The sequence below is a fragment of the Stenotrophomonas sp. Pemsol genome (assembly GCF_003586545.1).
GTDB lineage: Bacteria > Pseudomonadota > Gammaproteobacteria > Xanthomonadales > Xanthomonadaceae > Stenotrophomonas > Stenotrophomonas sepilia.
In genome coordinates, this window is the sequence record NZ_CP025780.1 from 1,050,060 (window position 1) to 1,107,730 (window position 57,671).

Genomic DNA, 57,671 nt, shown 5'->3' on the forward strand with positions numbered 1-57,671 from the left:
TCCGGGCTGCCGCCTGAAACGGCTTCATGGCGTCCGTTTTCAGGGGGCCAGATCACACACCCCCGCAGCCCCACCCCGTCCGACCTCCGACGGCCTGGCGCGAGTGCCAGCCACGGAAAAACAGAAAAGATCAAAAGCAGAGCGGGCGCTTCCGGCATCCAGGCCAAACGAAAACGCCGGGCAGAGCCCGGCGCTTCGCACCCCGTCTGGTGGAGAGCCCCCCTTTGTTAAGGGGGGCGCGCCCCTGGGAATCGCAGGAGCGATTCCCAACGTTGCTATGCAACGGCCCGAAGGGCGCATGCCATGGATGGCATGCGTAGCGGCGCGGGGGATAGGTGGAATGCGGGGGCAGTTCTGGCGAACCGCCTCGCGGTTCGTCAGAACTGCCCACCGAACGTGAATTGCAGGCGTTCGATCTTGTCATCGTCTTCCTTCTTCAGCGGGAAGGCGTAGCTGATCGAGATCGGGCCGACCGGGGCGCGCCACAGCAGGGCCACACCGGTGGATACGCGCAGCTCGTTGGCCTTGAAGTTGTCCACGCCGGTATACACGTTGCCGAAGTCGACGAAGGCCGACACGCGCGCCGACGGGCTGTCGAACAGGCGCGGGAAGTAGGCTTCCACCGAACCGACGGTCTTCAGCGAGCCACCCAGCGGCTGGCCTTCCGGATAACCAGTAGTGACTTCGCGCGGGCCGAGGGTGTTGTCCTCGAAGCCGCGTACCGAGTTGGTACCACCGGCGTAGAAGTTCTCGAAGAACGGCAGGCCGCTTGCGGTGACGGTGCGGGTGGTGCCATCCGGATTGGTCAGCGTACGGGTGTAGTCCTTGCCGTAGGCATCGCCGTAGCCGATTTCGGCGCGGGTGTTGATCACCAGCGACGGCATGATCGGCCAGTACTTGCTGATCTGGTAGTTCAGCTTGTAGTACTCGATGGTCGAACCCGGCAGCGTGGTTTCCAGGCCCACGCGCTGGTAGGTGCCGCGGGTCGGCATGAAGTAGTCGTTGCGCGAGTCGCGCGCCCAGCCCAGCTCGGTGCGCCAGGCATGGAAGGTGCGCTTACCGACGGCGTTGATGTAGTCGATGATCGACTGCGGGGTGGAGCCCTGGTAGGTGGTGATCTGGTTGCTGTCGATGCCGAACATCAGCGAGACGGTGTCGGTCTCGGTCAGCGGCACGCCGAACACCACCTGCGCGGCACCGTTGGTGCTGTTGTACTGCGCGGTGTTGAAGTCCGAGTAATCCAGTTCGCGCCAGGACAGGTTGTAGCCCAGCGACACGCCGTCATCGGTGAAGTACGGGTTGGTGTAGCTGAAACCGTAGCGCTGCAGGTAGCTGCTGCGCGAGGCTTCGACCGACACGCGGTTGCCGCCACCGAGGAAGTTGTTCTGCGACAGCTGCACCGAGGTGGTCATGCCGTAGGACTGCGAGTAACCCAGGCCGAACACGAAGCTGCCCGAGGTGGTTTCCTTGACGTTGTAGACGACGTCGACCTGGTCGTTGCTGCCGCTGACGGCCGGGGTCTCCACTTCCACCGATTCGAAGTAGCCCAGGCGCTGCAGGCGGATCTTGGAGCGGTCGATCGCGGCCTGCGAGTACCAGCTGTTCTCGAACTGGCGCATTTCGCGACGCATCACTTCATCGGACGTGCGGGTGTTGCCGCGGAACAGGATGCGGCGCACCGACACGCGCGGGCCGGGCACGACCTGCATGTTGATGGCCACGGTCTGCTCGGCGCGGTTGGTGGTCGGGATCGGGTTCACCTTGGCGAACGCGTAGCCGATGTTGGACAGCGAATTGGTGATGGTGTCCGAGCTGAATTCCAGCAGGGCACGCGAGAACGTGTCGCCGGACTTCTGGATCACCATGCGCTCGACGTCCTCCTGCGGGAGGATGGTGTCGCCGCTGACCTTGATCTCGGAGATCTTGTACTGCGCGCCCTCGGTCACGCCCGCGGTCAGGAACATGTCGCGCTTGTCGGGGCTGATCGAGACCTGGGTGGAATCGATGCTGAAATCGACGTAGCCGCGATCCAGGTACCAGGAGTTGAGCTTTTCCAGGTCGCCGGACAGCTTTTCCTTGGAGTACTGGTCGTCACGGCGGTACCACGACGCCCAGTTGTGCTCCTTGGACTCCCAGGTCTCCAGGATGTCCTTGCTCTCGAACTTTTCGGTGCCCACCAGGTTGACGTGGCGGATCTTGGCGGCCTTGCCTTCCTTGATGGCGATGGCGATGTCCACGCGGTTGCGGTCCAGCGGGCTCACCGTCGGGGTGATGTCGACGTTGTACTTGCCACGGTCGTTGTACTGGCGGCGCAGTTCCTGGGTCACGCGGTCCAGGCTCAGGCGATCGAAGGTGCCGCCCTCGGTCAGGCCGATGTCGGACAGGCCCTTGAGCAGCTGGTCGGACTTGATGTCCTTGTTGCCGGTCACGGTCAGCTTGTTGATCGCCGGGCGTTCCTTGACGGTCACCACCAGGATCGTGCCCTGGCGGTCCAGCTGCACGTCTTCGAAGAAGCCGGTCTTGTACAGGGCGCGGATCGTCTCGCCGACCTTGTTGTCGGTGATCGTCTCGCCGCGTTCCACCGGCAGGTAGGTGAACACCGTGCCCGAGCTGATGCGCTGCAGGCCATCGACGCGGATGTCGCTGACAGTGAAGGGCTCGGCTGCCTGGGCCAGGGCGGGAGCGCCGGTGACGGCGGCGAGGGCGAGGGCCAGCAGGCGGCGATTGGGGAGTCGCGTCATGTCACGTCCGGTAGGAAGGTCGATTTCATTGGTGCGGGATGCCGACGCTGTAGACGGCAACAACGTGGAAAAGTTCATCGCGGGACCAAGCCGAGGATGTCGTTGTAGAACGCCAACCCCATCAGCCCGGCCAGCAACGCCAGGCCGATGTATTGGCCGGCGGCGATGGCACGCTCGCTCAGCGGGCTGCCCTTGACCAACTCGATAAGGTAATACAGCAGGTGGCCGCCGTCCAAGATCGGGATCGGCAGCAGGTTGATGATGCACAGGCTGAGCGACAGCAGGGCAAGGAACTGCAGGAACCAGTCGAGGCCGCGCTTGGCCGAGACATTGGCCACGCGGGCGATGGTGACCGGCCCGGAAACGTTCTGCAGCGAGGCCTTGCCGGTCACGATGCGACCCATCATGCCCAGCGAGTCGGCGGCCAGGCGGCCGGTCTCGCGCACCGCCACGGTCACCGCATCCAGCGGGCCATAGCGCAGCAGGGTGTCATAGGCGGGGCTGTAGCTGGTGGGGAAGCCGACGCCGATCTGCCAGACCGGATTGCCCTTGCCGTCCTTGCCCTGGCGCGGGGTGACTTCCAGCGCCAGGCGCTCGCCGCCACGCAGGACCTCGATCATTCCGGGCCCGCCGGCACGGCCCAGGGCCTGGATCTCGCCGATCACCTGGTCGACGCTGTCGATGCGCTGGCCATCGATGGCCACGATCAGGTCGCCTGGCTGCAGCTGCCCTGCCACCACGGAGTCCGCACTCAGCGATTCCACTTGCGCCGGCTGCAGCCACGACTGCCAGTGCAGGCCAGCCAGGATCGGCACCCGCCGCTCATCGAAACCCGCCGGCAGCTGCGACAGCGGCAGGGTGCGCGTGCGTACCTGGTCGGCCGTATCCAGCACTTCCAGCTTCACGTCGCGGCGGTCCATCGCGGCTGCGGTCAGCGCCATGCTGGCCTCGCCGAGGGTGACCACCTGGCGGTCGTCCACGCGCAGCACGCGGTCGCCGCTGGCCAGGCCGGCACTGGCGGCGATGCCGCTGACACGGCCGATGGTGGGCGAGTAATCCTGCTTGCCAATCACGAACATCGCCCACAGCAGCAGGATGCACAGCAGCAGATTGGCGATCGGGCCGGCGGCAACGATCGCGATGCGCTGCCAGACGGTCTTGTGGTTGAAGGCCTGGCCGCGCTCGTGCGGGTGGACTTCGACCTCGCGTTCGTCGAGGAACTTCACGTAACCGCCCAGCGGGATGGCGGCGATGGCGAACTCGGTGCCGTGCCTGTCGCGGCGCGACCACAGCGGCCGGCCGAAGCCGACCGAGAAACGCAGGATCTTGACCCCGCACAGGCGCCCGACCCAGTAATGCCCGAACTCGTGGAAGGTGACCAGCAGCCCGAGGCTGACGATCATCCACCAGACCGATCCGATGAAGTCAGTCATGCAGGCTCACAGTGGTGGGCAAGGGCGGCGGCGTCATGCTGGGCGAGGCGGTCGTTCAGGCGGCGTCGATGGCGTTCAGGGTGAGCTGGCGTGCCCGGTGGTCGGCGGACAACAGGATCTCCAGTGTATCGGCTGGCTGGGTCGGCAGTGTTGAAAGAGCGTTAGCAACCAGCGCCGGGATCGTCAGGAAACCGATCCGGCCCTGAAGAAACGCTGAAACCGCCTCTTCATTGGCGGCGTTCAGCACCGCCGGTGCGGTGCCGCCGGCCTGCATCGCCTGCCAGGCCAGCGCCAGGCAGGGGAAGGCGTCAGTATCCGGGGCCTCGAAATCCAGGCGGCCCTGGGCCAGCAGGTCCAGCCCGGCCACGCCCGATTCGATGCGCTGCGGCCAGCCCAGGCCGACGGCGAGAGTGGTGCGCATGTCCGGCAGGCCCATCTGGGCCAGGGTCGAGCCATCGACGAACTCGACCAGCGAATGGACCAGGCTCTGCGGGTGCACCAGCACCTCGATGCGCTCGCCGGGCACGCCGAACAGGTGGTGGGCCTCGATGACTTCCAGGCCCTTGTTCATCAATGTCGCCGAATCGACCGAGATCTTTGGCCCCATCGACCACTTGGGGTGGGCAACGGCCTGGGCCGGGGTGACCTGGGCCAGTTCGGCGCGGCTGCGGCCACGGAACGGGCCGCCGGAGGCGGTCAGCAGGATCCGGCGCACGCCGGCGCCGTCGACACTGGCATCGCGCGAGCGCAGGCACTGGAAGATCGCGCTGTGCTCGCTGTCGATCGGGATGATTTCGGCACCGGCACGTTCGGCCGTCCGGGTCAGCAGTTCGCCGGCCAGCACCAGCGATTCCTTGTTGGCCAGCAGGATGCGCTTGCCGGCGGCCGCGGCAGCCAGGGTCGAGGACAGGCCGGCCGCGCCGACGATGGCCGCGACCACGGTATCGCAGGCATCGCTGGCGGCCAGCTGGTCCAGCGCGGCCTGGCCGGCATGGGCCTCGGTGGCAAGGCCGGCCTCGCGCAGACCGTCACGCAGCTCGGCGAACAGCGATGCGTCGGCGATCACCGCGTGCGCGGGTCTGTGCTGGCGGCACAGCGCCAGCAGCGCCTGCACCTGGCGGCCGGCAGCGAGCACCGTGGCCTGGTAGCGGTGCGGGTGGCGGGCGATCACGTCCAGCGTGGAGGCGCCGATCGAGCCGGTAGCGCCGAACACGGCGACCCGGCGCAGGTCTGCAGCAGCATTCATGGTCAGAACCCGAAGATTTCCTTGCCCAGCGCGAACACCGGCACGGCGGCGAGGACGCCGTCGACCCGGTCGAGCACGCCACCGTGGCCCGGGATCAGGTGGCCTGAGTCCTTGGCGCCGGCATGGCGCTTGATCAGGCTCTCGAACAGGTCGCCCAGGACCGAGGCGAACACCGCCACCACCGCGGTGATCAACAGGCCGGGCAGGTGTGCGGCATCGATGCCAGCCAGCCAGCCCAGGCCGAGGGCCACGGCGACACCGGCCAGCAGGCCGCCGAACAGGCCTTCCCAGGTCTTGTTGGGGCTGATCCGCGGCGCCAGCTTGTGCTTGCCGAAATGGCGGCCAGCGAAATAGGCGCCCGAGTCGGCCGCCCACACCAGCGCCAGCGCAGCCAGCAGCCACAGGTGGCCCTGCTGGCCCGGCGGATCGCCGCCGGCATGGATCAGCACCAGCGCGGCCCAGGCCGGGACGATGGCCAGGGTACCGGCCAGCATCTTCAGGATCCGCGAGGGTGCCGACGGCTGTGCACCGAAGTTGAAGAAGCGCAACCAGAGCAGCGCGGCCAGCCACCAGGCAACGCCGGCCAGCGTGGTTATCTGGAACAGGACCAGGGTGCTGCCATCGGCCCAGACCAGCAGCACCATCAGCAGCAGGTTCAGCACCAGCAGCACGGTGCGCGCCAGGGTGTCTTCGATACCGGCCAGCTTCAGCCATTCCCACAGGCCGATCAGCAGCACGGCGGCGGCGGCGGCGGCCAGCCATTGCGTGGGCAGCAGCAGGATCGCCGCAATGGCTAGCGGCGCCATGATCAGCGCGGCAAGGACTCGGGTCTTGGTCATGGGCTGGAAGTCTCGGTGGCCAGTGCGGCAATCTGGGCGCTGGTCAGGCCGAAACGACGCTCGCGACCGGCATAGGCGTCGAGCGCCTGCTGCAGCTGCCCGGCGTCGAAGTCCGGCCACAGGGCCTCGGTGAACCACAGTTCGGTATAGGCGAGTTGCCACAGCAGGAAGTTGCTGATGCGGGTGTCGCCGCCGGTGCGGATGAACAGGTCCGGCGGCGGCAGGTCGGCCAGGGCCACCTGGCTGCCCAGCAGCGCTTCGTCGATCTGCTCGGGCAGCAGGCGACCGGCCGCCACTTCGACGGCCAGGGCGCGCGCGGCGCGGGCGATGTCCTGGCGGCCACCGTAGCTGGCAGCGATCGACAGGGTCAGGGTGGTGTTGTCGGCGGTGCGCTGCTCGGCCAGCTGCATGCGGCTGACCAGCCCGGCGCCGAAGCGCTCGCGTTCGCCGATGAAGCGCACGCGCACGCCACGCCGGTGCAGCTCGTCCACTTCGCGGTCGAGTGCACCGAGGAACAGCTTCATCAGCGCGTCCACTTCCTCCTGCGGCCGGCCCCAGTTCTCGCTGGAGAAGGCGAACAGGGTCAGCGCCGGAATGCCCAGTTCAAGGCAGCGCTCGATGGTGCGGTTGACCGCGCGCGCGCCGGCACGGTGGCCGATCACGCGGGGGCGACGGCGCTGCTGTGCCCAACGCCCGTTGCCATCCATGATGATGGCAATGTGGCGGGGCAGGGAGGCAGGCAACGGAGGCGGGACTGAAGGCATCGACTTCAGACCGACAGCAGTTCTTTTTCCTTGTCGGCAACGACCTTGTCGACGTCCTTGATGTTGGCGTCGGTCAGCTTCTGGATGTCGTCTTCGCCGCGCTTCTTCTCGTCTTCGCTGATCGCTTTGTCCTTGACCAGCTTGGCGATTTCCTTGTTCGCGTCCTGACGGATGTTGCGGATCGCGATCTTGGCGCCTTCCCCTTCCTTCTGCACCTGCTTGACCAGCTCCTTGCGGCGCTCTTCGGTCGGCGGCGGCATGTTGATGCGGATCGCGGTGCCCAGCGTGTTCGGAGTGAACTCGGCGTTGTAGAGACCCTTTTCGATCTCCTTGATCATGCCTTTGTCGAACGGGGTGACCAGCAGCGAGTGGGCGTCGGCGTTGGAGATCGACGCGACCTGGTTCAGCGGGGTGCTGGCGTTGCCATAGGCGCTGACCGTCACGCGGTCCAGCAGGGCCGGGGTGGCACGGCCGGTCCGGATGGAGGTGAGGGTGTGCTTCAGAGCGTCAATGCTCTTGGCCATGCGCGTCTGCGCGTTGTTCTTGATGTCGTTGAGCATCGCCCGGTCCTGGATGTATCTGGAATCGGGCGATTATAGGCGAATACGGGACGCTGCCGGGCCTGAATCGGCCCGGTCGTCGCTTTGCGCTCAGGCTCAGGCCGGGTCGCGGCCCTGGACCAGGGTGCCGATGTTCGCGCCGTTGAGGATCTTCAGCAGTTCGCCCGGCTGGCCCATGTCGAACACGCGCATCGGCAGGTCGCTGTCGCGGGCCAGAGCGAAGGCCGCTGTGTCCATCACTTCCAGGCCGCGGCGGATCACTTCGTCGTAGCTCAGGCTGTCGAAGCGGACCGCATCGCTGTGCTTGTTCGGGTCCTTGTCGTACACGCCATCGACCTTGGTGGCCTTCAGCAGCAGGTCGGCGCCGATCTCGATCGCGCGCAGTGCGGCGCCGGAGTCGGTGGTGAAGAACGGGCTGCCGACGCCGGCAGCGAAGATCACCAGGCGGCCCTTTTCCAGGTGGCGGATGGCGCGGCGGCGGATGTAGTCCTCGCACACGTCGTTGATCTTGATCGCGCTCATCACCCGGGCCTTGGCACCCAGCTTCTCGAGGGCGTCCTGCATGGCCAGGGCGTTGATGACGGTGGCCAGCATGCCCATCTGGTCGCCGGTTACGCGGTCCATGCCGCCGGCGGCCAGGCCGGCGCCGCGGAAGATGTTGCCACCTCCGATCACCAGCGCCACTTCGGCACCGGCCTGCTGGGCTTCGATGACCTCACGGGCGAGGCGATTGATGATCTTGGGGTCGATGCCGTAGTCCTCGTCTCCCATCAGCGCCTCCCCGGACAGTTTCAGAAGGATGCGGCGATAGGCGAGCTTGGACATGTGGACCTCGGGTGCGTGGAAATCGCGGGCGATTCTACGCGCATGCGGCGTTGTGCCAAAGTGTTTTGTGCACTGCGGCGCAGAATCCGATGGTTCGCCCCGGTCGGCCGGGGCGTCCCGTTCAGCCCAGTTCGGCGCTGGCCGTGGCTGACAGCTCGTCATGGCCCAGCGCCCCCGGCGAGCGGGCGATCACCCGGTTGCGGCCCAGGTTCTTGGAGCGGTACAGCACGTCGTCGGCCGCGCGCAGCAGGTCCTGGACGTCGGCGAAGCGCTCGTAGCCGCCCTGGGTGGCCACGCCGGCGGAGAAGGTGACGAACAGCGGCCCGCCCTCCAGCTCGGCCATCGGCGTGGCGACGATGTTGGCCAGCACCCGGCGGATCACGTCCAGGGCCACGCTTTCGCTGGTGTTGGGCAGCAGCGCGACGAACTCCTCGCCGCCGAAGCGGGCCACGGTGTCGCTGTTGCGCAGCTGGCCCTGCAGCTTGCCGGCGAACGCGCGCAGCACCTCGTCACCGGTCAGGTGGCCGTGGGCGTCGTTGATCTTCTTGAAGTCGTCCAGGTCGATGAAGGCCACCGACAGTGGCCAGCCCTGGCGGCCGGCACGCAGGAATTCCTGCTCCAGCACCGCTTCCAGCTGGCGGCGGTTGAGCACGCCGGTCAACGCATCACGATGGGCCTGGTCGGCCAGGCGCTTGGCGCGCGCCTCGAATTCGTCGGCACGGCGGCGTGCCTGGTCGGCATCCTGCAGTTCGCGCAGGTTGCGCAGCGTGGCCAGTTCCTGCGCGTGATCGATCAGCTCGCGCACCCGCGCCGGCGAATTGAGGCCGGCATCGAACAGGCTGGCGATGTCGGGCAGGGCCTCGCTGATGCGGGCCAGCACCTGGTCGAAGCGCGCGCTGTCCAGCTCCAGGCGGTCGTGCACCTGCTGCAGGGCGCGCTCGCGCGCGGCATCGGCGTCGTTATCCAGCCAGATGTCGGCCACTGCGCCGGACAGTTGCACGCAGGCCTGGAACGGCGACTCGGCGGCGTCCTCGTCCTCGCTGTGGCTGATGCTCTCCACCAGGTAACGTGGCAGGCCCCATTGCTCGGCCACCCAGGCGCCGACGTCGGCGTGGCTGCAGCCCAGCGCCTCGCGCTCGCGGGAAACCAGGTCGATGTTGTCGCGTGCCTCGCGCAGCAGTGGCAGGTAGCGCTCCGACTCGGCCTGGGCCAGGCACAGCACGCCCAGGTCCTGCAGCAGTCCGGCCAGCATCAGCTCCTCCAGCCGGCGCAGGCCGCGCGCCTGGCCCAGCTGGCTGGCGGCCAGGGCACTGAGGATGCTGCGCTTCCACGCGTACTGGCGCAGGTCATGATCGGCGCCACCGCCGGTCAGGCCCTGGGTGACGGTGAAGCCGAGGGCGAGGCTGATCGTGGCGTTCAGGCCCAGCATGGTCAGCGCCTGGCCGAGGTTCTCGATGCGGCGGCGGCTGGCATACAGCGGCGAATTGGCGATGCGCAGCATGCGAGCGCTCAGCGCCATGTCGATGGCGATGATGTCGGCGGCGGTGGCGATGTCCGCTTCCGGGTCCTGAGCCAGTTCGATGATGCGCAGGGCAATACCGGGTGGCGAAGGCAGGTTGCGGCAGAGCGCCAGGGCAGCTGTCAGCTCGGGAGGCATGTCGGGTCGTTCAATTCCATTGGGGCAAGAATACCTAGGAATGCATCACAGTCCGCGATTTTCGTTCCTGCTAAGTGACTGAGGATTCCCTGCGGCTGAGTATCGGCTTGATTCGAGCGCAACGCAAAGGTGCCGGTTGTGCGCACCAACGGTGCGCACCCACCGATGGGCCATGGGTTAATCCCTGGGCCCATGCATAAAAAAAGAGCCGCGGTTTCCCGCGGCTCCTTCTGGTCGTTTCACAGCCGAAGGGCTGGAATCAGACCTGCATCGCCTTGGCAACTTCGGCGGCGTAGTCTTCCACCACCTTTTCGATGCCTTCGCCGACGATCAGCAGCTTGAAGCCTGCCACGTCCGCGCCAGCGGCCTTGACCACCTGCTCGACGGTGGTGTCGCCCAGCACGTAGGTCTGGCCGTACAGGGTCACGTCGCTGACGATCTTGTTGATCTTGCCGCTGATGATCTTTTCCAGGATGTCGGCCGGCTTGGCCTTGTCCTTCTCGGTCATCTTGGCCAGCTCGATTTCCTTTTCCTTTTCGACGAACTCGGCCGGAACGTCCGCAGCCTTGTTGTGCGGCGGCTTCAGCGCGGCCACGTGCATCGCCAGGCCACGGGCCAGCTCGACGTCGCCGCCGATCAGGTCGACCAGCACGCCAACCTTGCCGTTGGTGTGGACGTAGGCACCGATGTTGCCGGTGGTGTCGACCTTGACCATGCGGCGGATCTGGATGTTCTCACCCAGGGTCTGCACGGCGGTGGCGCGGGCTTCTTCAACGGTGCGGCCGTCGGCCAGCGTGGCGGCCTTCACGGCTTCGACGTCGGTGGCGCCCGATGCCAGGGCAGCGGCAGCGACGGCGTTGACGAAGGACTTGAAGTTGTCATCGTTGGCGACGAAGTCGGTTTCCGAGTTGACTTCGACCAGCACGGCCTTGCCGCCGTCCTGGGCCAGGCCCAGACGGCCTTCGGCGGCCACGCGGTCAGCCTTCTTGTCGGCCTTGGCAGCGCCGGACTTGCGCATGGCTTCAGCAGCGGCGTTGATGTCGCCGTTGGCTTCGGTAAGCGCCTTCTTGCATTCCATCATGCCGGCGCCGGTGCGCTCGCGCAGTTCCTTGACCAGGGAAGCAGTGATTTCCACGGGATTACCTCACGAAAGAAAGGGGTTGGGCCGGCATGGTGGCCGGCCCGTGTGACACGGTCCTGTCACGCGCCGGGGGCTGCGTGCAGGGAGGGTGGACGCCGGGCGTCCACCCGGGGCCTGGATCAGGCCTGGGCGTCGTCGCCCTTCTTGGCAGCCTTCTTGGCCGGAGCGCGGCGGGCCGGCTTCTCTTCGCCTTCAGCAGCGGCTTCAGCGAACTCTTCCTCGCGCACCGAAGCGGCGTGCGGGGCAGCGGCCTTGCCTTCCAGCACGGCGTCGGCAGCGGCGCGGGCGTACAGCTGCACAGCGCGGATGGCGTCGTCGTTGCCCGGGATGGCGTAGTCCACCAGTTCCGGGTTGTAGTTGGTGTCGACCACGGCGATGACCGGAATGCCCAGCTTCTTGGCTTCCTTGATCGCGATGTCTTCGTGGCCGATGTCGATCACGAAGATGGCGTCCGGCAGACGGTTCATGTCCTTGATGCCGCCCAGCGAGGCTTCCAGCTTGTCGCGCTCGCGACGCAGGCCCAGCACTTCGTGCTTGACCAGCTTCTCGAAGGTGCCGTCGGTTTCACCGGCTTCCAGTTCCTTCAGGCGGGCAACCGACTGCTTGACGGTACGGAAGTTGGTCAGGGTGCCGCCCAGCCAACGCTGGTTCATGAACGGCATGCCGCAACGCTCGGCTTCTTCCTTGATGGTTTCGCGGGCGCTGCGCTTGGTGCCCAGGAACAGGACGGTGCCGCGCTTCTGGGCAACCGACGAGATGAAGTTCATCGCATCGTTGAACAGCGGGACGGTCTTTTCCAGGTTGATGATGTGGATCTTGCCGCGGGCGCCGAAGATGTACGGAGCCATCTTCGGGTTCCAGTAGCGGGTCTGGTGGCCGAAGTGGACGCCGGCTTCCAGCATCTGACGCATGGTGACCTGGGGCATTGCAATACTCCTGATATGGAACCAGCGATTCCGCCCGCGGGATAGGTATGCGGGACGCGTGGAAGCGCGATCGGTTCCGGGGTTGGGCTTCCCTGTTGCCTCCGTGGCCGAACTCCTCGCGGAGCACCCCGGCACGGATGGGGGCAGCAGGTGTGGATTCACCGGTGACGTCCGGTGTGGACGGGCTCCCGCGCACGCAGGCGGCAGGAATCCGGTCGATTATAGCCCGCTGGGGGCGTCCGCTGCAATTGCAGGGTCAGATGCGGCCAGATCGACCTCGCGGCCGTCCTGCAGACGGGCCCGGAAGTGGCCGCCCACATAGCCATCGGGGCGGGCAGGCAGGGGCCAGCGGCGTTCATGGCCTGCGAGGATATAGCCGGCCAGCCCGGCCACCAGCAGCGACGATTGGCCGTCGGCCGCTATGAATCGCAGATCGTGCAGGCGGCCATGCAGCGTACTGGAATTGCTGAGTCGCAGCACGGCCTGAGGCCCAAGTGCCTCGACGCGGGCCTGCAGCCGGGCATGCAGCGCTGGCGCCGCTGGGCTGCGGAACAACGGCAGCGAGTAGCGGGGCAATCCCGGCAAGGCCGGCGCCAGTACGATCCGATAGGCCTGTTCACCCACCGATGCTGGCGGACCGGCTGGCAGCAGCCAGACGCGCTGGGTGCTGCCAGGGGCCAGGTCCAGCCGCGCAGGGCTGACCCGGATCCGGTCGCTGGGCTGCAGTCGTTCGGCGTCCAGTTGCTGCTCCCAGGCCAGCACCTGCCCCTGCCAGCGGCCGGGCCCCGGATTGCGCAGCCACAGTTCCGCGCGGCCGCCTTCGGCGGGTAGCTGCAGGGTGGTCGGCAACAGCTCCAGCGCCGCCGAGGGCTGCGCCAGCAGCAGTCCAAGCAGGATCAGCAGCGCGCGCATCAGTAGATGAGGGTCACGGAAGGCATTGCGCTGTCGTCTGTCGCCGGTGGTGCGAGGTCGTGGACCTGGGGCGGCACCTTGGGGGCGTCACTGCGCTGGTGTGGCGCCGCGCAACGGGGAGCGCCGGCATCGTCGCTGCAGGATTCGACCACGGTCAGCCGGATCTGCAGCGTGCTGCTGCGCGGTTCGGCGCGGGCCGGCGTGCTGGCGACCAGCATCGCCCCGATCAGAAATGCGCGAACCACCTGCCACCCACCGTGCTGAAAGACTCGCTGCGCGGTATCGGCCGGATGCGCCGCAACTGTAGCGCCGAGCCCGCGCTCGGCACGGCCTTCGTCCGGTAGGTGCCGACCGTTGGTCGGCACTCAGGTCAGTAGGTGATCGTCACCGTCACCAGGTCGTTGTAGGTGCCGGCCGGGGGCTGGCCGGTGACCGGCGGTACCCGGCCGTAGATGGTCAGCTGCTGTGCGCTTCCGGTGCCGGTGCTGCTGGCCGTGTCGACCGTCAGGGTGTTGCCCCAGCGCTGGCTTCGTGCCGGATCCCGGTACAGCTCGTAGGGCAGGTAGTAGGTGCTGTTGCCGATGGTGGTGGCCATGCGCCGGGTGGTGGTGGCGGCGGGATTGTTCCGGCCGTTGTTCAGGCCGACCTGGAAGGCGGTGTTCTTCAGGCAGGTCAGGGTGAGGGTGGCGGTCTGGTCGATGTTGGCCGGGATGCCGCCGGTGACGTTGCCGAAATTCATGTTGGTGGTGACGTAGCTGCCGCATTGCGGCAGCACGTTGGCGGTAGCGGTGAAACTGAAGGCCGCGCTCGCGCTGTTGGTACCGGTGGCGCCGCCGTTGCATGTGGCGGGGACGGTGGCGCTACCGGCCAGCACCTCGTTCCAGGCCCAGGTCAGCACCACGCTGGCACCGCTGAAAGTGCTGCTGTACGCGCCGGAGGCCAGGACCTGGTTGGCCGGAATCTGACCGAACAGCTGCACAGTCTGCGCACCACTACCGCCGGTCAGCAGCGGTACGTTGTAGCTCATGGTCAGCTCCTGCGCTGGCGGCGTGCCGCGCGGGACCAGACCAGTGACCTGGCCGAAGCTGGCGTTGTTGTACAGCTGGAAATTCATCGTGTCGCTGGTAGAGGTGGCCATCGTGCGGAACGTGGAACTGCTGCCGCCGCCACTGCCTGCGCCGATGCCCACGCAGACGCGCACGCCGGTGGTGGCCAGCAGGCTCAGCGCGGCGGTGGTGCAGGTCACCGTGATGTTGAGGTTGGCCGTGCTCGGGCCGGGTGCATTGCTGTTGATGTTGCCGAACGGCAGGGTCGGATCGGCGACCGCCGTGCAGACCGCGGTGGCGCCGGCCGGCGCCGCTGCCAGCAGGCCGGCCCACAGCAGCAGGAAGAGCAGCAGCACCCTCATGGCGCCACCTCCGGAATGCACTGCTGCGGTGCCGGCTTCGGGCGGGCACCGGACGCCACCACCTTGGGCAGGTCCGGTACCTTCACCCGGCACGGGCCATGGCTGGTGGTGACGTACAGCACGCTGCCGGCGGCGACATCTTCCAGGTAGAGCAGGCCGTCGTAGCCGACCGTGGCCTGGCGACCGTCAGGCAGCTGCACCTCGCTGCCCACCTCCAGAGGCTGGCCGTCCATCGCCAGCAGGGTCAGGCTCAGTGACGACCGCGAACGCAGCTGGAAGGTCACGCGGGTGCCGGCGCGCTGGCGCGGCGTGACCCAGTCCTCGATGCGGTCGGCACGCATGTCTTCGGGCAGATCCAGCGTGTCGATCGAGACCCGGTTGCGCTGCCAGGACAGCAACGGACTGACCAGCAGCAGGCCGCGATCGTCGGTGACACCGATCAGGCGGTTCTCCAGCCGCACCGGGACGCCGCCGACGCCATTGGTGCTGATCACCGCGAACGCATCGGATACCTCGCGCGTGGCGAAGGCGTGCCCGCCCATCCATACCAGGCTGCCGCTGGCACTGGCGTAGGCATAGTTGAGCCCGCCCTGGCGCGAGGCGCCGAATGAATAGCGGCCGACATCGTTGAGGATGCCAACTTCGGCCAGGCCGCCGTTACCGTCCTCGCCGTGGCGCAACTGTGCGCGCCAGCCGACGCCGCCGGCACTGCCATCGCCGGGCACCGGCTGGGTCACGTCCGCCACCCAGCTCCGGCTGTCGCCGTTGCGCTGGCTGGAGAGGCTGGCCTGGCGATTGTTGCCCAGGCTGGCAGTCATCGACAGGTAGATGCTGCGGTCATCGCTGCGGTCCAGGTTCTGGTTCACCGACAGGTAGGCCGACCAGCGTTGGCTCCAGGTGCGCGACCAGAACAGGCTGGCATAGCGGTTGTCGTCGCCGTCGGGGTAGCGCAGGCGCAGATAGCTGGCGCTGAGCGTGCCCAGCCGCAGCAGGTCCAGGCCGACCGTGGCCTGCTCGCTGATGCTTGGTGGCAGGTTGCCCTGCAGCGCGCCCAGGTCGCGGTAGTCGCCGTGGCTGCGCACGCTGCGCAGATTGACGTTGAAGCGACGGTTGTTCCAGCTGTAGCCCAGCGCCCATTGCCCACCCTGCAGGCCGTGGTAGTCACTGTGCGCATAGGCGGCATTGAACACGCCGGCGGCGCCGAGCAGCCACCAGCCGCCAATGCCGCCCTGCGCCAGGCCGCCGCCGCCTTCGGCATGCGCCTCGCCGGTGAACGCGTCGGTGACACCGCCGCGCCAGCTGGCGCTGGCCACCGTGCGATCGTCATAGGCGAAGGAGCGCTCGCCGAAATCCCGGCGCAAGTGGCCGACGCCGACCGACCAGTCCGACAGGCCCTTGGCCAGCAGCTGCTGGGTGCCGTAGAAGCTGAAGTCCAGCGTCTGCATGCGTCCGAATGCGTCGGTCACCACCACCTGCGCGTTGCCGGTGCCGCTGATGCCGGGCTGTGCTGCGAGCTGGAAGGGACCGACCGGCACCTGCCCGCTGTACTGGCGCAGGCCATCGACATACAGCTCGACCGTGGAGGGCACCACGGCCTGGCCGAGGAAGCTCGGCGTGGGCGTCAGCACGCGGTAGGGCTGCAGGCCATAGTTGCGGCCGATCTGCAGGCCACCCAGGCGCACGGGGCGGGTCCAGTCGACGAACCCACTGTAGAAATCGCCGACCTCCAGGGTCGTTGCGCTATCGGGGAAATCCAGGCTCCAGCGTGTGTCCAGGCGCACGCTGGAGCCGCGCCAATGGCGATCGCCGGGTTGCTGGTAGCGGCGGCTGATGGCGGTGTTCTCGAAAGTGCCATTGCCGATACCGAACACGCGCAGCTCCGAGCTCAGGCTGAGGGTGCCGAGCGTGTCCACCCGGCTGCCGTAGACGTCGTAGTTGAGCAGCACGCCGGGCGAGGCGCTGCCGGTGGGGGCGCGCGTCTGCGGGCGGCTGAGCACGGTGGTGGGCAGTGTCAGCTGGTCCAGTGGCACGTCCAGCGCCAAGGTCTGCATGTGGGCGTCGTAGCGCACCACCGCACCGCTGATCTGGTCCAGGTAGACCGGTGTATCGCCGCTGGCGTTGAAGCCGAGCTGGCGCAGCACTTCGGGGCTGGCCTGCAGCCGGCCACGGTTCTCGGTGAACGGCAGCAGGCCGCGCGGCGTGCTGTTGAGCGACACATCCAGGTACAGCGTCTGGCTGGCGGTCAGTGGGGTGGGGGCGGGCAGGATCGCATCGGCCGACACGCCGGATACATCAGCAGCCGTGGCCACGCCGGACACATCTGCAGCCTCGGTCGCCGCGGGAGCCAGGGCAGCCAACAGCGCGCCCATCAACGCCTCAGCGAGCCGGTGGGGGCGACAGTGGCGTCTGTTCCGACTCGCCATTGAGCTTGGCCGTGATCTGGTCGTTGTCGCGGTCGATCGCCGTGCGTTCGATCGGCCAGCGCATCACCTGGCCGGGCAGTACGTAGCCCAGCAGCCCGGGATGGACGATGCGCGGGCGCGTGGCGCTGCCCAGCGCGAGATCGGCGATCTGAGCGTAACTGTTGCCCGAATTGGCTACTTCGACGCCGTTGCGGCCGTCCGCCAGCTTTACCAGCCGGGCCTGCAGCTGCGGCGCCAGCGTGCCGGCCGAGGGCTGCACGAACACCGGGATCGAATAGCGCAGGACGAACTGCATGCCACCCGCGCGGGTGGCCAGGTCGGGCACCTCGTCAACGATCAGGCGGTAATGTTGCTGTGCCGCTGGCGGTTCCTTGTCCGCACGCATGACCCGCACCAGCTGCTGCTGTCCGGCGGCCAGTTCCTGCATCGGTGGAGTGGCCATCAACGCATCGGTGGGCAGCAGCTGTTCCTGGCCGTCCTGCTGCACCCAGCGGAACACGCGTACCTGCAGCTTCACCGGTGAGGTGCCGCTGTTGGTCAGCCACAATTCGCCGGCACGCTGGCGGGCTTCCAGCTGCAGGCTGGTCGGGGCCACCTGCAGGCTGGTAGCGCCGGCGGCCGCGATGGCGAGCAGGTACAGGGCGAGCAGCGCCACGCCGGTGGCGCGCCACGGGCGGGATCCGGCCATGCGGGCGTGCTCCATCAATAGGTGATCGTGGCGGTAACCGTATCCAGGTAGCTACCGGCGGCCGGGTTGTTGGTGCTCAGGTTCAGGATCTGGCCGTAGACGATGTAAGGCACGGCCAGGCCGGTGCCGATGCCGGCCTGGGTGTTGGTGCCGGTTGTGGCGCCCCAGACCAGGGTATGTGCGGCATCCTGGTAGAGCTGGTAGCCGACGTAGTTGTTGGCGGTCACCGCCGCATTGGTGTTCTTCATCCGCCGAGTGGTGACGTCATTGGCGGTGCTGGCATTGGCGCCCGCATTCAGCGAGATCGTGTACGGGGTCAGTGCCGAGCACTGGGCGGTTACCGTGCCCTGGCCCAGGGTGGGCGTGGTGGTGGTTGATGCCGCGGTGCCGAAGTCCACGTTGGTCGCGGCCGCCGCCGTGATGGTGCAGGCCTTGGTGACCACCAGGGTGACATTGAAGGTGGTGGTGTCGGCGGCCATTGCCGGGCTGGACAGCAGGAACCCGGCCACGGCCCATGCCAGCGGGGATCGAACTGGGGATCGCATGAACAACCTCCCTGACCCGAAGGTCCGTTGAACAAGGCGAAGACGGCACGTTCGGTGCCGCTTGGACGACGGTGGGTCCAGCTTAGGAGGCGTAAGTGTCTGTAATCCGTGATAATTAGGCAGACGAAAGAGCGGAGGCCATCACGCTTTCACTTTCCTTGCCGGAACCGTGCATGACCCGGATCGGCAGTTGGGTGGCGTTCGTTCAGATTGCGGCCGGATCGGCGATAATGGGTGCCATGAGCGTGAATCTGAAAACCCCGCAGGAAATCGAGATGATGCGCATCGCCGGCCGCCTGGCCAGCGAAGTGCTCGACATCGTCACCCCCCACGTCAAGCCCGGTGTCACCACCGAGGAACTGGACCGCATCTGCCACGACCACATCGTGAACGTGCAGGGCGCGATTCCGGCCAACGTCGGCTACCGCGGCTTCCCGAAGACCGTGTGCACCTCGGTCAACAATGTCATCTGCCACGGCATCCCCAGCGAAGGGAAGGTGCTCAAGGATGGCGACATCATCAATATCGACGTCACCGTCATCAAGGACGGCTGGCACGGCGACACCAGCCGCATGTACTTCGTCGGCACCCCGTCGGTGATGGCCCGCCGCCTGGTGGAAACCACGTACGAAGCCATGTGGCGCGGCATCCGCGCGGTGCGCCCGGGGGCCACCCTGGGCGACATCGGCCATGCCATCCAGAGCTATGCCGAAGGCGAGCGTTTCAGCGTGGTGCGCGAGTACTGCGGCCACGGCATCGGCAAGGTCTACCACGACGAGCCGCAGGTGGTGCATTACGGCCGCCCGGGCCAGGGCCTGGTGCTGCAGCCCGGCATGACCTTCACCATCGAACCGATGATCAACGAGGGCACCCGCTACAACAAGGTGCTGCCGGATGGCTGGACCGTGGTGACCAAGGACCGCAAGCTGTCGGCGCAGTGGGAGCACATGGTCGCGGTCACTGAGACCGGCGTCGACGTGCTGACGCTGTCGCCGGGCGAGTCGCAGGTCTCCTGACGATGCTGCCGGCGAGTTCGCTGCTGGACACGCCGGCCGCGTCGCTCAACGACCCGGACTGGGCTGCTGCCGCGCGCCAGGCGCTGCAGCAGGCCGACGCGCGCCTGTATCGCCGCTTCGACCAGGGCGACAACATCGAGCGCCTGCTGGCGCTGCGGGCGCGCGCGGCCGACCATCTGATCCGCCTGGCCTGGCAGCGTTGCCTGCCGGCCGACAGCGGCCTGTCGCTGTTCGCGGTCGGTGGCTATGGCCGGGGGGAACTGTTTCCGCGTTCGGACATCGACCTGCTGGTGTTCGGCGACCCGCCCGCACAACTGGCGCATGAAGCGGCATTGGCACGCCTGTTCGCGCTGCTGTGGGACTGCGGATTGGCGGTCAGCCATGCGGTGCGTTCTGCATTGCAGTGCCGCGAGGCGGCGGCTGACCAGACCGTGCTGACCGCGCTGATCGAGGCGCGTCCGATCCTGGCTGATGATGCAGCGCGCCGTGCGCTGCGCGAGGCCATCGACGACCGCGAGCTGTGGCCGGCGCGTGCCTTCTTCCTGGCCAAGCTGGAAGAGCTGCGCAACCGCCACCAGCGCTTCGGCGATACTGCCGACAACCTGGAGCCGGATATCAAGGATGGTCCCGGCGGCCTGCGCGATCTCAACACGCTGGGCTGGATGGCGCTGCGCGCCTTCGGCGTACGCGACCTGGAAGCGCTGGTCGGCCTGGGCCACCTGGGTGCCGACGAAGCGGCTGCGCTGAAGCGCGAGCGTGCGGTGCTGGCGCGGCTGCGCTTCGGCCTGCACCTGGTCGCGCGCCGCCCGGAAGAGCGCCTGCGTTTCGATTACCAGAAGACCCTGGCCGCGCGCCTGGGCTTCGAAGACGATGCCGAGAATCTCGGTGTCGAGAAAATGATGCAGGGCTTCTACCGCGCCGCGCTGGTGGTGCGCCGGATCAGCGACCGCCTGCTGCAGCGCTTCGAGGAACAGTTCGATGGCGAGGCCCAGCCGGAACCGCTGACCGTGGGCTTCTCCCTGCGCCGCGGCTACCTGGCCGCCAACGAGGCCGACTGGCCGCGCGGTGACATCGGCCAGGTGTTCGCCCTGTTTTCCAGCTGGGCCAACAATCCACAGGTGCGAGGCCTGCATTCGCTGACCGCGCGCGCGCTGGCCGAAGCGCTGCCGTTGTTGCCGGCCTACGACCAGGCCGATGCCGATGCACGCGAGCAGTTCCTGTCCCTGCTGCGCGGCCAGCGCCCGGTCGACACGCTTTCGCGCATGGCGCGGCTGGGCGTGCTTGGCCAGTGGATCCCCGCGTTTGCCCAGGTCAGCGGGCGCATGCAGTTCGACCTGTTCCATGTCTATACGGTCGACCAGCACACGCTGATGGTCCTGCGCAACATCGGCCAGTTCGCCAGCAGCCGTGCCGACGAGCGCTTCTCGATCGCGCACGAAGTGTGGCCACGCCTGCGCAAGCCGGAACTGCTGCTGCTGGCTGGCCTGTTCCATGACATCGCCAAGGGCCGCGGCGGCGACCACTCGGAACTGGGTGCGGTGGACGCGCGTGCGTTCTGCCAGGCGCATGCGCTCAGTGGCACCGATACCGAGCTGGTGGCATGGCTGGTCGAACAGCATCTGCGCATGTCGGTGACCGCGCAGAAGCAGGACATCGCCGATCCGGTGGTGATCCATCGCTTCGCCACCCTGGTCGGCAGCCGCGACCGCCTGGACTACCTGTACCTGCTGACCTGTGCCGACATCGCCGGCACCAGCCCGAAGCTGTGGAATGCCTGGAAGGACCGCCTGCTGGCCGACCTGTACTTCGCCACCCGGCGCGCGCTGCGCGAGGGGCTGGAGCATCCGGTACCGGCCGCCGAACGCGTGGCCGAGGCACGTGACAGCGTGCGCGCACTGGTGCGCGAGCAGGGTTACGACGATGCCACCATCGATCGCCAGTTCGCGGTGATGCCGGATGAGGGCTTCATTCGTCTGCGCCCCGAGCAGCTGGCCTGGCAAGCAGCCGCGCTGGTACCGGTGAAGCAGGGCCAGGCGCTGGTGAAGGTGCGCCGGATCAGTGTGGATGACCCGGCGCTGGAAGTATTCGTGCACTCGCCCGACCGCGACGGCCTGTTCGCCGCGATCGTGATGACCCTGGACCGCAAGGGCTATGGCATTCACCGCGCACGCGTGCTGGACGGTCCGGCCGATACCATCTTCGATACCTTCGAAGTGAACCCGGCCGACACGTTTGCCGATGGCAGCAGTGCCAACCTGGAGGCGGCGCTGCGCGAGGCACTCAGTGGTGACCTGGCGCGCCTGCGGCCGTCGCGCCGTGTGGTACCGCGGCAACTGCGGCACTTCCGCTTCGCTCCGCGCATCGAGTTCCGCGATGAACCGGGCGCAACCCGTTTTGCCCTGGTCGCTCCCGACCGTCCCGGCCTGCTGGCCGATGTGGCGTTCGTGCTGCGCAACCAGGGCCTGCGCGTGCATGATGCGCGCATTGCCACGTTCGGCGAGCGCGCCGAAGACACCTTCGTGATCAGTGACGAACACGACCTCCCCCTGACTGAACCTGCCCGGCAGCAGCTGCATGACGCAATGCTGGCCTGCCTGGACCCTGATCGAAACGCCGGAGACCCCGCCTGATGGCCACCAAGCCCGCCAAGAAGACCGCCGCGACCCCCAAGAGCGCAGCGGCCCGGAAACCTGCTGCAGCCGCACCGGCCGCAAAGAAGGCCACTGCGCCGAAGAAGGCCGCTGCGGTGAAGGCCCCGGCGAAGAAAATGGCTGCGGTCAAGCGTGCTGTGAAGAAGCCGGCCCCGGCCAAGAGCGCGGAAGCCGTCCGCGCCGAAACCATCGCCCGCAAGTCGCTGCGCAAGCCGTCGGCACCCGGCGTGGAAGAACTCAAGTTCGGCATCGAAAGCGCCTTCGAGCGCCGCGCCACGTTGACCCTGCATGAGCTGGAAGGCTCGACCAGGCCGCTGGTCAACCGCGTGATCGACGGTCTCGAGAGCGGTGAATTCCGCGTCGCCGAGCCGGACGGCCAGGGCGGCTGGAAGGTCAACGAGTGGCTGAAGAAGGCCGTGCTGCTGTATTTCCGCGTCAACGACATGGCGGTGGTCGATGCACGACCGGCACCGTTCTGGGACAAGGTCGAGTCGCGCTTCGCCGGCTATGACGAAGCGAAGTTCCGCCGTGGCGGCGTGCGCGTTGTGCCCGGTGCGATCGCCCGCCGCGGCACGTACTTCGGCAAGGACGTAGTGCTGATGCCGAGCTTCACCAACATCGGCGCCTACGTCGGCGAAGGCACCATGGTCGATACCTGGGCCACCGTCGGTTCCTGCGCGCAGATCGGCCAGCACTGCCACCTGTCCGGCGGCGCCGGCATCGGCGGCGTGCTGGAGCCGCTGCAGGCCAGCCCGACCATCATCGAGGACCACTGCTTCATCGGTGCGCGTTCGGAAGTGGTGGAGGGCGTGGTGGTGGGCCACCACAGTGTGATCGGCATGGGCGTGTTCCTCAGCCAGAGCACCCGCATCTACAACCGCGCCACCGGCGAGATCAGCTACGGCTACATCCCGCCGTACAGCGTGGTGGTGTCCGGCTCGCTGCCGAGCAAGGACGGCACCCACTCGCTGTACTGCGCGGTGATCGTCAAGCAGGTTGATGCCAAGACCCGCAGCAAGACCAGCGTCAACGACCTGCTGCGCGGCCTGGCCGACTGAAGGTGAGTGCGCCGGAGGAGCTGGCGCAGTCCGCGATCTACCGGCATCCGTCCGACAACGCGTTCGGACGGATGCTGCCGCGCCTGCTGCACGCTCCGCGCTGGACCCGGTTGCGCCGGGCACTGTCGCGGCGCTGGCCGATGCCGGTGCTGGTCAGCGACGTGCGCGACGTGGTCTACGCGAGCTGGTGGGTCGATGTGCGCCATGCCCCGCCAGCGCCACCAGGCCATCACTACGTGGTCCATGCCGGACGCACGCCTTACACCGTTCTCAGCTATCGCCATGGCCACTTCGGGCCGGCGCTGGCGGGACCGCTGCGCTGCCTGATGCCGTCGCCAGGGCAGAGCAACTGGCGCTGGTACCTGCGCCGTGACGATGATCCGGGCGGGACCCCGGTCGTGCTGTTCGATCGCAACGTGATGGACCAGCTGGCCTTCGTCGCCGGCGCGCGCGCTTTCAGCGATGCCATGCAGCCCCACCTGTCCACGCGCTTCGAGCATGTGGTGCGCGTCGATGGCGATGGGCACACCCTGATCGAAGGCGGGCAGGGGAGTGCGCCTGCGCTGCACCTGCAGTGGCGGGCCGCTGCGGGCTGGGAGGAAGGGGCGTGGCGGGGGGGCTTCGGGGGCCATCAGGCCCTGCTGCGCTTCCTGACCTGCCAGGATGAGGCCATTGCGCGCACCTGCGACCGGCGCTGGGCCAGCACCCGCATCGCACTGCAGGTGGATGTCGACAGCCTGCAGCCGCTGCAGCTGGAAGGCGAACTGCAGTGCCCGCGCCTGCAGGCGATGGACGTGGCGCTGCACGAGGGGCTGGCCTTCCGGCTGCCAAGGGTACCGTTCCGGGTCGTGTCCGAGCGCCTGTTGTGAGATTCTGGGCCTCTGTTTTCCAGCATCACAGATGGCCATGAGTACCACTGTCTACGGTTTGAAGAACTGCGATACCTGCAAGAAGGCGAGCAAGTGGCTGGACCGCTTCGGCGTGCCGTACACCTTCGTCGACTACCGCGACAACAAGCCGAGCCCGGAAACACTGCTGGCGTGGGCTGAGCAGCTGGGTGGCCTGGCCGCGATGGTCAACAGGTCCTCAACCACCTGGCGGCAGCTGCCGGACAACCGCAAGGCCGCAGATTCCGAGGCGGAATGGAAGCTGCTGCTGCGCGAGTACCCGCAGCTGATCAAGCGCCCGCTGGTGGTCACCGCCGACGGCACGGTCAGCCAGGGTTTCAGTGACAATGGCTTCAAGGCCCGCTTCGGCGTGGGTGACGCATGAGCGCGGTCCTCGACCTGACCTGCGAACTGATCGCACGGCCCTCGGTGACGCCGGACGATGCCGGCTGCCAGGCACTGCTGGCGGCACGCCTGAAGCAGGCCGGGTTCCAGTGCGATCACCTGCGGCTGGGCGAGGTCGACAACCTGTGGGCGACCCATGGCCAGGGCGCGCCGGTGCTGGTGCTGCTGGGCCACACCGACGTGGTGCCGGCGGGCCCGCGCGAGGCGTGGGCCAGCGACCCGTTCACGCCGCAGATCCGCGATGGCGTGCTGTACGGCCGTGGCACCGCCGACATGAAGGGCAGCGTGGCGGCGTTCGTGGTGGCGGCCGAGCAGTTCGTGGCCGCGCATCCCGATCATCCCGGCACGCTGGCGGTGCTGCTGACCAGCGACGAGGAGGGCGATGCCATCGATGGCGTGCGCCACGTCGCACGGCTGTTCGCCGAGCGCGGCCAACGCATCGACTGGTGCATCACCGGCGAGCCGTCGTCGACCGCGACGCTCGGTGACCTGCTGCGCGTGGGCCGTCGTGGCAGCCTGTCGGCCAAGCTGCGGGTGCAGGGCGTACAGGGCCATGTGGCGTACCCGGAGAAGGCACGCAACCCGATCCACCAGGCGGCGCCCGCCCTGGCCGAGCTGAGCGCACGGCGCTGGGATGACGGCTACGAGAGTTTCCCGCCGACCAGCCTGCAGGTCTCCAACATCCATGCCGGTACGGGCGCCAACAATGTGATTCCCGGCGAGCTCGAGGTGGATTTCAACATCCGCTACAACCCGCACTGGGATGCGCCGAAACTGGAAGCGGAGATCACCGCGCTGCTGGATCGGCATGCCCTGCAGTACACGCTGAAGTGGCATCGCAGCGGCGAACCGTTCTACACCCCGGAAGGCACGCTGCGCGCCACTGCGCGTGCGGTGCTGGCCGAGCACATCGGCCGTGCACCGGAGGAAAGCACTGGCGGCGGCACCTCCGATGCCCGCTTCATCGCGCCATTGGGCGCGCAGTGCATCGAAGTGGGGCCGGTCAACGCCAGCATCCACCAGGTTGACGAGAACGTGCGCGTGGACGAACTGGAAGCACTGCCGGGGCTGTACCAGCGGCTGGTGGAGCGGCTGCTGGTGTGAGGCATGGCACCGGGCACGGCCCGGCGCTACCCCTGTGGGTGCCGACTGCTGGGTGCCGACCGTTGGTCGGCACACCTTCACCTGGTTGCCAACGCAACGGTTGCGCCGTGCCGGAAACCGGGGTAGGGTCGATGCCATGTCGATCCGCCTGGCCACCGCCGTCAATAACAACAACCGCAATAATCTGCGCGCGAATAATCGTGCGCGGCCGATGCGGGACTGCGCCCTGGGTAGATAGACAGCAACACACGCCCGGACACCAGAAAACCCGCATCGGTCGATGCGGGTTTTTTTTGTGCCCGGGCGCAGCCCCACCCGGGCCTGGATGGCCGGTCGAACACCCTCCCACCCGTGAAATTCCCCCAACAGGAGCTCCCCCATGTGTTCGATCTTCGGAATCTTCGGCCTGCAGGCCGGTGACGATCTTCCGGCCCTGCGCCGCCATGCGCTGGAACTGTCGCAGCGCCAGCGCCACCGCGGCCCGGACTGGAGCGGCGTGTATCTTGACGAAGGCGCGCTGCTGGTCCACGAGCGGTTGGCCATCGTCGACCCGGCCGGCGGCTCGCAACCACTGCTGTCGGCCGACGGCCAGCTGGCGCTGGCGGTCAACGGCGAGATCTACAACCACCAGCAACTGAAGGCCGCACTGACCACCGCCTATGACTTCCAGACCGGTTCGGACTGTGAAGTGATCAATGCGCTGTACCGCCAGGGCGCTTCGCCGGCGCAGTGGCTGGAGCAGCTCAATGGCATCTTCGCATTCGCGCTGTGGGACCGTGGTGCCGGTCGTGTGCTGGTGGCGCGCGACCCGGTCGGCGTGGTGCCGCTGTACTGGGGCCACGATGCCCAGGGACGCCTGCGCGTCGCCTCGGAAATGAAGGCACTGGTCGATACCTGTGCCGACGTCGCCCAGTTCCCGCCGGGCCACTATTTCGACAGTGCCAGTGGTGAGCTGGTGCGCTACTACCAGCAGCCGTGGCGCGACTACGCTGACGTGCAGGGTCGCCAGGCCGATCTGGCCGAGCTGCGCCAGGCCTTCGAGCATGCGGTGGAACGCCAGCTGATGAGCGATGTGCCGTACGGCGTGCTGCTGTCTGGTGGCCTGGACTCGTCGCTGGTGGCGGCGGTGGCCGCGCGCTATGCACGTCGTCGCATCGAGGATGGGGGGCAGACCGAAGCCTGGTGGCCGCGCCTGCACTCATTCGCGATCGGCTTGAAGGGCTCTCCCGATCTGGCCGCTGCCGCCATCGCCGCCGAGGCGCTGGGCACCGTGCATCACGGCTTCGAGTACACCTTCGAGGAGGGCCTTGATGCACTGCCGGAAGTGATCCGCCATATCGAAACCTACGACGTCACCACCATCCGCGCATCGACGCCGATGTTCCTGCTGGCACGGCGGATCAAGGCCATGGGGGTGAAGATGGTGCTTTCCGGCGAGGGCAGCGACGAGATCTTCGGTGGTTACCTGTACTTCCACAAGGCGCCGGATGCGCGTGAGTTCCACGACGAGCTGGTGCGCAAGCTCGACGCGCTGCACAACTACGACTGCCTGCGCGCCAACAAGTCGATGATGGCCTGGGGTGTGGAGCCGCGGGTGCCGTTCCTGGATCGCGAATTCCTCGATGTGGCGATGCGCTTCGACGCCGCGCACAAGATGGTCGGTGCAGGCTTTGGTAGCCGCCGCATCGAGAAGGCGGTGCTGCGCGAGGCGTTCGAAGGCTACCTGCCGGACAGCATCCTGTGGCGGCAGAAGGAGCAGTTCAGCGATGGCGTTGGCTATGGCTGGATCGACGGGCTGAAGGCGCATGCCGAAGCTCAGGTGAGCGACCGTGTGCTGGCAGCGGCCGACAAGCGCTTCCCGCACAACCCGCCGCAGACCAAGGAGGCCTACTACTACCGTCATCTGTTCGAGCAGTTCTTCCCGAGCCGGGCGGCCGCCGAGACCGTGCCGGGTGGCAAGTCCATCGCCTGCTCGTCGCCAGCGGCGATCGCGTGGGATGCCAGCTTCGCCGCTGCTGCAGATCCGTCGGGGCGTGCGATCGCTGGCGTGCACGAGCAGGCACTGGCGTAAGCCCCGAAAAAGGGACGGAGGGGGGGCGGGGCGCTTGTGCCACCAACGACTTAATCCCCTCCGTCCCCTTTTTGTATGATCGCCCCCCTGCACATTGGGGAATGTTCATGGACGTACACAGCGGGGGCCCGGCGCCACCGACGAAGTGGGGATGGCGCTACCTGGCCTGGGCTGGGGTCCCGCTGCTGGCTGGCGTGCTGCTGGCCCGTTATGCCGGGCCGGCGGCGCCCGAGGCTGTTGCCCGCGCCACGGCCACGGCCACGGCCGAAGCCACCTGGTTGCAGCATCTGGCGTCGCCGCTGGGCCTGTTCCTGCTGCAGCTGCTGGTGCTGCTGCTGGTGGCCAAGGGCGCAGGCGCGCTGCTCAAGCACTTTGGACAACCGGCGGTGATCGGCGAGATGGCCGCCGGCCTGATGATGGGCCCATTGATGCTCGGCAGCCTGTTGCCGCCGCTGCATGGAGCTCTGTTCCCGCCCAGCTCGCTGGGCCCGCTGGGCATGCTCAGCCAGTTGGGTGTGCTGATGTTCCTGCTGGTGGCCGGTGCCGAGCTGGACCTGGCGGCGCTGCGTGGACGCCGGCGTTTTGCCTTTACGGTCAGTCATGCCGGCATCGCGGTGCCGTTCGTGCTTGGCGTCGCCCTGGCGATCTGGCTGTACCCGCAGCACGGCCCACAGGGGGTGGGCTTCACCGCATTCGCACTTTTCGTCGGCATCTCGATGAGCATCACCGCGTTCCCGGTGCTGCTGCGCATCCTCGCCGACCGTGGCATCACGCAGACGTCGCTGGGCCAGACCGCGATTGCCTGCGCGGCTTTGGGCGATGCCACCGCATGGTGCCTGCTGGCACTGATCGTGGCCGCCGCCCAGGCCAGCGGATGGCTGCCGGCCAGCCTCAACCTGCTGTGCGTGGTCGCGTTCGTGGCGCTGATGCTGGGGCTGGTGAAGCCGTGGTTCGCCCGCCAGCAGATCGCGCCGGGCCGTGAGGGACGCTGGCTGCTCGGCATCCTGCTGCTGTCGCTGGGCAGTGCGCTGGTCACTGAAATGCTCGGCATCCATGCGCTGTTCGGTGCGTTCGCGGCGGGCGTAGCGGTATCGTCCAACGCACAGTTGCGCGGCCTGCTGATGGCGCGCGTCGAACCGTTCGCGGTGACGCTGCTGCTGCCACTGTTCTTCGCCATGACCGGCCTGCGCATGCGCGCCGATACGCTGCAGGCCAGCGATGTCCTGTTGTGCGTGGTGGTGATCGCGGTAGCCACGACGGGCAAGCTGCTGGGTACCTTCAGTGCCGCACGCAGTGCCGGCATGCCCGCCCGTGAGGCGTGGCGGCTGGGTGCACTGATGAACACCCGTGGCCTGATGGAGCTGATCGTGCTCAACCTGGGTTACGAACTTGGCCTGCTCGGTGACCGGCTGTTCGCGGTGCTGGTGATCATGGCGCTGGTGACAACGGCGATGACCGGGCCACTGCTGAACCTGATCGAGCGGCGCAGGGGCTGAGCGTTGAACGGTAGTGCCGGCCGCTGGCCGGCAACCTCATGATGCTGGATGCACCTGCATGGATGCCGGCCAGCGGCCGGCACTACCGCGCTGGCACCAGCGTCATGGTGTGCTGCGCCTTGCCGGGCAGGAACGGCGACGGCCGGCCATGCACCCAGTCTTCGTGGCCGGCACCCCAGTAGGGCGACAGTGGATGCCCACTCTGGCCGCCGGGCATGTGCACGATGCCGTCGGCCTCGTGGCCCGGTGAAACCACCATGCGCTCGGAAGCGCCGAAGTTCGGCGTCTGCACGCGCGGCATGTCGCGGTCGCCGGGCAGGCGGTCGGCCGGCATGCACAGCCAGCGTTTGGCGATGTCCGGCAGCGCCCGTGCGATGGGATGGCAGATCGCCGCGGTGTTGCGTTCGCCCCAGCTGCGTTTGGCCAGCGGTCCCTGCCTGGTCAGCTCGTTTTCGGTACGGCGTGCGGCGTCGATCAGCAGTGCATCCCAGCTGTCGAAGGCCGGTGGCAGCAGATTGGCCGGCCGCTGCTGCAGCATCGGCCAGGCCACGCCTTCCAGCTGCGCCAGGCGCGGCTCCAGATAGTCATCGCCCAGCTGCGCATTGGCCGGTGCCAGCAGTGCATCGGACAGTGTCTTCATCACCTGCGTACGGAACTCACGCACCACCCGGTAGCTGACCGAGCTGGCCGAGGCACGGCCGCCCCATTGATGGCTGGCCTCCTTCAAGCGCTTCAGTGCAGGGTCGTCACTGCGTTCGATGACGTCGTGCAGCAGCGCCCACCAGCGCTGCAGGAACACCGCGCGATCGTCGAGCTGGATCGCCAGCAGGTCGTGTTCATCGAAGCGCTCCTGGATCGCCAGCAGGTCACGGATCTGCCGCGCCCGTGCTCCCAGGTCATAGCCACCGTTGCCGACGCTGGCCAGTGCCTCGCCGTCGAGGACGCGGCCGTTGGCGGTCCACAGGCGGTGGTTGGGAGGATCGATCAATGCCGGTGAAGCATCGCTGCGGATCGGCCACGGCGCACAGTCCTGGTTGTTGCCGGCACTGAAGCCGGCCGGCGCGCAGCCCGGACCGCGATCCGGGCGGGCGCCGATCAGCCGCCAGGCGATGCGTCCGCTGCGGTCGCCGACCACCAGGTTCTGCGCGGGAATGCCGGCGTGGTCGGCGAACTTCAGTGCAGCGTCCAGATCGCCAGCGCGGGCCAGGTCACCGAAGTCCAGCCGCACCGCGCCGGGCAGGTGGGCGACCCAACGCAGCGCGTCACCGCTGCCATCGGCATGGGCGTGCAGGATCGGGCCCCAGGCGGTTTCGCGTACCGGGAACAGCACGTCGGCCTGGCCGGCCACCGCAATCCGCTCTTCATGCACGGTCACCTCGGCATTGGCCGGTTCCGAGCGGTAATCGGCGGTGTCGATGTAGCTGTTGGTGAAGCCCCAGGCCACGTGCCCGTTGCTGCCGACGATCACGGCCGGCAGGCCGGGCAGCGAGAAGCCGGTGACGTCGACCTGGCCGCCAGCGGCCTGCGGGTCGGGGTAGCGCAGGCGCACGCGGAACCACAGGCTGGGTGCGCGCAGGCCCAGGTGCATGTCGTCGGCAACAATGGCGCGGCCGTCGGCGGTGAGCGCACCGGCCACCGCGAAGTTGTTGCTGCCGACGGCGTCGGCTTCTTCCTGCCCGGTGCCCGGTTTTCCCTTCAGCGTGCGCAGGTCCAGCTGGCTGGCATCGGGCAGCGTGGCGTTGCCGGTCGGTTCGCCGAACAGCGGTGCATCCCATTCAGTGCCGTCGTGGGCGATCAGTGCGTACAGCGCCGACGGCACCACCGCACGGATGCGGCTGAGCGCAAGCTCGGTCTGGTTGCCGGGATCCTGCAGGTCGGCGTACATGGCCAGCCCGGCCAGCACGCTGTCGCTGGCCTGCCAAGGCTGCGGTGACTGCCGCAGCAGCAGGTACGCCCACGGCCGCACGGAGAGGTCGGCAAGGCCTTCGTTGACGCCGTCCACGTAGGCGCGCACGGCATCGCCGTTGTCGCCCAATGCAGCGTCCATGTGTGCCTCGGTGCGTGCGCGCAAACGGTGCACGCGCATGCGCTTGTCGGCGTCGATGGCCTTCGGTCCGAACAGTGCGGACAGTTCGCCGGCGGCGCTGCGGCGCATCAGGTCCATCTCGAAGTAGCGTTCCTGCGCGTGTACGCGGCCGAGTGCGCGCATCGCGTCGGCCTGGCTGCCGGCCGTGATGGTGACCACGCCCAGCGCATCGCGTTCGAGGGTGACCGGCCTGGCCAGTCCCGGCAACGCATGCTCGCCGTCCAGATCGGCCAGGCTGCCGCGCAGCAGCAGCCACAGCACCAGGGCGGTGACCAGGACGATGGCGATCAATACGCCCAGCACCCAACGCCATGTACGTCGCATCGCACGTCCTTTCCGAACTCGTGGGCCGATTGTAGCCGCAGGCGCAACTGCGACTGATTCCGATTAGATCACCGTATTCTGAAATGCGGCACCCTATGCCATATCGATTCACAGGAGCCCCCCATGAAAGGCAACCCGGACGTCATCGCCTGCCTGAAGGAACTGCTGCGTGGCGAGCTCGCTGCCCGCGACCAGTACTTCATCCATTCCCGCCGCTACGAGGATCAGGGCCTGTTCGCACTTTACGAACGCTTGAACCACGAGATGGAAGAGGAAACCCAGCACGCCGATGCGCTGCTGCGCCGGATCCTGTTCCTGGGCGGCGACCCGGACATGCGCCCGCATGCCACCGAGCCGGGCAAAACCGTCGAAGAGATGCTGCAGAAGGATCTCGACACTGAATACGCCGTTCGGAACAATCTCGCCGCCGGCATGAAGCTGTGCGAGGAGAAGGGCGACTACGTGAGCCGCGACATCCTGCTAGCGCAGTTGAAGGACACCGAAGAAGACCACGCCTGGTGGCTGGAACAGCAGCTGGGCCTGATCAAGCGCATCGGCCTGGAGCTGTACCAGCTGAGCAAGATCGACGGCAGCGGCGCCCCGGCGCACTGAGCGGGCATCGTTTTTTGTAGAGCCGAGCCAATGCTCGGCTGCCTTCTGGTAGAGCCGACCGCTGGTCGGCTGCTCTGCAGAAAGCAGCCGACCAGCGGTCGGCTCTACCAGCAGTACAGCGTTCTGTCGCCCGCCAGCACCGGAGCACCGCCAGCCAGCCGACAACGAAAAAGCCGGGGAATGCCCCGGCTTTTTCGTGCCTGGGGTCAGATCCGTTTTCGACGAAAACGGCTCTGACCCCTCGCTCGGGATGCATGGCACGACGACGGAGATTCAAGTCAGAGACGGGGTTTCATATCTCCTCTGCATCGGAGAGATCCTGGTATCCCACGGGAGTCAGTCCAATGAAGTCGACCAGAACTCCGTAGGGGTAGCAGATGGGTAGCCGTCCCTCTGCAAAGAGCATCGACCACCTTTCCAGCTCCCAGAACGTAATCTCTGGCTCAGAGGCCAGAGGGCCTTCCCCTGATGAAGCTTCGACTGGGAAGTGTGCGGCGAGATGATCCAATGCGTACTGTTGCAGCACTGGGAGTTTAGAGAGCTGTTCCATCACGAAGCCGACTCCAGCCATCAGCTGACCGTCTTCTGACATCTGGATCGAGAAGAAAGTGCCGTCCCCGGCAGGCAGGTGTCCTTGGGCGAACCAGCCGGTATCGCGATCCCCAACGATGTGCAGTTCGCCAAGGCCCTGAACGTGAATGGTTGAAGGAATCATCTGGTGGTTTGTGTTGGCATCAATCATTTGATTGTGATCCAAAAAACGCAAATAGCCGGGATTTCCCCGGCTATTTGCGTGCAACTGGTCAGCAATTGTCGCTTATGCCTTGTTCGTCGACTGACGCCAATCCAAGTTGGCGTCTACCCGCAAGGGCGTGTCAACCAAGGTTGACACCTACCAGGAGCGATAGTCCGGGGTCAGAGCCCGTTCCGTCGGAACGGGATCCGACCCCCGCAGCGGTCATTCCACCGACAGCCCTTCCACCTTCTGCCAGCCGCGCGGCAGCAGGTGGCCGCGTGTGGCGCGGGCGCCGAGGTAGGCGTCGAGCTCGTTGAACTTCAGCCCCATCGTGCGCTGGCCACTGCGCACCTGCAGGGTCTGCCCCGGGCTGATCGCCACGATGGCGACCACGCGTTCGGTGGCGAGCTTGGCCTTCGGGATCTCGATGATCTTGTTGCCCTTGCCCTTGTCCAGTTCCGGCAGGTCGTTGGCGGCGATCGCCAGCAGGTTGCCGGAGCTGGTCACTGCCACGATGCGGTCGGTGGCGACGTTGGCCACTGCCGACGGGGTCAGCACCGACGAACCGGCCGACAGGTTCAGCATCGCCTTGCCGGCCTTGTTGCGGCCGATCAGGTTCTCGAAGCGGGTGACGAAGCCATAACCGTGGCTGGAGGCCAGCACGAAGCGGGTGTCCGGCTCGGCGCTGGCCAGGGTCACGAAGCTGGTGCCCGGTGCCGGCGAGAAGCGGCCGGTCAGCGGTTCACCATTGCCACGCGCGGAGGGCAGGGTGTGCACCGGCGTCGAGTAGGCGCGGCCCTCGCTGTCGAGGAACGCGACCTGCTGGGTGCTGCGTGCGCGTACCGCGCCCTGCAGTCCGTCGCCTTCACGGTAGGACAGGGCAGATGCATCGACGTCGTGGCCCTTGGCGGCACGGATCCAGCCCTTCTCCGACAGCACCACGGTCATCGGCTCGCTCGGCACCAGCTCGGTCTCGTCGATGGCCTGCGCGGCCTGGCGCTGCACCAGCGGCGAACGGCGCGCGTCGCCGAACTTCCTGGCGTCGGCCGTCAGTTCGTCGCGGATCAGCTTCTTCAGCTTGGCCTTGCTGTCGAGGATGCCGAGGATCTTCTCGCGTTCCTTGGCCAGCTCGTCCTGCTCGCCGCGGATCTTCATCTCTTCCAGGCGGGCCAGCTGCTTCAGCTTGGTTTCCAGGATGTACTCGGCCTGTTCCTCGGACAGGCCGAAGCGCGCGATCAGCGCCGCCTTCGGTTCGTCCTCGGTACGGATGATGTGGATCACCTCGTCCAGGTTGAGGAAGGCGACCAGCAGGCCTTCCAGCAGGTGCAGGCGGCGCTCGACCTTCTGCAGGCGGTGCTGCAGGCGGCGGGTGACGGTGTTGCTGCGGAAGGTCAGCCATTCGCTGAGCAGCATCTTCAGGTTCTTCACCTGAGGACGGCCGTCCAGCCCGATCACGTTGAGGTTGACGCGGTAGCTGCGCTCCAGGTCCGTGGTGGCGAACAGGTGGCCCATCAGCTGGTCGGCGTCGACGCGGTTCGAACGCGGCACCAGCACCACGCGCACCGGGTTGGCGTGGTCGGATTCATCGCGGATGTCTTCCAGCCACGGCAGCTTCTTGGCGCGCATCTGTGCAGCGATCTGCTCGATCACCTTCGACGGCGACACCTGGAACGGCAGCGCCGTGATCACGATGTTGCTGGCTTCCTTGGTGAAAGTCGCGCGTGCACGCACGCTGCCGTTGCCGGTCTCGTAGATGTTGCGCAGGTCATTGGCCGCGGTGATGATCTCGGCGCTGGACGGATAGTCCGGGCCCTGCACGTGTTCGCACAGGTCGCGCACGGTGGCGTCGGGGTTGTCCAGCAGGTGCAGCAGCGCGCTGACGATCTCGTTGAGATTGTGCGGCGGCACGTCGGTGGCCATGCCCACGGCGATGCCGGTGGTGCCGTTGAGCAGCAGGTGCGGCAGCCGCGCCGGCATCCAGGTCGGCTCCTGCAGGGTGCCGTCGAAGTTCGGTGCCCAGTCGGTGGTGCCCTGGCCCAGTTCGCCCAGCAGCACTTCGGCGATCGGGGTCAGCTTGGATTCGGTGTATCGCATCGCCGCGAACGACTTCGGGTCGTCGCTGGAGCCGAAGTTGCCCTGGCCCTCGATCAGCGGGTAGCGGTACGAGAACGGCTGCGCCATCAGCACCAGCGCCTCGTAGCACGCGCTGTCGCCGTGCGGGTGGTATTTACCGATGACGTCGCCGACGGTGCGCGCGGACTTCTTCGGCTTGGACGCGGCATTCAGGCCCAGCTCGCTCATCGAATAGATGATGCGGCGCTGCACCGGCTTCAGGCCGTCGCCGATGAACGGCAGGGCACGGTCCAGGACCACGTACATCGAGTAGTCGAGGTAGGCGCGTTCGGCGTACTCGCGCAGCGGCAGTTGTTCGAATCCGTGGAACACGGGGCGGGCAAGTTCGGTCATGCGGCGTTGTTACCTATGTCGGGAGGCGGCGACGGCGGTCGCCGCTCGCAATCCTGTGATTATCCGGATGCGGCGGGGGATGCCAAGCCGCGCGCAGGGTCCAGCCCGGTTTCCAGGCCGTGGCCGGCCCGCGCCAGGTAGCGCCCCGGTGGCAGCCCGAAGTGGCGGCGGAACACGGTGACGAAGGCGCTGGCGCTGCTGAAGCCCAGTGCGTGGGCGATGTCGGCGACGCTGCGGCCATCGGTCAACTGGCGCAGGGCTTCGGAGAGCCGGGCCTGCTGCCGCCACTGGGCGAAGCTGAGCGTGGTCTCGTCGCGGAAGTGGCGGGTCAGGCTGCGCGGTGACAGGCCGGCCCAGTGCGCCCATTCGGCCAGGCTGCGTTCGTCGGACGGGTCGGCCAGCAGCTGCGAGGCGATCTTCAGCAGGCGCCGGTCATGCGGCATCGGCAGGTGCATGCGCTGGCGTGGCGCTGTGCGGATCTCGTCCACCAGCACCTCGATGATGTGCTGGCGTTCGGAGGTGGTGTCGTAGCCCGGTGGCCAGTCACAGATGCGCTCGGCGAGCGCCTGCGCCAGCTTGGACAGGCCCAGCACGCAGGGATCGGAGGGCAGGGTGGCGCAGACCGGAGCCGCCAGCGCCATGCCCCAGCCACGCAGGGGGCCGTCGAGGGTGACCGTGTGCGGCTCCAGCGGTGGCATCCAGCCGGCCGAGCCCGGCGCCAGCGACCAGGTGCCGTGCGAGGTACGGGTGGTCAGCAGGCCGCGCTCGACGCAGATCAGCTGCGCGCGCTGGTGATGATGCCAATCCACTTCACGGACCAGCCCTTGCGGGCTGTCGAAACGGAAACCGACCACCGGGGGACCGTCGTTGCGCTCGAACCAGTCCAGTGCCTCGTCCCTGAGCAGGCGTCTGGGAGCGGGGATTTCTGCCTTGTTCATCATGTCTGCTGGCTGAAATGTGTCATCCATTGGCTAGATTGTACTACCGGGCCACCTGGCCAGGTCATTAAGGTAGGCGCCTTCACTGATCCAGCCCACTGCTGCAACACAGCATTCGATGCCAGATCAAATATTTCCATTGAGAAATATTTTTTTTGGAAGAGAATGCTCCCCCATGATCTGTCCTGCAACCACTCCCCCCAGCTTCGGCCTGCTGCTGCGCCAGGTGCGCGACGGCCTGGTCCGCCAACTCGACGCGTCCATGGCTGAAGAAGATCTGGGCATCGGCTTCACCCACTACATCGGGTTGAAGGTGCTTTCGAACATGGCGCCGTGCACCGCCAACGAACTGGCCCAAGCCATCGATCAGGTGCCCAGCGCGGTGACCCGGCTGCTGGACAAGCTCGAAGCGCTGGGCTGTGTCCGCCGCGAACCGCATGCGCAGGACCGGCGGGCATTGCAGATCGTGCTGACCGACGAAGGCCGCGCGCTGTGGGCACGCTTGAAGCTGCGTGGCGACGCGGTGATGGATTACGCCCTGCGTGACCTTTCCGCCGACGAGCGCACGCTGCTGCTGTCCCTCCTTACCCGAATCCGCGATTCACTGACGACCCCATGAACCCGATCCCGCATTCCACTTTCCGCCGGTCCGGGCGCGCGCTGCTGGTGTCAGCGCTGGCCCTGGCCCTGGCCGCCTGCGCCAGCAGTCGTGGCCTCAACCCGCAGGACCACGTGCTTGACCTGGACAGCCTGCACAGCGAACGCACCCTGGCCGACACCGACCTGAGCGCCACCGGCTTCCCGGCGCAGGACTGGTGGAAGGCACTGGGTGATGCGCAGTTGGACGCGCTGGTCGCCGAGGGCCTGGCCGGCCACCCGAGCCTTGACGCCGCCGATGCCCGCCTGCGCCAGGCCCAGGCCCAGGTCGGCACCGCACGTGCCGACGAACTGCCGAGCCTGTCGGTGTCCGGTGGCTACACCGGCCTGCGCCTGCCCGAATCGATGGTCGGCAGCGAGATGGGTGGCCGTTACGGCGGCAGCAGCCAGGTCGCCTTCGACTTCAGTTATGGCGTGGACCTGTGGGGCGGCAAGCGCGCCGCCTGGGAAGCCGCCGTGGACGGTGCGCACGCCGCCACCGTTGAAGCGCAGGCTGCACGCCTGAACCTGTCCACTGGCATCACCCAGGCCTATGCCGACCTGGCCTACGCGTGGCAGCTCAACGACGTGGCCGAGGAAGAGCTGACCCGTTCGCAGAAGTCACTTGAACTGACCCGCCAGCGCCGCCGCGCCGGCATCGACAGTGATCTGCAGGTGCGCCAGGCCGAGGCCCGCGTGCCGGCCGCGCAGCAGCAGGTGCAGGCCGCCCAGCAGCGCATCGACGCGGCCCGCACCGCACTGGCCGCGCTGGTCGGCAAGGGCCCGGACCGTGGCCTGTCGATCCAGCGCCCGCAGCCGCTGAATCCGGTGGCACTGCAGCTGCCGGGCGTGCTGCCCAGCGAACTGCTTGGCCGCCGCCCCGACATCGTGGCCGCACGCTGGCGCGTTGAAGCGGCCGACAAGCAGATCAAGGTTGCCAAGACCAAGTTCTACCCGAGCTTCAACCTGACCGCGCTGGCCGGCGTGGTCGCCCCGAATGTGGGCGACCTGCTGAAGAGCAGTTCCACCTTCGCCTATATCGGCCCTGCGCTGAGCCTGCCGATCTTCGAGGGCGGCAAGCTGCGCGCCAACCTGGCCAATACCGATGCGCAGTACGACCTGGCGGTGGCCAACTACAACCAGACCGTGCTCGATGCGCTGCGTGATGTGGCCGACCAGGTCAACGCGGTGCGCTCGCTGGCACAGCAGGCGCAGTCGCAGCAGCAGGCGGTGGACACCGCACGCGCTGCCTTCGACCTGGCCCAGCAGCGCTACCGCGCCGGCATCGGCAGCTACCTGGACGTGCTGACCGCGCAGTCCACCCTGCTGCAGTCGCAGCAGCAGCTGGCCGGCCTGCAGTCGCAGCAGGTGCAGTCCTCGGTGCGCCTGAGCAAGGCGCTGGGCGGTGGTTTCCAGCCCACTGACGCCGACCGCGCACCGATCGCCTCCCATTCCGATTCCTCGCATTCCTGAAGATCTCCGACATGAGCCAGACCCAAGACACCGCGGCCCCGGCCGCCCCCAACCGCCGCGGCAACCTGCTGCGCGGCCTGTTCGTGATCGTCGTGCTGCTGCTTGCCGCTTTGGCGCTGTGGTACTTCATGTTCGGCCGTTGGTTCGAAGAGACCGACGATGCCTACGTGCAGGGCAACCAGGTGCAGATCACCCCGCTGGTGGCCGGCACCGTGGTCGCCATCAATGCCGATGACGGCATGCGCGTGGAGCGCGGCCAGCTGCTGGTGCAGCTGGACCCGTCCGACACCGCAGTGGCGCTGCAGCAGGCCGAAGCCAACCTGGCCAAGACCGTGCGCCAGACCCGCGGCCTGTACCGCAGCGTGGAAGGCGCGCAGGCGGACCTGAACGCCCGGCAGGTGACCCTCAAGCGCGTGCGCGAAGACTACGCCCGCCGCAAGGACCTGGCCGCCACCGGCGCCATCTCCAACGAAGAACTGGCCCACGCCCGCGACGAGCTGGCCGCGGCCGAAGCCGCCGTGGCCGGTTCACGCGAGACCGTCGAGCGCAACCGTGCGCTGGTCGACGACACCGTGATCGCCACCCAGCCGGATGTGCAGGCCGCCGCTGCGCAGCTGCGCCAGGCCTTCCTCAACAATGCCCGCGCCGGCATCGTTGCGCCGGTCTCCGGCTACGTCGCCCGTCGTTCGGTGCAGGTCGGCCAGCGCGTGCAGCCGGGCAATGCGCTGATGGCCGTGGTGCCGACCGATCAGATGTGGGTCGAGGCCAACTTCAAGGAAACCCAGCTGCGCCACATGCGCCTGGGCCAGGAAGTGGAGCTGAAGTCGGACCTGTACGCCGGCGACGTGAAGTACAAGGGGCGCATCCAGAGCCTGGGCCTGGGCACCGGCTCGGCGTTCTCGCTGCTGCCGGCGCAGAACGCCAGCGGCAACTGGATCAAGATCGTGCAGCGCGTACCGGTGCGCATCGCCATCGATGCCAAGCAGCTGGCCGAGCACCCGCTGCGCATCGGCCTGTCGATGAAGGCCGAAGTGAGCCTGCGCGACCAGAAGGGCGAAGTGCTGCCGAGCACCCCGGCCAAGGGCACGGTGTTCGACACCGACGTGTATGCCAAGCAGCTGCATGATGCCGACGAGGTGATCCACACGATCATCCAGGGCAACCTGCCGCAGCAGCAGGCGAAGGTGGGCTGAGGTCGCCATGTCCGCACAAGCTCCAGCCGCGCCCGGCGCTCCGGGCGCACCGGCGGCGCCGGCTGCGGCCTCCGGGTTCCTGCCGCCCAGCGTCGCCCTGTGCACCGTAGGCCTGGCGATGGCGTCGTTCATGCAGGTGCTCGACACCACCATCGCCAACGTCTCGCTGCCGACCATCGCCGGCAACCTCGGTGCCAGTTCGCAGCAGGCGACCTGGGTCATCACTTCGTTCGCGGTCAGCACGGCCATCGCGCTGCCGCTGACCGGCTGGCTCAGCCGCCGCTTCGGCGAACGCAGACTGTTCGTCTGGGCGACCCTGGCCTTCGTCATCACCTCGCTGTTGTGCGGCCTTGCGCAGAGCATGGGCATGCTGGTGGTGTCGCGTGCGCTGCAGGGTTTCGTGGCCGGTCCGATGTACCCGATCACACAGTCGCTGCTGGTCTCGATCTACCCGCGCGAGAAACGCGGGCAGGCATTGGCGCTGCTGGCGATGATCACGGTGGTGGCGCCGATCTGCGGCCCGATCCTCGGTGGCTGGATCACCGACAACTACAGCTGGGAATGGATCTTCCTGATCAACGTGCCACTGGGCATCTTCGCCGCGCTGGTGGTGGGCAACCAGCTGAAGGGACGCCCGGAGCAGATCGAGAAGCCGAAGATGGACTACGTCGGCCTGATCACGCTGGTGATCGGTGTCGGCGCGCTGCAGCTGGTGCTCGACCTGGGCAACGACGAGGACTGGTTCTCGTCGATGAAGATCGTGGTGCTGGCCTGCGTGGCGGTGGTGACGCTGACGGTGTTCCTGATCTGGGAACTGACCGACAAGGATCCGATCGTCGACCTGAAGCTGTTCCGGCACCGCAACTTCCGTGCCGGCACGCTGGCGATGGTGGTGGCCTATGCTGCGTTCTTCAGCGTGGCGTTGCTGATTCCGCAGTGGCTGCAGCGTGACATGGGCTATACCGCGATCTGGGCAGGCCTGGCGACCGCACCGATCGGCATCCTGCCGGTGATCATGACGCCGTTCGTGGGCAAGTATGCGTCGCGCTTCGATATGCGCATGCTGGCCACCGTGGCGTTCATCGTGCTGTCGATGACCAGCTTCCTGCGCTCGAACTTCAACCTGCAGGTGGACTACATGCACGTGGCCGGCGTGCAGCTGATCATGGGCATTGGCGTGGCGCTGTTCTTCATGCCGGTGCTGCAGATCCTGCTGTCGGACCTGGATGGGCGCGAGATCGCGGCGGGCTCCGGCCTGGCGACGTTCCTGCGCACGCTGGGCGGCAGCTTCGCGGCCTCGCTGACGACGTGGCTGTGGGCGCGGCGTACCCAGGTGCACCATGCCGATCTGACCGAGCACATCTCGGCCTATCAGCCGGGCATGCAGGAGCAGGTCACTGCAATGGGGCAGGGCGACCTGCAACATGGCGCGGCGGTACTGAACAACATGATCAACCACCAGGCATCGCAGATGGGTTTCAACGACATCTTCTTCCTGCTGGGCTGGATCTTCCTGGCGATCATCACCTTCCTTTGGCTGGCCAAGCCGCCGTTCGGCGCAGGCGCAGGTGCGGCGTCCGCGGGCGGTGGGCATTGATCGACCATTGGCGTTGAAACGCACAAAACCCCGCCGCAAGGCGGGGTTTCTGTCTGGTGGATCCACGTCATCGCGTGCCACCCAGCCTCCGGAAACGAAAAAACCCGCTTTCGCGGGTTTGATCATCTTGAGTCGTGGTGCCCAGGAGAGGACTCGAACCTCCACGGTTTTACCCGCTAGTACCTGAAACTAGTGCGTCTACCAATTCCGCCACCTGGGCGACTCAGGAGATGAATTGTGCGGCACGGCAGAGAGTGTGTCAACAACATTTCACACTATTTTCTGCGCTTGCACGCCCAGGTGGTGCAGCAGGCTGCGCATCGCCGGTGACAGCTGCGCCCACTCGGCGAAACAGGCGCACAGGCGGCGCTGTGCCCACGCATCTGCAAGCGGCACCGCAACGGTATGCGTGCTGCGCCGATGCTGGCGCGCAATGGTACGCGGCACGATACCGACACCGATGCCGTGGCCGACCATGATGCAGACGCCCTCGAAGGTCTTCATGCGGATGCGCACGTCCAGTCGGCGACCGATGTCGCGCGCCTGGTCTTCGATGTAGGTCTGCAGTGCATTGCCATCGGCCAGGGCAACGAAGGTCTCGCCGGCAATATCGGCGAAGGCCAGCGTGCGCCGTGTGGCGAAGCGGTGGTCGGCCGGCAGCAGCATCACCAGCGGATCTTCGGCCACCACATGCTGCTGCAGGCCGGTGGCGTCGACCGCATCACTGATGATGCCGGCCTCGGCCTGGCCAGCGCTGATTGCACGCACGACTTCGGGGCTGGTGCGTTCCAGCAGTTCGACGTGCAGGCGGGGTCGTTCGGCCAACCACGGTGCGAGCCGCGAGGGCAGGTAGTTGGTCAGTGCTGCGGTGTTGGCATACAGATGCAGGGTGCCGCGCGCCCCCTGCGCGAATGCCTGCAGTTCGCCGCGCAGCTGCGCCTGCTGTTGCAGGATCAGGCGTGCATGGTGGGCGAGGGCGGCGCCGGCTTCAGTCAGGCTGACGCCACGTGGATGCCGGTTCAACAGCAGGGTGCCGGCATCGGCTTCGATCGTGCGCAGGCGCTCGCTGGCCGAACCCAGGGCCAGGTTCGCCTGCGTTGCGCCGGCAGTGATGCTCCCGGCCTCGGCGATTGCCAGGAACAGGCGCAGGTCGGCGATGTCCATCCGCATGTGGGTGCCCTTATCGCAGGGCCATCGCCTTCGGATCAGCCGAAGGCAGGGCCGGAAAGACCGCATTGTGCGCCGTTGCTCCGCCCGATCCAATGAAGGCATGGATGAATCGATGTACTTCTACGTGCTGCTGGTGCTGGTGTTCGTATTGGCCGGCGTGGTCAAGGGGGTGACCGGCATGGGGTTGCCGACGGTGGCGATGGGCCTGCTCGGTGGCGCGCTGTCGCCGGTGGCGGCGGCGTCGATGCTGTTCATCCCGACCTTCGTCACCAATGCGTGGCAGCTGCTGTCCGGGCCGTCACTGGGCCACATCGTGCGGCGCCTGTGGCCGATGATGCTGGCCGTGGTGGTGGTGACGCTGGGTTCGGCAGCGTTGCTGGTACGGGTCGATCGCAGCGGGTCGCGGGTTGCGCTGGGCGTGGCCCTGATGGTCTATGCCGCCTATGCGTTGCTCGCGCCGGTGTTCCGCGTGCCGCAGCGGCGCGAGCGCTGGCTGGGGCCGCTGGTGGGCGCGCTGTCCGGCGTAGTGACCGGCGCCACCGGCGTGTTCGTGATGCCGGCGGTGCCGTACCTGCAATCACTGGGGTTGCAGCGCGAAGAACTGGTGCAGGCGCTCGGGCTGGCGTTCACCGTGTCGACGATTTCGCTGACCACCGGCCTGGTGCTGCACGGTGCGTTCGGCATCCAGCAGCTGGGGCTGAGTGCGCTGGCGGTGCTGCCGGCGCTACTGGGCATGTGGCTGGGGCAGGTGATCCGGCAGCGCATCAGTGCGCGGGTGTTTCGGGCGTGCTTCCTTGGCTTCCTGCTGCTGCTCGGCCTGGAGCTGGTGCTGCGGCCGTTGTTCTGATGCCAAATTCCGGGCATGAAAAAACCCGCTTTCGCGGGTCTTTCTCATTCTCGACGTGGTGCCCAGGAGAGGACTCGAACCTCCACGGTTTTACCCGCTAGTACCTGAAACTAGTGCGTCTACCAATTCCGCCACCTGGGCGTTCCAGAGGCGCAATTGTGAAGATGAATCCGGGAGCTGTCAACGACTTCCTGAAATTATTTCATCCAACGCCTCCAGGGCGGGCGCTGACCCGTTCTGCACGCCGTCAACGGCTACCATGTAGGGCGATGACTACCAAAAAACCAAGCAAGGGCGGGAGCAAGTCCCGCAGCCAAGCCCCGAAGAAGGGCCCGAAGGCGGGCGCAGCCCGCACCCCCAAGCCGGGCAAGCCGCTGCCAGGCTGGTTCCCCGAATTGAATGAAGGCGGTACGCCGCCGCGCGGCCGCAAGGTCCGCACCGCTGATGCGGCAGCGCCCGGCCCGGCCCCGGGCCGCAAGCTGCCGCCCACCGGCAAGGTGATCGACGATCCCTACGCCGCCCGCGAAGCCGAGAAATACGAACAGCCCATCGCCAGCCGCGAGGCCATCCTGGCCCTGCTGGAGCGTTGCGAAGGGCCGCAGACCGCCGAGGAACTTGGTGCACGCCTGGGCCTGACCGCACCGGATCGGGCCGAGGCGCTGTCGCGCCGGCTCGGTGCCATGGTCCGTGATGGCCAGCTGGTGCAGAACCGCCGCGGCGGTTTCGCCCCGATCCAGACGTTGAACCTGGTCACCGGCGTGGTGATCGCCAACCCGGAAGGGTTCGGTTTCCTGCGTCCGGTCGAGGGCGGCGACGACCTGTTCCTGCCGCCGTATGAAATGCGCAAGGTGATGCACGGCGACAAGGTGCTCGCCCGCGTGACCGGCATCGATCACCGGGGCCGTCGCGAGGGCAGCATTGCGCGCGTGCTCGAACGCGGCATGACCCGCCTGATCGGCCGCTTCAGCATCGAGATGGGCATCAACTACGTGGTGCCCGATGACAAGCGCGTGCAGCGCAACGTGCAGGTGCCGCCGGACCAGACCGGTGGCGCGCGCGACGGCCAGCTGGTGGTCTGCGAACTGACCCAGGCCCCGGACAGCCGCCGCCCGCCGATCGGCCGCATCATCGCCGTGCTGGGCGACAAGCTGACCGCGTCGCTGGTGGTGGAGACCGCCATCCACGGTCACGAGCTGCCGTTCGAGTTCCCGCAGGAGGTGCTGGACGAAGCCGCATCGGTGCCGCTGGTGGTTGAGCCGGCGATGATCGGCGACCGTGTCGACCTGCGCAGCACGCCGCTGGTCACCATCGACGGTGAGGATGCCAAGGACTTCGACGACGCGGTGTACTGCGAGCCGAATGCCGATGGCTTCCGCCTGGTGGTGGCCATTGCCGATGTCTCCAACTACGTGCGCCCCGGTACGCCGCTGGACGAGGAAGCGCAGAAGCGTGCGACTTCGGTGTACTTCCCGGGCTTCGTGGTGCCGATGCTGCCGGAGACGCTGTCCAACGGCATCTGCTCGCTGATGCCGAAAGTCGACCGCATGTGCTTCGTCTGCGACATGCAGATCGACCGCGATGGCCTGGTCACGCATTCGCGCTTCTACGAGGCGGTGATGAATTCGCACGCGCGCCTGACCTACACCCAGGTGTGGAAGGCGGTCGGCGAGGACGATGCCGATACCAAGGCCTGGATGGGCGACCTGCTGCCGCAGGTGCAGCGCCTGCACCAGCTGTACAAGGTGCTGTCCAAGGCACGCGCCAAGCGCGGTGCCATCGAATTCGAAAGCAGCGAAGTGCGCTTCGTGCTGGACAATCGCGGTGAAGTCACCCAGGCTGGCATGCTGGTGCGCAACGACGCGCACAAGCTGATCGAGGAATGCATGATCGCGGCCAACGTGGAGGCGGCGAAATACCTGCTGTCGCGCCACGTGCCGGCGCCGTACCGCATCCACGAGAAGCCGCCGGAAACCAAGTACGCCGACCTGCTGGAATTCCTCAAGGAGTTCAAGCTGAGCCTGCCGCCGTGGTCGAAGGTGCGCCCGGGTGACTACACCAAACTGCTGAAGAAGATCCGCGACCGCCCTGATGCGACGCTGCTGGAGTCGGTGCTGCTGCGCAGCCAGAGCCTGGCGATCTACAGCCCGGAGAACCACGGCCACTTCGGCCTGGCGCTGGAGGCCTACGCGCACTTCACCTCGCCGATCCGTCGCTATCCCGACCTGCTGGTGCACCGCGCGATCAAGCATGCGCTGTCCGGCAAGCCGCTGGACAAGTTCACCTACAACGCCCGCGAGATGGCCGCGCTGGCGCTGCAGTGTTCCGAGCGTGAGCGCCGTGCCGACGAGGCCGAGCGCGAGGTCGACGAGCGTTACCGCGCGGCGTGGATGGAAAAGCACGTGGGCGGCCAGTTCGACGGCGTGATCAGCGGCGTGACCAGCTTCGGCCTGTTCGTGGAACTGGACGAGTCGAAGGTGCAGGGCCTGGTCCACGTGACCCAGCTGCCGCAGGACTATTACAAGTTCGACGCGACCCGCAAGACGCTGACCGGCGAGCGCCGCGGCGGCAGCTACCGGCTGGGCGACCGCGTGCGCATCCTGGTGCTGAAGGCCAGCATGGAAGAGCGCAAGATCGACTTCCGGCTGGTCGAACACAAGGGCGAGGACGAGGGTGACGGGCTGCCGCCGCTGCCTGAGCGGGGCAAGCCAGCCAAGCGCACCAAGAAGCAATATTGAAAGGCGTGCCGACCAACGGTCGGCACCCACCTCACCTGGTAGGTGCCAACCGTTGGTTGGCACGCACCGCTCGTCAGGTAGGTGTCGACCTTGGTCGACACGATCTTCCGGAGGAAAGCAGCATGCAAGGCCAACCCGAATACAGCGGCGGCTGCCAGTGCGGCGCGATCCGCTTCCACGTGCGTGGTGCGCTGACCGACAGCTCGATCTGCCATTGCCGGATGTGCCAGAAGGCCTTTGGTGCCTTCTACGCGCCCTTGGTGTCGGTACGCGGTGTGCAGTTCAGCTGGACCCGCGGCCAGCCGCGCTATTTCCAGTCGTCCAACGTGGTGCGGCGTGGCTTCTGCGCCGACTGCGGCACGCCATTGACCTACGAAGCGCCCGATGGCGTGGCGGTGGCTGCTGGCGCGTTCGACGAACCCGAACGCCTGCCACCGACGATCCAGTACGGGGTCGAACGCAAGCTGCCCTTCGTCGACAGCCTGGCCAGCCTGCCCGTACGGCGTACCGAGGAGGACATCGCGGCCCTGGACTTCCTGGCCACGATCGTGTCCCACCAGCACCCCGACCACGACACGCCGCACTGGCCACCGCGCAGCCGGTAACGCACCTGTAGAGCCATCTCCACGCTGTCGCCGCAGGCTGAACCCAGGACAGCCGAGCGCAGGCTCGGCTGTACAGGGAGGCGGGGCGCGGCAGCGCCCGGACCGCCGATGCTCTACCATAGCCACCCCCTTTCCGGTCCCCGCCCGCATGAGCAAGAACAGCCAGTGGATCGTCGGCGTCAACGCCGTCACCTCCTCCATCGAGAACGACGCCGAGAACGTCCGCGAAGTGCTGGTCGAGGCCGGAGCGAAGAACCCGCGCCTGACCGAGATCGAGGAAAACGCCCGCCGCAAGGGCATCGACGTGCGCAAGGTGAACAGCCAGGCGCTGGACGGTGTGGGCGGCTCGGTGCGCCACCAGGGCGTGGCCGCGCGCTATGCCGCCGCCCGCACCTACAGCGAGAACGAGCTGGAAGGCCTGGTCACTGCGGCCGAGGGCAAGGCGCTGCTGCTGGTGCTGGACGAGGTGCAGGACCCGCACAACCTGGGTGCCTGCCTGCGCTCGGCGGCTGCGGCCGGTGCGACTGCAGTGATCATCCCCAAGGACAAGTCGGCCACGGTCAACGCCACCGTGCGCAAGACCTCGGCCGGCGCCGCCGACCTCATCCCGGTGGTGGCGGTAACCAACCTGTCGCGTTGCCTGAAGGACCTGCAGAAGCAGGGCGTGTGGATCTACGGCCTGGCCGGCGAAGCCACCGCCTCGCTGTACCAGCTGGACCTGAAGGGCAACATCGCGCTGGTGCTGGGCGGCGAAGCCGATGGCCTGCGCCGCCTGACCCGCGAGAACTGCGATGGCCTGGTTAAGATCCCGATGCCGGGCGAGATCGAGAGCCTGAATGTCTCCGTCGCTGCCGGCGTCAGCCTGTTCGAGGCCGTGCGCCAGCGCGGTTGATCCGCCGGCGCGACGTGATCGGGGTCAGATCCCTCTCCGCAGGCGAGGGATCCGACCCCTTTTCCATGTGCCGTGTCGACCAAGGTCGACACCTACCGGTAGTCGCCAACCTTGGTTGGCGCTCTTGCCGCCTCAGCCCGCGCTGCCACCCAGTGCCTTGAACAGGGTCACGTCGTTGTTCAGCTGGCCCTGGCGCACGCGCGCCAGCGACAGCTCTGCATCGCGCCGGGTCTGCTGCGCTTCCAGCCAGGTGCGCAGATCGGTAGCACCCACGCGATAACGCACTTCCTGCGCGCGCTCCACTTCCACCGCTTCCTCGTACGAAGCCTGCGAGGCAGCGACCTGGCGCGCCAGCTGCTCGCGCGCGGACAGTGCGTTGTCCACTTCCGAGAGCGCGGTGTACAGCGTCTTGCGGAAATTGGTCGCGGCGATCTGATAGCTGGTGCCGGCGATATCGGTATCCAGCTGCGCGCGCTGCAGGTTGAGGAATGGCAGCGAAAGGCCGGCACCCAGCGTGGCCACCGGATTGCGCAGTACATCGCCCAGCGAGGCCGCACTGGAACCGAGGCTGCCGGTCAGGCTCAGCGCCGGGTAGTACTGGGTGGCGGTGACCTTGATGGTCTTCAGGCTGTTGCGCAGGCGGAGTTCTGCCGCACGCAGGTCGGGGCGGCGGCCGAGCAGGTCGGCCGGCAGCCCCTCGACAATGCGCGGGCTGCGTGCGCCCAGCAGGTCCTGAGGTTCGTCCTGCTGGGGCCAGGGCGTGCCGTCCAGCAGCACGGTCAGTGCGTTGCGCACCTCCACCCGCTGCTGTTCCAGCGCGCTCTGCGAGGCGCGCTGCGATTGCAGGTTCTGCAGCGCCTGGCGTACTTCCAGGCGCGATACCGCACCGGCGTCGAAGCGGGCCTGCACCAGTTCGCGGGTGCGCTCCAGCCGCTCCAGGTTGGCCTGGCCGGTGGCGATCGACTGGTTCAGGTAGGCCAGGTTCCAGTACTGGGTGATGGTGTCGCTGATCACCAGCAGGGCGGTATTCTGCCGGTCTTCCTCGCTGGCTTCGGCTTCCCAGCGGGCGATGTCGCGCTGGGTCCGCAGGCGTCCCCACAGATCGACCTCCCAGCCGAGCGAAATGCCGGTGGAGTAGCTGCGGCGCCATTCGTCGGCCTGGTCGGTGGCGCGGCTGGCATTGCCGCTGACGCCCGATGATGAAGGCTGCGGCCACAGCGCGTTGCTGGCCAGGCCGGCCTGCAGGCGCGAACGCTGCACGGCCAGGCCGGCGGCGGCCAGGTCGCTGTTGGCGGCCAGCGCCTGCGCCACCAGGCGGTCCAGGCGTTCATCGCCGAAGCCGGTCCACCAGGTGTCCTGGCGGATGTCGTGGCCCGGTGTGTCCAGGCTGCTGCGCGGGTCGTCGGCCGGTGCGTTGAGGGTGGCATCGCCACGCCCATACTGGGCCGCCACATCGGGATCGGCCACCGGATAGCGGCCGACAGAGGCGCAGCCAGACAGGGCGAGCAGAACGGCACCCGCCAGCAGCCGGCGCGAAGGGGCAGGGAAGGGCAGTCGGGTCATCATCTTCATTCGCGTGCCAGGGCCTCCACCGGGTCAAGCTGCGCGGCATTGCGCGCGGGCAGGAAGCCGAACGCCACGCCGATCAGGGTCGAGCAGGCGAAGGCGGTAATGATCGAGGCGGTGGAGAACAGCACCTGGAAGTCGCTGGCGAAGCGGCCGATCATCGAGCCCAGCAGCAGGGCCAGGCCGATGCCGAGCACGCCACCGAGCAGGCAAACCAGCACCGCTTCGATCAGGAACTGCTGGCGGATATCACTTTGTCGTGCACCGACGGCCATGCGCACCCCGATCTCTCGGGTGCGCTCGGTCACCGACACCAGCATGATGTTCATCACGCCGATGCCGCCGACCAGCAGCGCGATGGCGGCGATGGCACCGATCAGCAGGGTCATCGTGCGCGTGGTCTGCTCGATGGTGTCGCGGATCTCCGCGCTGTTGCTGAGGAAGAAATCCTCGGTGCCGTGGCGCATCGTCAGCAGGCGGGTGATCGCTTCCTGAGCGGCATCCATCGGTGTGTTGTCGTCCACGCGCACGGTGATGCTGGAGACATGGCTCTGGCCGAGCATGCGCGACATCACCGTGGTGTAGGGCACCCAGACGCTGAGGCTGGTGCTGCCACCGAAACCGAAACTCTGGCGCTTGGCCACGCCGACCACGCGTGCCGGCACGTTGCCGAGCAGGATCACCTGGCCGACCGGGTCGACATCGGGGAAGAACTGGGTCTGGGTGTTTTCGTCGATCACCGCTACCTGGCCGAGGCCCCTCACGGCATCGGCATCAAAGAAGCTGCCGCTGAGCAGGGTTACCCCCTTGACCCGGAAGAACTGCTCGCCGACGCCGCTGACCTGGGCGGTCGACGACTGGTTGCGATAACGCGCGGTGACCGAGGTCGATACGCTGGGGGTGGCGCTGTCCACATAGCTCTGCTTTGCCAGTGCATCGGCATCGCTGGCCTTGAGCGTCTGCACCCGGGCCGAGCGCATGTCGCCGAAACCACGGCCGGGATAAACGTCGATGGTGTTGGTGCCGAGCGCGCTGATGTTCTGCAGGATCTGCTGCTGCGAGCCATTGCCCAGCGCCACCACCGAGACCACCGAGGCGATGCCGATGATGATGCCGAGCATGGTCAGGAAGGTGCGCAGGCGATGGGCGTTCATCGCCAGCAGCGCCATCCGGAATGCTTCGGTGAAGCGGTCGCGGGCCGCCCGCCAGCTATTGCCGTGGGCGACGCCGGTACTGGCTTCGCGCTGGGCACGGTAACTCGGCGCATCCGGATTGGCGCGGTCGGCAATGATCTCGCCATCGCGGATCTCGATGATGCGCTGTGCGTGCTGGGCCACGCTCATGTCGTGGGTGACGATGATGATGGTGTGGCCTTCGGCATGCAGTTCGCCGAGGATCGCCATCACTTCCTCACCGGATTTCGTATCGAGCGCGCCGGTGGGTTCGTCGGCCAGGATCACCTCGCCGCCGTTCATCAGGGCGCGTGCGATCGACACGCGCTGCTGCTGGCCACCGGAAAGCTGGCCTGGCTTGTGATGCATGCGGTCGCCCAGGCCCAGCCGCTGCAGCAGTTGCTCGGCACGCGCGTTGCGCACCGGGCCGGGACTGCCGGCATACACCGCCGGCACTTCCACGTTGCCGCGCGCGTCGAGGTCGCCGAGCAGGTGGTAGCGCTGGAAGATGAAACCAAAATGCTCGCGGCGCAGTTCGGCCAGTTCGTCCGGCTCCATCTTTCCGGTTTCGCGGCCGGCCACCTGGTAGCTGCCGCGGGTGGGACGGTCGAGGCAGCCGAGGATGTTCATCAGCGTCGACTTGCCCGAGCCGGACTGGCCCACGATGGCGACCATCTCGCCGGCGTGGATGTCGAGGTTCACGTCGCGCAGTACGGCGATCACATCGTCGCCGGCCGGGAATTCACGTCGCAGGTCGCGCAGCCGCAGCAGCGGCGCCGTCGTGTTCATCGGCGCCCCATGCCCGGGCCGCCGACCCGCATCTGCATGCCGCCGCGGTTGCCGCCGCCGGCGCTGGCACCGGCCGCACCGGCTTCGCCGACCACCACGCGCTCGCCTTCCTTCAAGCCGGACAGGATCTCGGCCGAGGCGCCGTTGTTGATGCCCACGGTGACCTTGCGCGGCTGCGGCTGGCCCTTCTCGTCCAGCACCCGCACCATCCGCTCATCGCCACGGCGCTTCGGTCCCAGTGCCACCGCCGGCACCATCAGCACGCCCTTGGCCTGCTTGAGCAGTACCGAGACCTGCGCGGTCATGTCGATGCGCAGCGTGCCGTCCGGGTTTTCCACATCAAACAGCGCGTTGTAGTAGACCGCGCTGCTGGAGCTGGAGCTGGAGGAGCTGCTGGAGCTGGACGAATTCTCGTTGGCGATCGAGGCGGGCGCCGGATTGATCTGGCGCAGCGTGGCGTGATACTTGCGGTCCGGGTCGCCCAGGGTGGTGAAGTACACCGGCATGCCGGGCTTGATCTTGACCACGTCGGCCTCGGAGATCTCGGCATTGACGGTGACCACGTCCAGCCGCGCCAGCATGACGATGGTCGGTGCGGTCTGGTTGGCGTTCACGGTACGGCCTTCTTCGGCCACCACCGCGACCACGGTGCCGTCCATCGGCGCGGTGATGCGGGTGTAGGCCAGGTTGGCGCGGGCGGTGCCCAGCTCGGTTTCGCGGCCCTTGATCTGCGCCTCGTAGGACTGCAGCTGGGCGCGGGCGGTCTTCAGCTGTGCCTCGGCGGCATCGTATTCCTGGCGCGAGGTGGCTTCGGCGGCCAGCATCTGCTGCTGGCGCGCAAACTCCAGTTCGGCCTGGCGCAGGGTGGCTTGCTGCACCGCGCGCTGGGCGGTGACCTGGTCCAGCGAGGCCTGCGCGTTGAGCACCTGGTTCTGCTGGGTGGTGGCATCGATCTCGGCGATCAGGTCGCCTTCCTTCACGGTGTCGCCCAGCTGTACCTTCAGCGATTTGATCTGGCCCGAGGCCTGCGCGCCGACGCTGACCAGCTTGTAGGCGTCGATCACGCCGGTGGCATCCACCGTTTGTTCGATGTCACCGCGGCTGACCGGCGAGGTTGCCACCGCCGGGGCGGCGGGCTTGCGCAGCAGCCACCAGCCGGTCGCGGCGACGATCAGGGCGAGCAGGGCGATCAGCATCAGGCGACTCCGGCGGGTCGCTGGCAGCAGGCGGAACGTCACGTCGTGGCTTCACTCTCGAGGCCGCGAGGGCGGCGTTGGTGGGCATTGTGAAGACCGGGCGATGGACGGCTCAATCCTCGGGGTATGTCTGTATGTAACACTGTCGGTGAACAGGCGTAACCACAGGTATCCCGCCCGCGGGTGGATACACTGGTACGCATTGCCCCGGATGCGGTTCAGCTGCCGACACGGGATGATCGCGACATGGAGACTGAAAACCCGATGCATCGACTGCTGATCGTCGACGACGACAACGACATCCGCACGCTGCTGGCCGAGCAGCTCGGCCGCGCCGGCTACCAGGTGAGCACTGCGGCCGATGGCACCGCCATGCGCCAACTGCTGGACCGCGAGCACGTGGACCTGATCGTGCTGGACCTCAACCTGCCGCGCGAGGATGGTCTGACCCTGTGCCGTGACCTGCGTGCACGTTCGAACACGCCGGTGATCATGCTGACCGCGCGGGCCGAGCCGATCGACCGCGTGCTGGGCCTGGAAATGGGCGCCGACGACTACCTGGCCAAGCCGTTCGAGCCGCGCGAGCTGCTGGCGCGCATCCGCAACGTGCTGCGCCGGACCGAGGCGCTGCCGGCCAACCTGGAACCACTGGCGGTACGCCGCGCGCGTTTCTCGCGCTGGGTATTCGACCTCGAGCATCGCCACCTGGTCGATCCGGATGGCCGCGTGGTGGTGCTGTCCGGCGCCGAGTTCCGCCTGCTGCGGGTGTTCATCGCCCACGCCAACAAGGTGCTGTCGCGCGAGCAGCTGGTCGCGCTCAGCAGTGGCCGCAACTACGAGGCTCAGGACCGCGCGATCGACCTGCAGGTCAGCCGCCTGCGCAACAAGCTGGGCGACGATGGTGGCCCGGATGGACTGATCAAGACCGTGCGCAACGAAGGCTACGTGCTTGCCTCGTCGGTCAACCTGGAATAAACCGCGATGACGCGCCTGCGCCATTTCCTGTCCTCGATGGTCGGGCGGTTGTTCGTGATCCTGCTGCTGGGCATGGCGGTGGCTGCGATCGGCGCGACCATGCTGGCCACCTCCAAGCGCCAGCAGGAGTTCGAGCGGCAGAACCTGAACCGCATCGCCGACCGCCTGCAGGGCTACGTCAACCTGCTGGACGGCAATCCGGAGCTGCGCGAGCGCCTGCTGGCGATCGGCGGGCCGAGCGTGCGCGCGCTGCAGCCGGGCGCACGCCTGGGGCGTGCCGACACGGCGCTGATGGAAGTGCTGGAAGACCGCCCCGGGCCGGTGTCGCGCGCGCACGTGCACTTCGCTTCGTTCCGCTCCTGCATTCCCAAACTGCAGGAGCTGCTGCCGCCGCCGCCGCCGGGCCACCGGCGGCCGCCGCGCGAACGCGACCCCGCGTTCATCCCGCCCAAATGCCGCGCGGTGGACGTGACCCTCAACGACGGCACGCTGCTGAAGCTGGCGCTGGACTCGCCGGCGGTGGCGCACAACGGCATCCTCGCCGTGGACCCATGGTTCCTGACCCTGCTGGTGCTGGCGATTGCCGTGCTGGCCTATATCGTCGCGCGCATGGCCAGCGCGCCGCTGCAGGAACTGGCCGCAGCCGCAGAAGACCTTGGCGATGACCTGCAGCGCGACCCGTTGCCACTGCGCGGGCCGCGCGAAGTGCAGCGTGCCGCCGAAGCCTTCAACGCCATGCAGCACCGCCTGCAGCGGCACCTGGCCGAACGCACGCAGATGCTGGCGGCGATCACCCACGACCTGCAGACGCCGCTGACCCGGCTGCGCCTGCGCCTGGAGAATGTCAGCGACGAGGCCCTGCGTGAGCGCCTGATCGGCGACCTGGCGGCGATGCAGGCGCTGGTGCGCGAGGGCCTGGAACTGGCGCGCAGCGCCGAGAGTGCCGAGCAGCGCGCCGCACTGGACCTGGATTCGCTGCTGGAGAGCATTGTCGAGGACGCCGCCGAAGGCGGCGGTGATGTGGTCTTCGAAGGGGGCAGTGGTTCGGTGCTGATGTTGCGTCCGTTGGCCATGCACCGGCTGTTCTCCAACCTGGTGGACAACGCGGTGATGTACGCGCAGCGGGCCCGGGTGCGGGTTGAGCGCAGCGGCGGTGCGATTACCGTGGTGGTGGCCGATGACGGCCCGGGCCTGGCCGAAGAGCAGCTGGAGGCGGTGTTCGATCCGTTCGTGCGGGTGGAGACCTCGCGTTCGCGCGAAACCGGCGGGGCCGGCCTGGGCCTGACCATCGCGCGCGCCCTGGCCGAGAAGGACGGTGCCCGGCTGTGGCTGCGCAACCGGGCCGAAGGTGGCCTGGAGGCGGTGGTGCAGTGGCCGGCCAGTGCCCAGGTGGTGGCGCCCGGCCGCGCCGGCTGAGTCGGCGCGCTGCGGACGGTGACGCTGGGGCCGGGGTTTGGCCTATCATCTGCGCATCTCCCCAGTCTCCCCCCGATGAGCCAGCCCGTTCCTGCCGGCATGCCATTGCACGCTGCCCGGCTGTTCCCGCACGCTGCCGCGTCCTGCAGCCGCACCTGGCCGCCGCCGCTGCGGTGATGGGCGGGCAGGGGGACAAGAGGCGCTGGGTGGAGCGCCGCGCATCAGGATTCAGGCGGGCACTGCGGCAGGGCCTGTTGTGGCTGCTGCTGGCCCTTGCGCTGCCGTTGGCTGCGCAGGAAGGCGCGCCCCCGCTGCGCGACTACGCCATCGATGTATGGACCTCGCGCAACGGCCTGCCGCACAACTCGCTGCGCGACATCGCGCAGACGCCGGAAGGCCATCTCTGGTTCGCCACCTGGGAAGGGCTGGTGCGCTACAACGGCCTGGATTTCACCGTGTTCGACCGCAGCACGCGCCCGGGCCTGCGCGACAACGGCATCGGCGCCCTGTTCGTCGACCGCCAGGGCGGACTGTGGATCAGTGATTCGCGCGGCAACGTCAGCCACCGTGGCAGTGATGGCCAATGGCGGGTGTGGGAGCACCAGGCCGATACGCCGCAGGTGCTGATCCAGTCCATGCAGATGGACAGCCAGGGGCGGCTGTGGCTGCTGTACGAAGGCAAGGGCATCGGCTACCTGACGCCGGACAGCGGCATTGTCTACCAGGCGCCGGCGGCGGACCTGCCGATGGCGATGAGCTTCACCAGGCTGGTGGTCGACGCGCAGGACCGGGTCTGGGTCGGTACGCTGGACGGGCTGGTGCTGCGCGACAACGATGGCGTGCTCAAGCGCGCCCCCGCCGCATGGGGGCTGGGTGCCGGCAGTGGCCTGTCGTGGCCCTACCGTGCGCCGGATGGCGCGTTGTGGATCGTCGCCGGTGAGCGCCTGTACCGGGTGGAGGACGACCAGCTGGTGCTGGTGCACCGCCTGCCGGGCCAGCTGCACATGACCTCGATGCTGCAGGACCGGCACGGTGACCTGTGGCTGGGCACCGAGAACCAGGGCCTGCTGCGCATCTCCGCACATGGCCTGGAGCGACTGCCGGCCGGTCTGAACCTGCCGGGCGGACGCGTGGTCAGCCTGCGCGAGGATGCCGAAGGCAGCATCTGGGTGGGCGCCAACGGCGGGCTCTATCGCCTGCGCGAAACACTGTTCAGCAGCTACACCGAGCGCGATGGGCTCAGTGGCGATTACGTGCGCACGGTATTCGAGGATCGCGATCGCCAGCTGTGGGTCGGCAGCGCCAGCGGGCTTGACATGCGGACCGCGGACGGCCGTTTCCGGGCGATGCCGCTGCACAACCGCGGCGGCAAGGCACCTTCGGTGCTGAGCCTGGCACAGGGGCCGGACGGTGACCTGTGGGTCGGAACCTTCGGCGATGGGGTCTACCGGCTCGGCCGTGACGGCCACCTGCGCCACAACTACGCGGCAGCCGACGGCATGCCGGGTGGCAACATCCGTGCGATCAGCGTTGATTCCCAGGGCGTGGTCTGGGCCGGCACGCAGAAGGGCGTGGTGCGCATCGACGGCGACCATGTGCAGGTCTCGAACGTGCCGGGCATGCCCGGCGGCCTGATCACCGCGCTTGAGCATGACCATCAGGGCAACCTGTGGATCGGCACCATCGAAGGCATCCGCGTGCTGCGCGGCGACCACGTGCAGTCGATCGACCTGGCGCCGCTGGGCGGTGGCCGCAGCGTGTTCGGCTTCCACCAGCTGGGCGACGCGATGTGGATCAGCAGTGATCGTGGCCTGTACCGTTGGCGCAACGGTGCGCTGGCGCGGGTCGGCCTGGAGCAGGGCATGCCGGTGGATGCGGTGTTCCAGCTGGTGCCGGATCGCCTTGGCAATGTGTGGATCAGCAGCAATCGCGGCGTGTTGCGCACCGATATGGCCACCCTCAACGCCGTGGCCGATGGCCGCACGCCGCGGGTGGGGGTGGAGCGTTACAACGAGATCGACGGCATGGCCAATGCACAGGCCAACGGCAGCTCCAGCCCATCGGCGATCCTGCGCCAGGACGGCACGTTCTGGGTGGTCACCGCAGGCGGCCTGAGCACGGTCGACCCGCAGCGCCTGCAGCGTTTCCGCGAGCGGCCATCGCCGCCGGCCGCGATCGAGAGCGTGCAGGTGGATGGCGCGCCGGTGCATTGGGAAGGGCGAGATCGCAACCATATTCCCGGGGGGCGCCGGTTGGCGGTGAGCTATGTCGGCCTGAGCTATCTGATGTCCGACCGGATCCGCTACCGCACGCGGCTGGACGGGCTGGATGCCGGCTGGGTCGAGCGCGGCCCGCAGCGCAGCGTCGAGTTCGTCGGCCTGCCGCCGGGCGACTACACCCTGCATGTGGCGGCCGCCCATCCCGGCGGCAGCTGGGGCCAACAGGAGGCGGTGTGGAGCTTCACCGTGGAACCGTTCTGGTGGCAGCGCCGCAGCGTGCAGGTGCTGGCGGGAATGCTGCTGCTGGCTGGACTGGTGGCGCTGTACCGGCTGCTGCTGCAGCAGCTGAAGGCCAGCAACCTGCGCCTGGCACGGCGGGTGGACGAAGCGACCTTCGACCTGCAGGCCAAGACGGTGCACCTGCAGGCGCTGAACCAGGAAAAGACCGAACTGGCCGAGCGCCTGGCGCGCCAGGCCGAAGCCTTCGAGCGCCAGGCCCGCGAGGATGTGCTGACCGGCCTGGCCAATCGCCGCGCCTTCGACGAAACGTTGGCGCGTGACTTCGCCCGGTCCCAGCGCAGTGGTCATCCGCTGTGCCTGGTGGTGCTCGACATCGATCACTTCAAGGAGGTCAACGACCGCCACAGCCACAGCATCGGCGATGCCGTGCTGGTGCAGGTGGCGTCATTGATCGCAGCGGCCTGCCGCGACTCCGACCTGCCGGCGCGCACCGGCGGCGAAGAGTTCGCGCTGCTGCTCAACGACACCCGCCTGGAGGAAGCCGCACAGCTGTGCGCGCGCCTGCGTGGCCTGTTCCATGACCATCCCGATTGGGCCGGCGTGGCGGGCCTGCGTGTTACCTTCAGTGCGGGCCTGGTAGAGCTGGATGCCGACGACCGCACCCCGGCGCTGCTGTACCAGCGCGCCGACCGCGCGCTGTACCGTGCCAAGAGCGACGGCCGCGATCGCACGAGTATTGGTTGATCGCATCCACGCATGGCGTGGATCTACTGGTGTTGTCGTACCACCCGGGGGTGCCGACCAACGGTCGGCACCCACCAGAGAAGTGACCCAGTAAGCGGCAGCCCCCAACGAGCGCAGCGACCCGCTGTTGCTCCCGCTTTTTCTGATCTTTCCGTGGTGCTCGCTGGAAACTGTCCGTGGCCGGGCGGGTGGGCTGCGCAGGGGCGTGAGCCGCATGGGCCTGAGGCATGCCTCGGGCGGGTTGGGCC

At 67.5% G+C, this 57,671-nt stretch carries 44 protein-coding genes and 2 tRNA genes; 20 read left to right on the forward strand and 26 right to left on the reverse strand.

The window, feature by feature from the left end; all coding sequences use genetic code 11:
• Positions 1-377: 377 nt before the first annotated feature.
• The 16 genes from bamA to PEM_RS04870 all read right to left on the reverse strand — a co-directional run bounded on the left by bamA (position 378) and on the right by PEM_RS04870 (position 18,108).
• Positions 378-2,741: an outer membrane protein assembly factor BamA gene (gene bamA, locus PEM_RS04795; protein ID WP_053497093.1), complete on the reverse strand. Its 2,364-nt coding sequence runs from the start codon at positions 2,739-2,741 to the stop codon at positions 378-380.
• A gap of 74 nt (positions 2,742-2,815) precedes the next feature.
• Positions 2,816-4,174 carry an RIP metalloprotease RseP gene (gene rseP, locus PEM_RS04800; protein WP_111129606.1) on the reverse strand — a complete coding sequence of 453 codons (1,359 nt, stop codon included), beginning with the start codon at positions 4,172-4,174 and terminating at the stop codon, positions 2,816-2,818.
• Between the two features lie 55 nt (positions 4,175-4,229).
• A complete protein-coding gene (locus PEM_RS04805; RefSeq protein ID WP_111129607.1) occupies positions 4,230-5,420 on the reverse strand; it encodes a 1-deoxy-D-xylulose-5-phosphate reductoisomerase in 1,191 nt (396 codons plus the stop codon).
• A 2-nt stretch (positions 5,421-5,422) separates the two neighbouring features.
• The gene (locus tag PEM_RS04810) at positions 5,423-6,259 is read right to left on the reverse strand and encodes a phosphatidate cytidylyltransferase (protein ID WP_005415851.1); all 837 of its coding nucleotides are present in this window, start codon (positions 6,257-6,259) and stop codon (positions 5,423-5,425) included.
• Positions 6,256-7,023: a polyprenyl diphosphate synthase gene (gene uppS / locus PEM_RS04815; RefSeq protein ID WP_032954050.1), complete on the reverse strand. Its 768-nt coding sequence runs from the start codon at positions 7,021-7,023 to the stop codon at positions 6,256-6,258. The genes PEM_RS04810 and uppS overlap by 4 nt, the downstream gene beginning before the upstream one ends.
• Positions 7,024-7,028: 5 nt before the next feature.
• Complete coding sequence (gene frr / locus PEM_RS04820) at positions 7,029-7,583, reverse strand: ribosome recycling factor (protein ID WP_005415853.1); 555 nt, start codon at positions 7,581-7,583, stop codon at positions 7,029-7,031.
• A 96-nt stretch (positions 7,584-7,679) separates the two neighbouring features.
• Positions 7,680-8,408: a UMP kinase gene (gene pyrH / locus PEM_RS04825; protein ID WP_005415854.1), complete on the reverse strand. Its 729-nt coding sequence runs from the start codon at positions 8,406-8,408 to the stop codon at positions 7,680-7,682.
• Positions 8,409-8,529: 121 nt separating this feature from the next.
• Positions 8,530-10,065 carry a GGDEF domain-containing protein gene (locus PEM_RS04830; RefSeq protein WP_111129608.1) on the reverse strand — a complete coding sequence of 512 codons (1,536 nt, stop codon included), beginning with the start codon at positions 10,063-10,065 and terminating at the stop codon, positions 8,530-8,532.
• A gap of 259 nt (positions 10,066-10,324) precedes the next feature.
• Entirely contained in the window at positions 10,325-11,200 is an 876-nt protein-coding gene (tsf, locus tag PEM_RS04835; RefSeq protein WP_005415856.1) for a translation elongation factor Ts, read from the reverse strand.
• 125 nt (positions 11,201-11,325) lie between these two features.
• Positions 11,326-12,132: a 30S ribosomal protein S2 gene (gene rpsB / locus PEM_RS04840; protein WP_005408748.1), complete on the reverse strand. Its 807-nt coding sequence runs from the start codon at positions 12,130-12,132 to the stop codon at positions 11,326-11,328.
• Between the two features lie 219 nt (positions 12,133-12,351).
• Positions 12,352-13,044 (reverse strand): molecular chaperone, encoded by a 693-nt coding sequence (locus PEM_RS04845; RefSeq protein ID WP_111129609.1) that lies wholly within the window; start codon positions 13,042-13,044, stop codon positions 12,352-12,354.
• Positions 13,044-13,262 (reverse strand): hypothetical protein, encoded by a 219-nt coding sequence (locus PEM_RS04850; RefSeq protein ID WP_095378337.1) that lies wholly within the window; start codon positions 13,260-13,262, stop codon positions 13,044-13,046. The genes PEM_RS04845 and PEM_RS04850 overlap by 1 nt, the downstream gene beginning before the upstream one ends.
• Positions 13,263-13,414: 152 nt before the next feature.
• Positions 13,415-14,452 (reverse strand): spore coat U domain-containing protein, encoded by a 1,038-nt coding sequence (locus PEM_RS04855; RefSeq protein ID WP_005415859.1) that lies wholly within the window; start codon positions 14,450-14,452, stop codon positions 13,415-13,417.
• The gene (locus PEM_RS04860; protein WP_111129610.1) at positions 14,449-16,821 is read right to left on the reverse strand and encodes a fimbria/pilus outer membrane usher protein; all 2,373 of its coding nucleotides are present in this window, start codon (positions 16,819-16,821) and stop codon (positions 14,449-14,451) included. Before PEM_RS04860 ends, PEM_RS04855 begins: the two co-directional genes overlap by 4 nt.
• 7 nt (positions 16,822-16,828) lie before the next feature.
• Positions 16,829-17,578, reverse strand: a complete 750-nt coding sequence (locus PEM_RS04865; RefSeq protein WP_053497108.1) for a molecular chaperone — start codon at positions 17,576-17,578, stop codon at positions 16,829-16,831.
• Positions 17,578-18,108: a spore coat U domain-containing protein gene (locus PEM_RS04870; RefSeq protein ID WP_032954051.1), complete on the reverse strand. Its 531-nt coding sequence runs from the start codon at positions 18,106-18,108 to the stop codon at positions 17,578-17,580. The genes PEM_RS04865 and PEM_RS04870 overlap by 1 nt, the downstream gene beginning before the upstream one ends.
• A 230-nt stretch (positions 18,109-18,338) precedes the next feature.
• Between PEM_RS04870 and map the strand changes: the two genes are divergently transcribed.
• The 8 genes from map to PEM_RS04910 all read left to right on the forward strand — a co-directional run bounded on the left by map (position 18,339) and on the right by PEM_RS04910 (position 28,796).
• Positions 18,339-19,124, forward strand: coding sequence for a type I methionyl aminopeptidase (gene map, locus PEM_RS04875; protein ID WP_032955117.1), 786 nt, complete (start codon positions 18,339-18,341; stop codon positions 19,122-19,124).
• 2 nt (positions 19,125-19,126) lie between these two features.
• On the forward strand, positions 19,127-21,754 hold the full coding sequence (locus PEM_RS04880) for a [protein-PII] uridylyltransferase (RefSeq protein WP_111129611.1): 2,628 nt from the start codon (positions 19,127-19,129) through the stop codon (positions 21,752-21,754).
• Positions 21,754-22,833 (forward strand): 2,3,4,5-tetrahydropyridine-2,6-dicarboxylate N-succinyltransferase, encoded by a 1,080-nt coding sequence (gene dapD, locus PEM_RS04885; protein ID WP_069137986.1) that lies wholly within the window; start codon positions 21,754-21,756, stop codon positions 22,831-22,833. Before PEM_RS04880 ends, dapD begins: the two co-directional genes overlap by 1 nt.
• Before the next feature lie 2 nt (positions 22,834-22,835).
• Positions 22,836-23,702 carry a hypothetical protein gene (locus PEM_RS04890; RefSeq protein WP_119706068.1) on the forward strand — a complete coding sequence of 289 codons (867 nt, stop codon included), beginning with the start codon at positions 22,836-22,838 and terminating at the stop codon, positions 23,700-23,702.
• 31 nt (positions 23,703-23,733) lie between these two features.
• On the forward strand, positions 23,734-24,105 hold the full coding sequence (locus PEM_RS04895; RefSeq protein WP_170944942.1) for an arsenate reductase: 372 nt from the start codon (positions 23,734-23,736) through the stop codon (positions 24,103-24,105).
• Positions 24,102-25,229, forward strand: coding sequence for a succinyl-diaminopimelate desuccinylase (gene dapE / locus PEM_RS04900; protein WP_005415868.1), 1,128 nt, complete (start codon positions 24,102-24,104; stop codon positions 25,227-25,229). Before PEM_RS04895 ends, dapE begins: the two co-directional genes overlap by 4 nt.
• Positions 25,230-25,608: 379 nt before the next feature.
• On the forward strand, positions 25,609-27,300 hold the full coding sequence (gene asnB / locus PEM_RS04905; protein ID WP_005415869.1) for an asparagine synthase B: 1,692 nt from the start codon (positions 25,609-25,611) through the stop codon (positions 27,298-27,300).
• Between the two features lie 101 nt (positions 27,301-27,401).
• A complete protein-coding gene (locus tag PEM_RS04910; RefSeq protein ID WP_005415870.1) occupies positions 27,402-28,796 on the forward strand; it encodes a cation:proton antiporter in 1,395 nt (464 codons plus the stop codon).
• An 82-nt stretch (positions 28,797-28,878) separates the two neighbouring features.
• Here the strand turns inward: PEM_RS04910 and PEM_RS04915 are convergent, their stop codons facing one another.
• A complete protein-coding gene (locus PEM_RS04915) occupies positions 28,879-31,206 on the reverse strand; it encodes a penicillin acylase family protein (protein WP_111127037.1) in 2,328 nt (775 codons plus the stop codon).
• A 123-nt stretch (positions 31,207-31,329) separates the two neighbouring features.
• Between PEM_RS04915 and bfr the strand changes: the two genes are divergently transcribed.
• Complete coding sequence (gene bfr / locus PEM_RS04920) at positions 31,330-31,818, forward strand: bacterioferritin (protein ID WP_005415872.1); 489 nt, start codon at positions 31,330-31,332, stop codon at positions 31,816-31,818.
• Positions 31,819-32,110: 292 nt separating this feature from the next.
• Here the strand turns inward: bfr and PEM_RS04925 are convergent, their stop codons facing one another.
• The 3 genes from PEM_RS04925 to PEM_RS04935 all read right to left on the reverse strand — a co-directional run bounded on the left by PEM_RS04925 (position 32,111) and on the right by PEM_RS04935 (position 35,961).
• On the reverse strand, positions 32,111-32,560 hold the full coding sequence (locus PEM_RS04925) for a hypothetical protein (RefSeq protein WP_049412190.1): 450 nt from the start codon (positions 32,558-32,560) through the stop codon (positions 32,111-32,113).
• 216 nt (positions 32,561-32,776) lie between these two features.
• Complete coding sequence (gene parC / locus PEM_RS04930; protein WP_111127039.1) at positions 32,777-35,020, reverse strand: DNA topoisomerase IV subunit A; 2,244 nt, start codon at positions 35,018-35,020, stop codon at positions 32,777-32,779.
• Positions 35,021-35,079: 59 nt separating this feature from the next.
• Positions 35,080-35,961: a helix-turn-helix transcriptional regulator gene (locus PEM_RS04935; protein WP_181453245.1), complete on the reverse strand. Its 882-nt coding sequence runs from the start codon at positions 35,959-35,961 to the stop codon at positions 35,080-35,082.
• A gap of 172 nt (positions 35,962-36,133) precedes the next feature.
• Here PEM_RS04935 and emrR point away from each other — a divergent pair, with 172 nt between their 5' ends.
• From emrR to emrB, 4 genes are read left to right on the forward strand one after another with little or no spacing between them, the layout of a single operon-like run.
• A complete protein-coding gene (emrR, locus tag PEM_RS04940; RefSeq protein ID WP_005415875.1) occupies positions 36,134-36,577 on the forward strand; it encodes a multidrug efflux system transcriptional regulator EmrR in 444 nt (147 codons plus the stop codon).
• Entirely contained in the window at positions 36,574-38,067 is a 1,494-nt protein-coding gene (gene emrC / locus PEM_RS04945) for a multidrug efflux transporter outer membrane subunit EmrC (RefSeq protein ID WP_111127043.1), read from the forward strand. The genes emrR and emrC overlap by 4 nt, the downstream gene beginning before the upstream one ends.
• Positions 38,068-38,078: 11 nt before the next feature.
• The gene (emrA, locus tag PEM_RS04950) at positions 38,079-39,260 is read left to right on the forward strand and encodes a multidrug efflux MFS transporter periplasmic adaptor subunit EmrA (protein ID WP_095378327.1); all 1,182 of its coding nucleotides are present in this window, start codon (positions 38,079-38,081) and stop codon (positions 39,258-39,260) included.
• A 7-nt stretch (positions 39,261-39,267) separates the two neighbouring features.
• Positions 39,268-40,857: a multidrug efflux MFS transporter permease subunit EmrB gene (gene emrB, locus PEM_RS04955; protein ID WP_065177423.1), complete on the forward strand. Its 1,590-nt coding sequence runs from the start codon at positions 39,268-39,270 to the stop codon at positions 40,855-40,857.
• A gap of 135 nt (positions 40,858-40,992) precedes the next feature.
• Here emrB and PEM_RS04960 read toward each other — a convergent pair.
• Positions 40,993-41,077 (reverse strand) — tRNA-Leu (locus PEM_RS04960).
• A 50-nt stretch (positions 41,078-41,127) separates the two neighbouring features.
• Positions 41,128-42,027 carry a LysR family transcriptional regulator gene (locus PEM_RS04965; protein ID WP_111127045.1) on the reverse strand — a complete coding sequence of 300 codons (900 nt, stop codon included), beginning with the start codon at positions 42,025-42,027 and terminating at the stop codon, positions 41,128-41,130.
• Positions 42,028-42,127: 100 nt separating this feature from the next.
• Between PEM_RS04965 and PEM_RS04970 the strand changes: the two genes are divergently transcribed.
• Positions 42,128-42,874 (forward strand): sulfite exporter TauE/SafE family protein, encoded by a 747-nt coding sequence (locus tag PEM_RS04970; protein WP_111127047.1) that lies wholly within the window; start codon positions 42,128-42,130, stop codon positions 42,872-42,874.
• Positions 42,875-42,930: 56 nt separating this feature from the next.
• Here the strand turns inward: PEM_RS04970 and PEM_RS04975 are convergent.
• Positions 42,931-43,015, reverse strand: a tRNA-Leu gene (locus PEM_RS04975).
• A 128-nt stretch (positions 43,016-43,143) separates the two neighbouring features.
• On the opposite strand from PEM_RS04975, the gene rnr reads away from it, so the two are divergent.
• The 3 genes from rnr to rlmB all read left to right on the forward strand — a co-directional run bounded on the left by rnr (position 43,144) and on the right by rlmB (position 47,106).
• Complete coding sequence (rnr, locus tag PEM_RS04980) at positions 43,144-45,609, forward strand: ribonuclease R (RefSeq protein WP_065195762.1); 2,466 nt, start codon at positions 43,144-43,146, stop codon at positions 45,607-45,609.
• Positions 45,610-45,731: 122 nt separating this feature from the next.
• Positions 45,732-46,214: a GFA family protein gene (locus PEM_RS04985; RefSeq protein WP_111127049.1), complete on the forward strand. Its 483-nt coding sequence runs from the start codon at positions 45,732-45,734 to the stop codon at positions 46,212-46,214.
• Positions 46,215-46,362: 148 nt separating this feature from the next.
• The gene (gene rlmB / locus PEM_RS04990; RefSeq protein ID WP_111127051.1) at positions 46,363-47,106 is read left to right on the forward strand and encodes a 23S rRNA (guanosine(2251)-2'-O)-methyltransferase RlmB; all 744 of its coding nucleotides are present in this window, start codon (positions 46,363-46,365) and stop codon (positions 47,104-47,106) included.
• A 132-nt stretch (positions 47,107-47,238) separates the two neighbouring features.
• Here rlmB and PEM_RS04995 read toward each other — a convergent pair whose 3' ends face one another.
• Genes PEM_RS04995 through PEM_RS05005 form a run of 3 tightly spaced genes read right to left on the reverse strand, consistent with a single transcriptional unit; the run spans position 47,239 to position 51,871 of the window.
• Complete coding sequence (locus PEM_RS04995) at positions 47,239-48,678, reverse strand: TolC family protein (RefSeq protein WP_111127053.1); 1,440 nt, start codon at positions 48,676-48,678, stop codon at positions 47,239-47,241.
• Positions 48,675-50,633, reverse strand: coding sequence for a MacB family efflux pump subunit (locus PEM_RS05000; protein WP_111127055.1), 1,959 nt, complete (start codon positions 50,631-50,633; stop codon positions 48,675-48,677). The genes PEM_RS04995 and PEM_RS05000 overlap by 4 nt, the downstream gene beginning before the upstream one ends.
• Positions 50,630-51,871: an efflux RND transporter periplasmic adaptor subunit gene (locus PEM_RS05005; protein ID WP_111127057.1), complete on the reverse strand. Its 1,242-nt coding sequence runs from the start codon at positions 51,869-51,871 to the stop codon at positions 50,630-50,632. Before PEM_RS05005 ends, PEM_RS05000 begins: the two co-directional genes overlap by 4 nt.
• A gap of 204 nt (positions 51,872-52,075) precedes the next feature.
• Here PEM_RS05005 and PEM_RS05010 point away from each other — a divergent pair, with 204 nt between their 5' ends.
• The 3 genes from PEM_RS05010 to PEM_RS05020 all read left to right on the forward strand — a co-directional run bounded on the left by PEM_RS05010 (position 52,076) and on the right by PEM_RS05020 (position 57,423).
• Complete coding sequence (locus PEM_RS05010; protein WP_005415886.1) at positions 52,076-52,804, forward strand: response regulator; 729 nt, start codon at positions 52,076-52,078, stop codon at positions 52,802-52,804.
• 6 nt (positions 52,805-52,810) lie between these two features.
• Positions 52,811-54,220, forward strand: a complete 1,410-nt coding sequence (locus PEM_RS05015) for an ATP-binding protein (RefSeq protein ID WP_005415887.1) — start codon at positions 52,811-52,813, stop codon at positions 54,218-54,220.
• A gap of 176 nt (positions 54,221-54,396) precedes the next feature.
• Positions 54,397-57,423: a ligand-binding sensor domain-containing diguanylate cyclase gene (locus PEM_RS05020; RefSeq protein WP_111127059.1), complete on the forward strand. Its 3,027-nt coding sequence runs from the start codon at positions 54,397-54,399 to the stop codon at positions 57,421-57,423.
• Positions 57,424-57,671 lie beyond the last annotated feature (248 nt).

Coding starts and splice junctions, on each gene's coding strand:
- bamA (WP_053497093.1), bottom strand. CDS start 2,741: ATGACGCGACTCCCCAATCGCCGCCTGCTGGCCCTCGCCCTCGCCGCC.
- rseP (WP_111129606.1), bottom strand. CDS start 4,174: ATGACTGACTTCATCGGATCGGTCTGGTGGATGATCGTCAGCCTCGGG.
- PEM_RS04805 (WP_111129607.1), bottom strand. CDS start 5,420: ATGAATGCTGCTGCAGACCTGCGCCGGGTCGCCGTGTTCGGCGCTACC.
- PEM_RS04810 (WP_005415851.1), bottom strand. CDS start 6,259: ATGACCAAGACCCGAGTCCTTGCCGCGCTGATCATGGCGCCGCTAGCC.
- uppS (WP_032954050.1), bottom strand. CDS start 7,023: ATGCCTTCAGTCCCGCCTCCGTTGCCTGCCTCCCTGCCCCGCCACATT.
- frr (WP_005415853.1), bottom strand. CDS start 7,583: ATGCTCAACGACATCAAGAACAACGCGCAGACGCGCATGGCCAAGAGC.
- pyrH (WP_005415854.1), bottom strand. CDS start 8,408: ATGTCCAAGCTCGCCTATCGCCGCATCCTTCTGAAACTGTCCGGGGAG.
- PEM_RS04830 (WP_111129608.1), bottom strand. CDS start 10,065: ATGCCTCCCGAGCTGACAGCTGCCCTGGCGCTCTGCCGCAACCTGCCT.
- rpsB (WP_005408748.1), bottom strand. CDS start 12,132: ATGCCCCAGGTCACCATGCGTCAGATGCTGGAAGCCGGCGTCCACTTC.
- PEM_RS04845 (WP_111129609.1), bottom strand. CDS start 13,044: ATGCGCGCGCTGCTGATCCTGCTTGGACTGCTGCTGGCGCAGCCCTCG.
- PEM_RS04850 (WP_095378337.1), bottom strand. CDS start 13,262: ATGCTGGTCGCCAGCACGCCGGCCCGCGCCGAACCGCGCAGCAGCACG.
- PEM_RS04855 (WP_005415859.1), bottom strand. CDS start 14,452: ATGAGGGTGCTGCTGCTCTTCCTGCTGCTGTGGGCCGGCCTGCTGGCA.
- PEM_RS04860 (WP_111129610.1), bottom strand. CDS start 16,821: ATGGGCGCGCTGTTGGCTGCCCTGGCTCCCGCGGCGACCGAGGCTGCA.
- PEM_RS04865 (WP_053497108.1), bottom strand. CDS start 17,578: ATGGAGCACGCCCGCATGGCCGGATCCCGCCCGTGGCGCGCCACCGGC.
- PEM_RS04870 (WP_032954051.1), bottom strand. CDS start 18,108: ATGCGATCCCCAGTTCGATCCCCGCTGGCATGGGCCGTGGCCGGGTTC.
- map (WP_032955117.1), top strand. CDS start 18,339: ATGGGTGCCATGAGCGTGAATCTGAAAACCCCGCAGGAAATCGAGATG.
- PEM_RS04880 (WP_111129611.1), top strand. CDS start 19,127: ATGCTGCCGGCGAGTTCGCTGCTGGACACGCCGGCCGCGTCGCTCAAC.
- dapD (WP_069137986.1), top strand. CDS start 21,754: ATGGCCACCAAGCCCGCCAAGAAGACCGCCGCGACCCCCAAGAGCGCA.
- PEM_RS04895 (WP_170944942.1), top strand. CDS start 23,734: ATGGCCATGAGTACCACTGTCTACGGTTTGAAGAACTGCGATACCTGC.
- dapE (WP_005415868.1), top strand. CDS start 24,102: ATGAGCGCGGTCCTCGACCTGACCTGCGAACTGATCGCACGGCCCTCG.
- asnB (WP_005415869.1), top strand. CDS start 25,609: ATGTGTTCGATCTTCGGAATCTTCGGCCTGCAGGCCGGTGACGATCTT.
- PEM_RS04910 (WP_005415870.1), top strand. CDS start 27,402: ATGTTCATGGACGTACACAGCGGGGGCCCGGCGCCACCGACGAAGTGG.
- PEM_RS04915 (WP_111127037.1), bottom strand. CDS start 31,206: ATGCGACGTACATGGCGTTGGGTGCTGGGCGTATTGATCGCCATCGTC.
- bfr (WP_005415872.1), top strand. CDS start 31,330: ATGAAAGGCAACCCGGACGTCATCGCCTGCCTGAAGGAACTGCTGCGT.
- PEM_RS04925 (WP_049412190.1), bottom strand. CDS start 32,560: ATGATTGATGCCAACACAAACCACCAGATGATTCCTTCAACCATTCAC.
- parC (WP_111127039.1), bottom strand. CDS start 35,020: ATGACCGAACTTGCCCGCCCCGTGTTCCACGGATTCGAACAACTGCCG.
- PEM_RS04935 (WP_181453245.1), bottom strand. CDS start 35,961: ATGATGAACAAGGCAGAAATCCCCGCTCCCAGACGCCTGCTCAGGGAC.
- emrR (WP_005415875.1), top strand. CDS start 36,134: ATGATCTGTCCTGCAACCACTCCCCCCAGCTTCGGCCTGCTGCTGCGC.
- emrC (WP_111127043.1), top strand. CDS start 36,574: ATGAACCCGATCCCGCATTCCACTTTCCGCCGGTCCGGGCGCGCGCTG.
- emrA (WP_095378327.1), top strand. CDS start 38,079: ATGAGCCAGACCCAAGACACCGCGGCCCCGGCCGCCCCCAACCGCCGC.
- emrB (WP_065177423.1), top strand. CDS start 39,268: ATGTCCGCACAAGCTCCAGCCGCGCCCGGCGCTCCGGGCGCACCGGCG.
- PEM_RS04965 (WP_111127045.1), bottom strand. CDS start 42,027: ATGCGGATGGACATCGCCGACCTGCGCCTGTTCCTGGCAATCGCCGAG.
- PEM_RS04970 (WP_111127047.1), top strand. CDS start 42,128: ATGGATGAATCGATGTACTTCTACGTGCTGCTGGTGCTGGTGTTCGTA.
- rnr (WP_065195762.1), top strand. CDS start 43,144: ATGACTACCAAAAAACCAAGCAAGGGCGGGAGCAAGTCCCGCAGCCAA.
- PEM_RS04985 (WP_111127049.1), top strand. CDS start 45,732: ATGCAAGGCCAACCCGAATACAGCGGCGGCTGCCAGTGCGGCGCGATC.
- rlmB (WP_111127051.1), top strand. CDS start 46,363: ATGAGCAAGAACAGCCAGTGGATCGTCGGCGTCAACGCCGTCACCTCC.
- PEM_RS04995 (WP_111127053.1), bottom strand. CDS start 48,678: ATGAAGATGATGACCCGACTGCCCTTCCCTGCCCCTTCGCGCCGGCTG.
- PEM_RS05000 (WP_111127055.1), bottom strand. CDS start 50,633: ATGAACACGACGGCGCCGCTGCTGCGGCTGCGCGACCTGCGACGTGAA.
- PEM_RS05010 (WP_005415886.1), top strand. CDS start 52,076: ATGGAGACTGAAAACCCGATGCATCGACTGCTGATCGTCGACGACGAC.
- PEM_RS05015 (WP_005415887.1), top strand. CDS start 52,811: ATGACGCGCCTGCGCCATTTCCTGTCCTCGATGGTCGGGCGGTTGTTC.
- PEM_RS05020 (WP_111127059.1), top strand. CDS start 54,397: ATGGGCGGGCAGGGGGACAAGAGGCGCTGGGTGGAGCGCCGCGCATCA.